This window comes from Roseovarius roseus, assembly GCF_043355935.2.
GTDB classification, from domain to species: Bacteria; Pseudomonadota; Alphaproteobacteria; order Rhodobacterales; family Rhodobacteraceae; genus Roseovarius; species Roseovarius roseus.
In genome coordinates, this window is record NZ_JBHFPE020000014.1 from 1 (window position 1) to 57240 (window position 57240).

Annotated in this window: 50 protein-coding genes (1 of these 50 only partly in view); 33 read left to right on the forward strand and 17 right to left on the reverse strand. The window is 63.9% G+C overall.

The genetic code is table 11. From position 1 onward, the window contains the following. Positions 1-495: 495 nt before the first annotated feature. The 4 genes from ACEWPL_RS16155 (at position 496) to ACEWPL_RS16170 (ending at position 6506) form a co-directional block, all read left to right on the forward strand. Entirely contained in the window at positions 496-1230 is a 735-nt protein-coding gene (locus tag ACEWPL_RS16155; RefSeq protein ID WP_393929938.1) for a TetR/AcrR family transcriptional regulator, read from the forward strand. A gap of 61 nt (positions 1231-1291) precedes the next feature. Continuing rightward, positions 1292-2053: a SpoIIAA family protein gene (locus ACEWPL_RS16160; RefSeq protein WP_393929936.1), complete on the forward strand. Its 762-nt coding sequence runs from the start codon at positions 1292-1294 to the stop codon at positions 2051-2053. An 86-nt stretch (positions 2054-2139) separates the two neighbouring features. Further along, the gene (locus ACEWPL_RS16165) at positions 2140-3378 is read left to right on the forward strand and encodes an efflux RND transporter periplasmic adaptor subunit (RefSeq protein WP_393929934.1); all 1239 of its coding nucleotides are present in this window, start codon (positions 2140-2142) and stop codon (positions 3376-3378) included. Beyond that, the gene (locus ACEWPL_RS16170) at positions 3375-6506 is read left to right on the forward strand and encodes an efflux RND transporter permease subunit (protein WP_393929932.1); all 3132 of its coding nucleotides are present in this window, start codon (positions 3375-3377) and stop codon (positions 6504-6506) included. Before ACEWPL_RS16165 ends, ACEWPL_RS16170 begins: the two co-directional genes overlap by 4 nt. A 274-nt stretch (positions 6507-6780) precedes the next feature. Here the strand turns inward: ACEWPL_RS16170 and ACEWPL_RS16175 are convergent, their stop codons facing one another. Next, positions 6781-7017, reverse strand: a complete 237-nt coding sequence (locus tag ACEWPL_RS16175) for a hypothetical protein (RefSeq protein ID WP_393929930.1) — start codon at positions 7015-7017, stop codon at positions 6781-6783. A gap of 233 nt (positions 7018-7250) precedes the next feature. Beyond that, entirely contained in the window at positions 7251-8294 is a 1044-nt protein-coding gene (locus tag ACEWPL_RS16180; protein ID WP_393929928.1) for a cytochrome-c peroxidase, read from the reverse strand. A 281-nt stretch (positions 8295-8575) separates the two neighbouring features. Between ACEWPL_RS16180 and ACEWPL_RS16185 the strand changes: the two genes are divergently transcribed. From ACEWPL_RS16185 to ACEWPL_RS16195, 3 genes are read left to right on the forward strand one after another with little or no spacing between them, the layout of a single operon-like run. After that, on the forward strand, positions 8576-9445 hold the full coding sequence (locus tag ACEWPL_RS16185; RefSeq protein ID WP_393929926.1) for a GlcNAc-transferase family protein: 870 nt from the start codon (positions 8576-8578) through the stop codon (positions 9443-9445). Positions 9446-9475: 30 nt separating this feature from the next. Beyond that, positions 9476-10114 carry a hypothetical protein gene (locus tag ACEWPL_RS16190; RefSeq protein ID WP_393929924.1) on the forward strand — a complete coding sequence of 213 codons (639 nt, stop codon included), beginning with the start codon at positions 9476-9478 and terminating at the stop codon, positions 10112-10114. 53 nt (positions 10115-10167) lie between these two features. Continuing rightward, a complete protein-coding gene (locus tag ACEWPL_RS16195) occupies positions 10168-11700 on the forward strand; it encodes a cupin-like domain-containing protein (RefSeq protein WP_393929922.1) in 1533 nt (510 codons plus the stop codon). A gap of 1 nt (position 11701) precedes the next feature. Here ACEWPL_RS16195 and glf read toward each other — a convergent pair whose 3' ends face one another. From glf to ACEWPL_RS16210, 3 genes are all read right to left on the reverse strand, one after another. After that, a complete protein-coding gene (gene glf / locus ACEWPL_RS16200) occupies positions 11702-12808 on the reverse strand; it encodes a UDP-galactopyranose mutase (RefSeq protein ID WP_393929920.1) in 1107 nt (368 codons plus the stop codon). 200 nt (positions 12809-13008) lie between these two features. Beyond that, positions 13009-13845 carry a hypothetical protein gene (locus ACEWPL_RS16205; RefSeq protein ID WP_420744358.1) on the reverse strand — a complete coding sequence of 279 codons (837 nt, stop codon included), beginning with the start codon at positions 13843-13845 and terminating at the stop codon, positions 13009-13011. An 84-nt stretch (positions 13846-13929) separates the two neighbouring features. After that, positions 13930-16377, reverse strand: coding sequence for a VWA domain-containing protein (locus tag ACEWPL_RS16210; RefSeq protein WP_393929915.1), 2448 nt, complete (start codon positions 16375-16377; stop codon positions 13930-13932). A gap of 417 nt (positions 16378-16794) precedes the next feature. Here ACEWPL_RS16210 and dusA point away from each other — a divergent pair, with 417 nt between their 5' ends. From dusA to ACEWPL_RS16230, 4 genes are all read left to right on the forward strand, one after another. Next, positions 16795-17817, forward strand: coding sequence for a tRNA dihydrouridine(20/20a) synthase DusA (gene dusA / locus ACEWPL_RS16215; protein WP_393929913.1), 1023 nt, complete (start codon positions 16795-16797; stop codon positions 17815-17817). Positions 17818-17886: 69 nt separating this feature from the next. Then, positions 17887-18711 carry a sulfite exporter TauE/SafE family protein gene (locus tag ACEWPL_RS16220; protein WP_393929911.1) on the forward strand — a complete coding sequence of 275 codons (825 nt, stop codon included), beginning with the start codon at positions 17887-17889 and terminating at the stop codon, positions 18709-18711. Beyond that, positions 18708-19505 (forward strand): hypothetical protein, encoded by a 798-nt coding sequence (locus tag ACEWPL_RS16225; RefSeq protein ID WP_393929909.1) that lies wholly within the window; start codon positions 18708-18710, stop codon positions 19503-19505. Before ACEWPL_RS16220 ends, ACEWPL_RS16225 begins: the two co-directional genes overlap by 4 nt. Before the next feature lie 66 nt (positions 19506-19571). Then, the gene (locus ACEWPL_RS16230; protein ID WP_393929907.1) at positions 19572-19952 is read left to right on the forward strand and encodes an MliC family protein; all 381 of its coding nucleotides are present in this window, start codon (positions 19572-19574) and stop codon (positions 19950-19952) included. 21 nt (positions 19953-19973) lie between these two features. On the opposite strand, the gene ACEWPL_RS16235 is transcribed toward ACEWPL_RS16230, so the two are convergent. The 3 genes from ACEWPL_RS16235 to ccmI are packed head-to-tail and all read right to left on the reverse strand — an operon-like array spanning position 19974 to position 21945. After that, on the reverse strand, positions 19974-20231 hold the full coding sequence (locus ACEWPL_RS16235; protein WP_393929942.1) for a DUF1289 domain-containing protein: 258 nt from the start codon (positions 20229-20231) through the stop codon (positions 19974-19976). After that, a complete protein-coding gene (gene ruvX / locus ACEWPL_RS16240) occupies positions 20231-20707 on the reverse strand; it encodes a Holliday junction resolvase RuvX (protein WP_393929905.1) in 477 nt (158 codons plus the stop codon). Before ruvX ends, ACEWPL_RS16235 begins: the two co-directional genes overlap by 1 nt. Then, positions 20704-21945: a c-type cytochrome biogenesis protein CcmI gene (ccmI, locus tag ACEWPL_RS16245; protein WP_393929903.1), complete on the reverse strand. Its 1242-nt coding sequence runs from the start codon at positions 21943-21945 to the stop codon at positions 20704-20706. The genes ruvX and ccmI overlap by 4 nt, the downstream gene beginning before the upstream one ends. A gap of 233 nt (positions 21946-22178) precedes the next feature. Between ccmI and ACEWPL_RS16250 the strand changes: the two genes are divergently transcribed. Beyond that, positions 22179-23423, forward strand: a complete 1245-nt coding sequence (locus ACEWPL_RS16250; protein ID WP_393929901.1) for a sarcosine oxidase subunit beta family protein — start codon at positions 22179-22181, stop codon at positions 23421-23423. A gap of 11 nt (positions 23424-23434) precedes the next feature. On the opposite strand, the gene ACEWPL_RS16255 is transcribed toward ACEWPL_RS16250, so the two are convergent. Then, positions 23435-23632, reverse strand: a complete 198-nt coding sequence (locus ACEWPL_RS16255; RefSeq protein WP_393929899.1) for a hypothetical protein — start codon at positions 23630-23632, stop codon at positions 23435-23437. A gap of 50 nt (positions 23633-23682) precedes the next feature. On the opposite strand from ACEWPL_RS16255, the gene ACEWPL_RS16260 reads away from it, so the two are divergent. The 7 genes from ACEWPL_RS16260 (at position 23683) to rarD (ending at position 30227) form a co-directional block, all read left to right on the forward strand. Then, on the forward strand, positions 23683-24012 hold the full coding sequence (locus ACEWPL_RS16260) for a sarcosine oxidase subunit delta (protein ID WP_393929897.1): 330 nt from the start codon (positions 23683-23685) through the stop codon (positions 24010-24012). A 58-nt stretch (positions 24013-24070) separates the two neighbouring features. Further along, positions 24071-27085 (forward strand): sarcosine oxidase subunit alpha family protein, encoded by a 3015-nt coding sequence (locus ACEWPL_RS16265; RefSeq protein ID WP_393929895.1) that lies wholly within the window; start codon positions 24071-24073, stop codon positions 27083-27085. Beyond that, a complete protein-coding gene (locus tag ACEWPL_RS16270; RefSeq protein ID WP_393929893.1) occupies positions 27078-27656 on the forward strand; it encodes a sarcosine oxidase subunit gamma in 579 nt (192 codons plus the stop codon). Before ACEWPL_RS16265 ends, ACEWPL_RS16270 begins: the two co-directional genes overlap by 8 nt. 141 nt (positions 27657-27797) lie before the next feature. Further along, positions 27798-28397 (forward strand): superoxide dismutase, encoded by a 600-nt coding sequence (locus ACEWPL_RS16275; RefSeq protein ID WP_393929891.1) that lies wholly within the window; start codon positions 27798-27800, stop codon positions 28395-28397. Between the two features lie 131 nt (positions 28398-28528). Then, positions 28529-28750 (forward strand): hypothetical protein, encoded by a 222-nt coding sequence (locus tag ACEWPL_RS16280; protein WP_393929889.1) that lies wholly within the window; start codon positions 28529-28531, stop codon positions 28748-28750. Continuing rightward, positions 28751-29206: a host attachment family protein gene (locus ACEWPL_RS16285; protein ID WP_393929887.1), complete on the forward strand. Its 456-nt coding sequence runs from the start codon at positions 28751-28753 to the stop codon at positions 29204-29206. It abuts the gene before it with no gap. Between the two features lie 103 nt (positions 29207-29309). Continuing rightward, positions 29310-30227 (forward strand): EamA family transporter RarD, encoded by a 918-nt coding sequence (gene rarD / locus ACEWPL_RS16290; RefSeq protein ID WP_393929885.1) that lies wholly within the window; start codon positions 29310-29312, stop codon positions 30225-30227. On the opposite strand, the gene ACEWPL_RS16295 is transcribed toward rarD, so the two are convergent. Continuing rightward, entirely contained in the window at positions 30146-30718 is a 573-nt protein-coding gene (locus tag ACEWPL_RS16295; protein ID WP_393929883.1) for an LOG family protein, read from the reverse strand. The two genes, rarD and ACEWPL_RS16295, sit on opposite strands and share 82 nt — an antisense overlap. Before the next feature lie 151 nt (positions 30719-30869). On the opposite strand from ACEWPL_RS16295, the gene ACEWPL_RS16300 reads away from it, so the two are divergent. The 3 genes from ACEWPL_RS16300 (at position 30870) to ACEWPL_RS16310 (ending at position 34618) form a co-directional block, all read left to right on the forward strand. Next, complete coding sequence (locus ACEWPL_RS16300) at positions 30870-32324, forward strand: LysM peptidoglycan-binding domain-containing protein (protein WP_393929881.1); 1455 nt, start codon at positions 30870-30872, stop codon at positions 32322-32324. A 135-nt stretch (positions 32325-32459) separates the two neighbouring features. Continuing rightward, a complete protein-coding gene (locus tag ACEWPL_RS16305) occupies positions 32460-34277 on the forward strand; it encodes an ABCB family ABC transporter ATP-binding protein/permease (RefSeq protein WP_393929879.1) in 1818 nt (605 codons plus the stop codon). Beyond that, positions 34277-34618: a hypothetical protein gene (locus ACEWPL_RS16310; protein WP_393929877.1), complete on the forward strand. Its 342-nt coding sequence runs from the start codon at positions 34277-34279 to the stop codon at positions 34616-34618. Before ACEWPL_RS16305 ends, ACEWPL_RS16310 begins: the two co-directional genes overlap by 1 nt. A 26-nt stretch (positions 34619-34644) precedes the next feature. Here ACEWPL_RS16310 and ACEWPL_RS16315 read toward each other — a convergent pair whose 3' ends face one another. Together ACEWPL_RS16315 and ACEWPL_RS16320 are read right to left on the reverse strand one after the other, a co-directional pair. After that, the gene (locus ACEWPL_RS16315; RefSeq protein ID WP_393929875.1) at positions 34645-38484 is read right to left on the reverse strand and encodes an efflux RND transporter permease subunit; all 3840 of its coding nucleotides are present in this window, start codon (positions 38482-38484) and stop codon (positions 34645-34647) included. After that, positions 38481-39734, reverse strand: a complete 1254-nt coding sequence (locus ACEWPL_RS16320; RefSeq protein ID WP_393929873.1) for an efflux RND transporter periplasmic adaptor subunit — start codon at positions 39732-39734, stop codon at positions 38481-38483. Before ACEWPL_RS16320 ends, ACEWPL_RS16315 begins: the two co-directional genes overlap by 4 nt. Positions 39735-40000: 266 nt before the next feature. On the opposite strand from ACEWPL_RS16320, the gene ACEWPL_RS16325 reads away from it, so the two are divergent. The 3 genes from ACEWPL_RS16325 (at position 40001) to der (ending at position 43650) form a co-directional block, all read left to right on the forward strand. Beyond that, positions 40001-40720: a hypothetical protein gene (locus tag ACEWPL_RS16325; RefSeq protein WP_393929871.1), complete on the forward strand. Its 720-nt coding sequence runs from the start codon at positions 40001-40003 to the stop codon at positions 40718-40720. A 74-nt stretch (positions 40721-40794) separates the two neighbouring features. Further along, positions 40795-42147 carry a PQQ-like beta-propeller repeat protein gene (locus tag ACEWPL_RS16330; RefSeq protein WP_393929869.1) on the forward strand — a complete coding sequence of 451 codons (1353 nt, stop codon included), beginning with the start codon at positions 40795-40797 and terminating at the stop codon, positions 42145-42147. 48 nt (positions 42148-42195) lie between these two features. Next, a complete protein-coding gene (gene der, locus ACEWPL_RS16335) occupies positions 42196-43650 on the forward strand; it encodes a ribosome biogenesis GTPase Der (protein WP_393929867.1) in 1455 nt (484 codons plus the stop codon). A gap of 15 nt (positions 43651-43665) precedes the next feature. Here der and ACEWPL_RS16340 read toward each other — a convergent pair whose 3' ends face one another. The 5 genes from ACEWPL_RS16340 to ACEWPL_RS16360 all read right to left on the reverse strand — a co-directional run bounded on the left by ACEWPL_RS16340 (position 43666) and on the right by ACEWPL_RS16360 (position 49580). Then, positions 43666-44376 (reverse strand): hypothetical protein, encoded by a 711-nt coding sequence (locus ACEWPL_RS16340; RefSeq protein WP_393929865.1) that lies wholly within the window; start codon positions 44374-44376, stop codon positions 43666-43668. A 74-nt stretch (positions 44377-44450) separates the two neighbouring features. Further along, on the reverse strand, positions 44451-45743 hold the full coding sequence (gene serS, locus ACEWPL_RS16345; RefSeq protein ID WP_393929863.1) for a serine--tRNA ligase: 1293 nt from the start codon (positions 45741-45743) through the stop codon (positions 44451-44453). Between the two features lie 53 nt (positions 45744-45796). After that, positions 45797-47008 (reverse strand): multidrug effflux MFS transporter, encoded by a 1212-nt coding sequence (locus tag ACEWPL_RS16350; RefSeq protein WP_393929861.1) that lies wholly within the window; start codon positions 47006-47008, stop codon positions 45797-45799. Positions 47009-47084: 76 nt separating this feature from the next. After that, positions 47085-48797, reverse strand: a complete 1713-nt coding sequence (locus ACEWPL_RS16355) for an ABC transporter substrate-binding protein (RefSeq protein WP_393929859.1) — start codon at positions 48795-48797, stop codon at positions 47085-47087. Positions 48798-48884: 87 nt separating this feature from the next. After that, a complete protein-coding gene (locus ACEWPL_RS16360) occupies positions 48885-49580 on the reverse strand; it encodes a glutathione S-transferase family protein (protein ID WP_393929857.1) in 696 nt (231 codons plus the stop codon). 116 nt (positions 49581-49696) lie between these two features. Here ACEWPL_RS16360 and rpiA point away from each other — a divergent pair, with 116 nt between their 5' ends. The 8 genes from rpiA to ACEWPL_RS16400 all read left to right on the forward strand — a co-directional run. Further along, positions 49697-50485, forward strand: coding sequence for a ribose-5-phosphate isomerase RpiA (gene rpiA / locus ACEWPL_RS16365; RefSeq protein ID WP_393929855.1), 789 nt, complete (start codon positions 49697-49699; stop codon positions 50483-50485). Continuing rightward, positions 50482-50952, forward strand: a complete 471-nt coding sequence (locus ACEWPL_RS16370; protein ID WP_393929853.1) for a hypothetical protein — start codon at positions 50482-50484, stop codon at positions 50950-50952. The genes rpiA and ACEWPL_RS16370 overlap by 4 nt, the downstream gene beginning before the upstream one ends. A gap of 21 nt (positions 50953-50973) precedes the next feature. Then, positions 50974-52329 (forward strand): glutathione-disulfide reductase, encoded by a 1356-nt coding sequence (gene gor, locus ACEWPL_RS16375; protein WP_393929851.1) that lies wholly within the window; start codon positions 50974-50976, stop codon positions 52327-52329. A 112-nt stretch (positions 52330-52441) separates the two neighbouring features. Continuing rightward, complete coding sequence (gene hflK, locus ACEWPL_RS16380) at positions 52442-53599, forward strand: FtsH protease activity modulator HflK (RefSeq protein ID WP_393929849.1); 1158 nt, start codon at positions 52442-52444, stop codon at positions 53597-53599. Positions 53600-53601: 2 nt separating this feature from the next. Further along, positions 53602-54684 (forward strand): protease modulator HflC, encoded by a 1083-nt coding sequence (gene hflC / locus ACEWPL_RS16385; RefSeq protein ID WP_393929847.1) that lies wholly within the window; start codon positions 53602-53604, stop codon positions 54682-54684. Continuing rightward, complete coding sequence (locus ACEWPL_RS16390; protein WP_393929845.1) at positions 54684-54881, forward strand: DUF2065 domain-containing protein; 198 nt, start codon at positions 54684-54686, stop codon at positions 54879-54881. Before hflC ends, ACEWPL_RS16390 begins: the two co-directional genes overlap by 1 nt. Before the next feature lie 78 nt (positions 54882-54959). Beyond that, positions 54960-56468: a DegQ family serine endoprotease gene (locus ACEWPL_RS16395; protein WP_393929843.1), complete on the forward strand. Its 1509-nt coding sequence runs from the start codon at positions 54960-54962 to the stop codon at positions 56466-56468. 382 nt (positions 56469-56850) lie between these two features. After that, a protein-coding gene (locus ACEWPL_RS16400; RefSeq protein WP_393929841.1) for a BCCT family transporter crosses the window boundary here: on the forward strand, positions 56851-57240 show its 5' end (the start). It continues 1317 nt past the right edge of the window; the window shows 390 of its 1707 coding nt (coding positions 1-390); the start codon lies at positions 56851-56853; its stop codon lies off the right edge, out of view.

Sequence of the window (57240 nt, forward strand, 5' to 3'; positions counted from 1 at the left end):
CCAGACCCGGCCGCGCGCTGCGCTACGCCAAAAGGCTCCGCACGCGGCCTCTTACACCACCCCGAGGGGCACTACCTGATTTCGCTTTTGGCTGTGGGAAATGAGTGTGATGCGTATACATTTCTTGGTCAGACAGCAAGAATAAGAGTGGACGTGACGCGGTTTTGCCTCGCCTGTTTGATGAACCCAAGCCCTGCTTGAGCCGCGATCCGCTGTAGTGGGGAAGGCACCGTGAGACCCCTGCGCCGGGTTTCCATCCGCTAGACCAAGCGATCCCGCACCTCTTACAGTATTGCTCAAGGGGTACGCTGACAGCTTCATGCGTTTGGTAGCATGCCGGTCCGCGATACAGATCGCTGGTCGGAGATTGCGTCTTCCCCTTTTTCCTCAAACATTTTCGCCAAAAGCGCAGCATCAACCTGCGGCGGGAACCATCCCTTGACGAGTAGCGTTTAGAACTTACATACCGACCGTCGGTTGGTAGTTGGAGGCGACATGTCGAATGAAACTGAAACCCCGGTCAGGCAGGCATCCAAGCGCACGCGCATGGCGCCAGAAATGCGGCGCGCGCAGCTGCTGGATGCGGCCCAAGGGCTGTTCTTTACCCGAGGTTGGGATGACGTGACGATTGCCGATGTGCTGTCCGAGGCCGGAATTTCCAAGGGTGGCTTCTATCACCACTTCACCGCCAAGGAAGATCTGCTTGATGGTGTGGTTGAGCGTTTCACCAATGAGGCGCTGGCTGCCGCGGATACGGCCCGCGGAGAGACGACAGGCGATGCGCTCAAACGGTTCAACGCGTTTCTGGCCGAATCGAGCCGCTGGAAGGCTGAACGAGGACCGCAACTGAAGTTCTTTCTCGATGCAGCACTTCGACCCGGCAATGACATTCTTTTTCACCGCATCACGAGCGCATCGACCGACGCCGCGCGCCCGATGTTGTGCGAGATGATCGCGGACGGAGTCCGCGAGGGCTGCTTCGACGTGCCGGATATCGATTTGGTGACCGAGATCATTCTGGCCTGCTCGCAAGGTCGCCGGGCCGCGATCGAAGAGGCAGTCTGTGCGGCCGAAAGCGGCGATCTGGATGGCGGGGCTGCTATCCTGGATGGCCGGATGGTCGCCGAAGGCGCCTTGATGGACAGGCTTCTGGGATTGCCCAAGGGGAGTATCACGCTCTCCAACCCGACTGAATATCGACTCATGCTGAGGGCGATTGTCAGCAGTTGAGGCGTGCCGGAACCGGGGCTGCGGGCTCCGGCTTACAAACTGAAAACGGAAAGGATAGATCATGATCACGGTAAAGAAGCTGAAACCCAACGTTTATGAGCTGACGCTGGGCGGCGTGCTGGAGAAATCCGATATCGGAACGATGGAGCGCGAGCTGACACCGGCGCTGAAGGGTGAAGGTCCGCTCGGCCTGATCGTGCGCGCCGAAGGCTGGCAAGACATTACGGCGGACGCCATCGCCGAAGACATGAAATTCGAGTTCGGGCTGCTGGCCCAGTGGTCGAAAATCGCCAAGATGGCGCTGGTCACCGACCTTCAGGCCTTTGGCGCGCTGATGAAGTGGATGGACCCGATCCTGCCGATGATCGAGATGAAGAGCTTTGGCTCGTCCGAGGTGGCGGCCGCCGAAGCGTTTGCCGCCGATCTGCCGCCCAAGTCGGAGGCCAAGCCCGGCCGGGGCATCACTCTTCTTTCCGATGGCAAGGACGGCCTGCTGGCCTACGAGGTCGACGGGACGATAACTGCCGCCGATGTCGACAAGGTTTTCGGCCCGCTTGAGCCGCACCTCAAGGGTGACAACAAGATCAATCTGCTTGTCCGCTTCAAGAGCTTCGAGGGGTTTGATCCTGCGCTCCTGATGGATGGCTCGCTCATGGGCTCCAAGATGAGCGCGATTTCGCATGTCGGCCGCTACGCAATTGTTGGCGCGCCAAAGTGGATGACCACGATGGTCAGCACGATGGGCAGGGTGATGCCCTTCGAGATGCGGAGTTTTGATGCATCAGAGGATGACGCTGCCTGGACCTGGGCGCGCGGCGATTGATGCGCCCCGCCGCCCGATGCCTCTGCACCGGGCGGCAATCTTTAACGTAACAGTTTTACGGGCCATTCGCCCACGGAGATCAGTCGATGAACAAGGCCAAGACGGAAGATCGCACGCCGCTTGCGTTCGAGAGCGACAAAGGCTCGAGCCGCTCGCGCTGGATTGCAGGCGGCCTGGCCGTGGCGATCGTCGGCTGGATGGGCAGTGGCTATATCCTGCCTTCGTCCGAGGCGTCGACGCCTGCGGACGGCGCGGTCAGTCGCAAGGCCGTCACCGTCGCGGTGCGCGCCTCGGTTGCCGAACAGGTCGAGCAAGTCTTCGCTGCAGAAGGTCAGGCGCTGCCGGACCGCGACACCACGATTCGCGCGGAAACCTCGGGCCAGATCGCCGAACTCCTGGTCGAGAAGGGGGCCGTCCTTGAGGCGGGGCAGGTCATCGCGCGCTTCGATACCGACGCGCGTACGTCCGATCTGGCCCGCGCTCAGGAGGAACTGAACCGCGCGCAGCGCGAGTTTGACAACGCAAGCTCGCTTGTCGAGCGCGGTGTTGCCACCGTCGACCGTGTCGCCGAGGCGCGGGCCGCTTTGGCCGCCGCCGAGGCGGGCGTCACGACGGCCGAGGAGGCCATCGACAACACGGAAATCCGCGCGCCGTTTGCCGGCCGCCTGGAATCGCTGGATATCGACACGCGCGAGGTCATCGCGACGGGCGCCGATATCGGCCGCATTGTCGACAACACGCCGCTGACGGTCCGCATTCAAATTCCGCAGCAATCGCTTCAGGATATCAAGGTGGGCCAGACGGCGGATGTGTCGTTCATCACCGGCGCGACCGGCAAGGGCGAGGTCACGTTTGTCGGCACCAGCGCCGACGCCGAGACGCGCACCTTTCTGGCCGAGGTCGAGATTGCCAACGAAGATCACGGCATTCCCGCCGGGATCAGTGCGCAACTGCGCATCCCGACCGGCCAGACGACCGCACATTTCGTCTCGCCTGCGATCCTGTCGCTGGACACGGACGGAACGCTGGGCATCAAGACAGTGAGCCCCGAGAATGTGGTGGATTTCCACGAGATCACCATCGTGCGCGCGCAGACCGATGGCATCTGGGTGGCAGGTCTGCCTGATGAGGCGCAGATCATCTCGATCGGCCAGGGCTTCGTCAATGATGGCGAGACCGTCGATCCGCAGCCCGAGAGCGACAATGAGGCAGCAGCTCAGCAAGAGCCGGTGCCGGGCGCGCCCGATGTGCAGCCCGAGACCAAGGCGAGCGGCCAGATCACCATGTCCGAGAGCGGCACTGACGGCACGGAGACGACCCAATGAACGGTATCATCGACGCGGCCTTCAGCCGTGGCCGTGTGGTGGTCATGGCTCTGATCATGATCCTGGCGGTGGGTGCCTATGCCTACATAACGATTCCCAAGGAATCCTCGCCCGAGATTCCGATCCCGATCTTCTATATCTCGACCACGCTCGACGGTATCTCGCCCGAGGATTCCGAGCGTCTCTTGGTCGAGCCGATGGAGACCGAGCTGAGCGCCATCGCTGGGCTGAAACAGATGACCGCGAATGCTGGCGAAGGCTATGCTAGCCTGCAACTTGAATTCGATCCCGGCTTTGATGCCGACGAGGCGCTGGACAAGGTCCGTGAGGGCGTTGATCGCGCGCGGCCCGAACTGCCCGAGGACGCGACCGACCCGGTCGTGACCGAGATCAATACCGCCCTCTTTCCGATCCTCACCGTCATCCTCTCGGGCCCCGTGCCCGAACGCACGCTGAACTCGCTGTCCGAGGAGCTTTCGGACCGGATCGAGGGGCTGTCGGGCGTGCTTGAGGTGGATGTCGGCGGCGCGCGCGACGAGCTCTTGGAGGTTCTGATCGATCCGACGGTGTTCGAGACGTACAACATCAGCTTCGAGGAACTCATCAGCCAGATCAATCGCAACAACCGCCTGATCGCGGCGGGTGCGATCGAAAACGGCGCGGGCCGAATCGTGCTGAAGGTGCCGGGCCTCATTGAGGATATCGAGGATGTCATGAACCTGCCCGTCAAGGTGCGCGGCGACACCGTCGTCACCTTCGGCGACGTGGCCACGATCCGACGCACCTTCGAGGACCCGACCGGATTTGCCCGCATCGACGGCCAGCCCGCTCTGGCGCTGGAAATCACCAAGCGGTCAGGATCGAACATCATCGAGACCGTCGCCGCCGTGCGCGAGCTGATCGAGGAGGAGAAGGCAGACTGGCCCGCCAGTCTGACCATCGATTACATGCAGGACGAAAGCGAGCAGGTGGAAACCATGCTCAGCGATCTGGAGGCGAATGTCATCGCCGCCGTGATCCTCGTGATGATCGTCATCGTCTGGGCGCTTGGCATCCGCTCGGCTCTGCTGGTTGGTCTTGCCATCCCCGGTGCGTTTCTGGCGGGCGTCACGGCGCTGTGGTTCATGGGCTACACGATGAATCTCGTCGTGCTCTTTTCGCTCATCCTCGTTGTGGGGATGCTGGTCGACGGCGCCATCGTCACGACCGAGCTGGCCGATCGACGCCTGCAGGAGGGGGACGCCCCCAAAGCCGCCTACGCCTTCGCTGCCAAGCGTATGGCGTGGCCGATCATCGCCTCGACGGCGACGACGCTATCTGTGTTCTTTCCGCTGCTGTTCTGGACCGGGACCGTGGGGGAGTTCATGAAATTCCTCCCCATCACCGTCATCCTGACCCTGACAGCTTCGCTTTTCATGGCGCTGGTCTTCATTCCCGTGGTGGGCGGCCTCATCGGCAAGAAGCCGCCCCAGTCGGCCAAGGACAAGGCCACGCTGCATGCCGCCGAAAAGGGAGATCCGCGCGATCTGGGTGGGTTCACCGGTGGCTATGTGAAACTGCTGCAATTCGCGATCCTGCGCCCCTGGGCGACGCTGTTGATGGCGATATCCTTTTTGCTGGCAGGCTTCGGGGCCTATGGCCAGTTCGGCAACGGCATCAGCTTCTTTCCGTCGATCGAGCCTGAATTTGCGCAAGTGCAAGTCCGCGCCCGCGACAATTTCTCGATCTATGAGAAGGACGCGCTGGTGCGCCGGGTCGAGGAGCGGCTCTATGCCTATGATGAAATCCAGTCGATCTATGCCCGCTCGGGCGGAAGCAATCAGGACGCGGCCGACCTGATCGGTACGATCCAGATCGAGTTCACCGAATGGGATACGCGCCGCACCGCCGCCGTCATCGGCGAGGAAATCCGCGCCGACATGGCCACCATCCCGGGCATCGACGTTCAGGTGCAAACCGCCTCCTCGGGCCCCTCAGCGGGCAAGCCAATCAACCTGCGCGTCCGCGCCCGCAACCCCGAGACGCAGGCCGATGCCGTCGAGCAGATCCGCGCCGCGATGACCGATATCGGCGGCTTCACGGATGTGACGGACACCCGCCCCCTGCCCGGAGTCGAGTGGCGCATCGAGGTCAATCGCTCCGAAGCCGCACGCTTTGGCGCTGATGTCTCGACGCTGGGACAAGCTGTGCAGCTGCTGACGCGCGGCATCACCGTGGCCGATTACCGCCCCGATGGCGCAGATGGCACGGTCGATATCAACGTGCGCTTCCCCTCGGATGAGCGGACGCTGGAAGAGCTGCAATCGCTGCGTGTGCCGACCTCGGCCGGCCTCGTGCCGATCTCGAATTTCGTCACCTTCGAGCCGAGTCCGCGTAGCGGCACCATCACCCGCGTCGATCAGCGCCGCGTCATCACCATCGAGGCGAATGTTGCCCCCGGCGTGCTGGTCAACGATCAGGTGACTGCGCTGCAATCGGCCATCGACACGATGGACCTGCCGGACGGGGCCGAGGCCGCCTTTGCCGGAGAGGCACAGGACCAGACCGAGTCGATGATATTCCTCGTCGGCGCCTTCATCACCGCGATCGTGCTGATGTTCATCATCCTCGTGATCCAGTTCAACAATTTCTATCAGGCCTTCGTGGTGATGAGCGCGATCATCTTTTCTATCGCGGGCGTTCTCTTTGGTCTCATCGTCACGGGCCGCCCCTTTGGCGTGGTCATGGGCGGGATCGGGGTGATCGCGCTGGCCGGGATCGTGGTGAACAACAACATCGTGCTGATCGATACCTATAACGATCTGAAAAAGTCGGGCCTATCGCCGCTCGAGGCCGCCCTCAGGACCGGCGCCCAGCGTCTGCGCCCCGTGGTGCTGACCTCGGTCACGACGGCGCTCGGTCTCATGCCCATGGTGATCGGCGTGAACCTCAACTTCTTCACGCGCGAGATTGTCTATGGCGCGCCCTCCACACAATGGTGGACCGAGCTCAGCTCGGCCATCGCCGGCGGGCTGGTGATCGCGACCGTTCTGACCCTGATCGTGACACCCGCGATGCTGATGCTGGGCGAGAAGAAAGCGCGACGCGCGAGCGCTGTGCCTGCCAGTGCCGATCAGACACCAGCATGATCGACTTGGCACGCTGACCGCAGCGCATGTCGCAATAGAGGGCTCCTCAAGGCCGGAGGCTTTGTAGCATGCCGCGAGACTGGGGAGCGCGGGGCCCTCTGGCGAGGCGGTATCTGGTATCGAGGCAATGACGCGAGGCGGGCAATTCAGTCCTGGTCTGCTGTTTTTGAGGGTTCAGTGACCGGTGATCCAGCAGGTGCAGCATGGCAAGCGCAATGGTCGTATTGATCGGCATCTAGGCAACGGCATAAGCCCAGATTCCCAGCGCGTGGGGTCAGCCGACCGGGGCGGCAGATACACCGTAGATCGCGATCAGAGTGCCGATGATCTGCCTTGCGTCCGTTGTCAGGAACAGACGCAAGTTCCGCCAGGGCTTCATCCAGAACCAGCGCGGAATGCAGGAAACGTAGATTGTCAGGTGGCCGGCAACCATCAGCTTGAGAAAGACGAGTGTCATGACCGTCAGGACCTGGATGGTCTTTGCGATCCGGAACGTGGCATAGCTTGTCATTCGTTCAAAAATCCGGCGCGCTTCTTCAACGGTTGAGGCAATGACAGACAGAGCGTTCGCGCTGCGAGCAGCGCCTCTTTTTACGTAAGCAGCACGTCATTGACCCACAGAATCGGTACGGTGCAGACCTTCGCTGTGTCAGCGCATACCGCTCAACAACGGCTTGCTTTTACGGTCGCGAAGGCCTGCTGCGCGGACTTTTCCTTACGTCGATCGTTTCTTCCACCAAGGCTTTACTGCTGTGGGCGCGGCGTTTCGGCGGTGCTTGGGGGAAGTGTCGGATAGGTTATTTCTGGCATCTCGCCGGTCAAGCTCTCAAGATATGCAACGATGCTTGTCTCTTGCTCAGGATCAAGTGTCGCCCCGAGTTGCGCGGTGCCCATTACGCCAACAGCTGTCGTAAGATCCCAAACCGAGCCCGAGTGAAAATAGGGCGGTGTCAACGTGATGTTGCGCAATGTCGGAACCTTGAAGACATAGGCATCCTCCTCGGCGCGCGTCACCTCGAAACGGCCCTTGTCGTCCGGGGGCAGGAATGCCCAATCCGGTTTCTCGACCACGCCGAAAGGCTGGTAGCTGTTGCCGCCCAGATTGATTCCACTGTGGCAAGCCGCGCAGCCCTGATCCATGAACTCTTGCAATCCGGCTTTCTGCTCGGCCGTCATCGCGGCATCATCGCCCGAGAGGAACCGGTCAAAAGGCGCATTCGGCGTGATCAGCGTAGCCTCAAAGGCAGCGATCGCCGTTTCAGCATTCGCGAAATTCACGGGTTGCTCGTCACCCGGAAAGGCCGCGGCGAAATAGGGCCCGTATCCAGGGATGCCGCGCAACTGCTCTTCCACATGCTCAGGCGTGGACCCCATCTCGACCGGGTTGACCATCGGACCACCGGCCTGTTCTTCTAGGCTTGCCGCCCGACCGTCCCAGAACTGTGCGGTGTTATAGATGGCATTCAGCACCGTCGGGGAATTGCGGCCACCCTTTTGCCAGCGATGCCCCAGAGAGACCGACGCAAGATCGGCACCGCCTGTGCCGAGGTTGTGGCAAGTGTTGCAGCTAATGTTATGGCCCTCAGATAAACGCGGCTCAAAAAACAGCATCTTGCCCAACTCGACCGCCTCGGGTGATGGGGCGGGATCGGGCACCGGCGGGATCGGCTCGAACATGGCAAGTGCTTGTTCCCGCAGATCGGCATCATCGGCAGCCAAGGCAGAATTCGCCCCGGCAAGGCCTATTGCGACAGCGGATAACGCTCGGAAATGAATGCTATATGTCATTGCGGTTCTCCTAATCGGGGTTTTGTCAAAAAATTATCGCATAGGTTGTGTGAGCCCCGTTGACAAAGATCAACTCGGTTCGCGCATAGGCGGATACTGGCCGCACCGTGGAATGCTGCCACAAAGAGCTCCAAGCGGGCGTTCCTGCTCGGCGCCATGCTTGGCTCTGGGGGATTGGAATGCGCGCTGGACCGAATCGTGCGTTCGACTTACAGTTGTATGATTGATCCATCGATATTTGTTCCTTGCAGCGGTGTCTTTCACAGCAATGGAGATGGAAATTGAGCGCCTTGATTTTCGTCCAGATACCGGCCTATCGGGATCCCGAGCTCTTGCCCACATTGCGCGGTTTGATCGAGACAGCCGATAGCCCCGAACTACTGCGCATCGTGGTTGTTTGGCAGTACGGGATCGACGAACTCTCTGTCGAAAAGCATTTGCGCGCATTTCCACAGGTCGAATTGGTGAAGGTTCCGGCCCGGTATAGCAGTGGCTGCAACTGGGCGCGTAGCCAATCCCAGCGTCGCTGGAACGGCGAGCCGTACACTCTCTTTCTGGACTCCCACCATCAATTTCAGGACGGATGGGACACCACGCTGGTCGCTTGGCATGAGGAGCTTCGCCAGTTGGGGGTGCCACGACCCATCCTGACAGGTTACATGCCGCCCTACGGCTCAGGTAGAGATCGTGAAGACACCATTCTGGACATGAATATCCACGAGCGTTTCGAGGGCTTGATCTACCGTCTCGTAGGCCACCCTGTAGCGGACACCAGACAGCTTTCGGAGCCGTTTCCCGGACGTTTCGCGTCGCTCCATTTCCTTTTTGCAGATGGCAGGTTCAACGAGGATGTTCCGTTTGACCCTGACATCTATTTCTTTTCGGACGAGGCTGCGATTTCTTTGCGTGCTTATACCCATGGCTATGATCTGTTTCAGCCGCATCGCATCGTAGGCTGGCATCTCTATGATCGCACGACGCGCGGCACGCATTGGAACGATCATTCGGATTGGCCGAAGCAGCACCAGAGGTCGATGATCCGACTTCGCGACCTGTACCGCGGTGAACTCAGGGGCGATCTCGGCATAGGATCCCAACGTTCGGTCGCGGACTATGAGGCATATATCGGAGCGCCGCTTATTACTTCCTGACACACCCTTTCATAATAATGGATCGAAGCGATGGTTGACGAAGCGATTGTAAAGAAAATCATTGGGAAACACGGGCCGATAATCGATATCGGTGAGAACCCGGGTGTACTTGATGAACTACTTCGGGATCTAAGCGCGGCAAAGCCTGCAGATGCGGCCACGCAACCCGCCCCGTTTGGTGTCTCATGGATGGACTCATGGGTCGCCCACTGGACTCTTGCGGAAAAGGCCAAGAAAGCGTCTTCAGGCGCGTCCGAAGTCAACGAGCTGCTTCGCGCTCTCACTGACCTGAAATTTGAAGAGCGCTTGCGCGACATCCGTGATTTTGTCCAAATCAATCGTGGCGAGCTGGCAGAGCCGCCGGACGGGGGACCACCTGAACCAGGGGTTCCGCCTTCGCCCGGGCCATCGAGCTTGGCATCAGGTTTTGGACACGGTTTAGGCGCAGTGCCCGATGCCGGCCCACCGCCACCCGAGCCGCCGGATGGGGGGCCGCCGGAGCCCGGCGTCCCGCCTTCTCCCGGACCCTCGCCAGGCCCGGACAGCTTCGACGTTTTTGGCGAGAACCCGTGGATCCTCTACTGGTTCGTCTCGATCAAGGCGCCAATGCTCCTTGATGTGATTGATCTGCACCTGACGCGGCGGCTGGAGGAAATGGTCCAGAAGTAGTCGGCCTGCTGTTGCCGGATGCCATATGCGAAACGAGGTGCGAGCTAGCCGATATGTACAAGGTGTACCGTAACGTTCTTGGACCCAAGGTGAATCGGGCAATCTACGACTTCGCTTTGGAGCAGAGCCCCAAATATTCGCGTTCGAAGGTCAATTCGACGAGTTCGGCATACAGCGATTGGCGCCGATCCACCTTGATCTATGGTGAGGACATAGAGCGTGCAGCGGGACCGGTCGAAACCTTCGTTCGGCAGAACCTGGTCACTGTGCTGCAGGATATCTCGCTCGCACCCTTCGACGTCAGCGGGCTTGAGGTTCAACTTACCAGCCACAATGACGGTGAGTATTTCCATTGGCATACCGACAACGGCTCGCCCAAAACCGCTTCGCGTACCCTGACTTTCGTCTATTATTTTCATAGCATACCGAAGTCTTTCGAAGGCGGAGAACTCATCCTCTATGATGACGACGGATCTTCGGTCGCAGTCGCGCCGGATAACGATACGATTGTCTTTTTCCCATCTGGGACCAAGCACGAGGTTCGAACCATCAGCTGCCCCAGCAAGCGCTTCTGCGACGGTCGTTTTACGATAAACGGCTGGGTTCACCGACCGCGCATGCGCCGCAGTACTGACTACTTCGACGCCAAGATTTTTGGATCAAGAAAAGCGCCCGGTCACTCAAAACCATTTGCGTCGGCTCGGCCTATTCATTCGGAAAGTCGAGAAAGGGGCGAGGACGAAACGCGCCAGTTGCAGGATTATGCTGCGGGTATGTTCTTCGCACTAGGCGATCTGCGCCAGGGATCGGGAACGCGCCCCGAACTTCAGATTTGCGTTGATATCGACGCACAAAGCTTCTTCCGCGATTTCTATTTCAAAAACACGCCGGTACTCATCAAGGGAGCGATCGCCTCGTCGCCGGCAGTGCGAGATTGGTCCCTGGAGTACCTCGAGCGAGAGTTTGGAGATGTGTCCGTGCCGATAACAAGCGGGCGCGCGCAGAATGCAGACTATGAACTGAACTTCGCCAAGTCCGTAGAGCAGACGACCATGAGGGACCTCGTCCACAGGTTACGAGAGGAACCCGAGTCAAATGACTACTATCTGGTTGCCCGAAACAACGCGCTTGCGCATCCGGCTCTGCGGCCGCTGAGGGATCAGATTACGCCGCCGTCCGACATCATTCGGACAGAAGATGAGCGTGCGGCGGCCGTAAAGCTGTGGCTGGGTCCGAAGGGGACGGTCACGCCGCTGCATTACGACAAGCACTCGATCCTCTTCGCGCAAATCATGGGTCGCAAGAATTTCAAACTTATCTCGCCATTCGACGCACCATCCCTTGCCATGCGCCAGCGTTACTACAGCGAAATAGACCTGCGAGAGCCTGATCTGGGGCGCCACCCGAATTTCGCCCAAGTCGCGGTTCTTGATGCAATCGTCGAGCCTGGTGACGTCCTTTTTCTTCCGGTCGGATGGTGGCATTGGGCCGAAGCGCTCGACATCAGCGCCTCAGCGACCTTCTCGAGCTTTCGCGTCGAAAATGGTAACACCATACTAAGGTTGCCCGGCGTCGACCGAGACTAGCTTATGTGCGCCCGACGGCGGCGTTGATACGCGCGAAGGTCTTGAGTGCCTGCGCGACGACCTGGTCCATGTTGTAGTAGCGATACGTAGCAAGGCGCCCCACGAACCAGACGTCCGGTGTGCGGCGCGCCACCTCTCGGTAGCGCAGATACTTTTGGTGATTTGCCCTTCGCGGGATGGGGTAGAAGGGCGGACCTTGAACGGCTGGGTATTCGTAAGTCAGCGTGGTCTTGCGATGGATCTGACCCGTAAGATGCTTATGCTCGGTAACACGAAGATACGGTTCGCTTCCGGGATAGTTCACAACTGCTGCCAGCTGAAACTGCCGGGTCTCCAGCGTCACGCGTCGGAACTCTAGCGAGCGATAGGGAAGGGGCCCGAAGCGATAATTAAAGTAAGAGTCAATCGGACCGGTGAACACCAGTCGGCGGAACCGTATCCTCGAATGCTTCAGTTCAGCCCAGTCGGTGTCCAGCGCGAAATCGATCTTCGGATGGTCTGTCATACGCAAAAACATCGCAGAATATCCATTGATCGGCATTTGCTGGAACCGGTCGGAGAAATAACGGTCATCGCGGGACATTCGAAGAGGGATGCGGGATGCAACCGATTTATCAAGATCTGCAGCGTCGATGCCCCAGGCTTTGCGCGTGTAGCCCTCGAAGAAGATCTCGTAGAGCTCCCGCCCGACGGTGGCCAGAAAGTGGTCCTTGGCCGAACGGACGTCTTTTACGGCCTCGCGCCGTGCCTCAATGAAACGCTCCATCCCTGAGACATCAAGATCGAGATCGTAGAGCGCGTTGATCGTGTCCAAGTTGATTGGAAACGGCAGATACCTGCCATTGACATGGGACAGGACGCGATGCTCGTAGGGGCGCCAGTGCGTCCATTGCGACAGGTAGTCGAACACGGACGCAGCGTTCGTGTGAAAGATATGCGGCCCGTATTCGTGCACGAGAATACCGTGCTCATCGTGCCGGTCATGGGCATTTCCCCCAAGATGTGACCGCCGGTCCACCAGCAGCACCCTCTCGCCACGCACCGTGGCGATCCTCTCGGCGAGTACGCTGCCGGCAAAGCCGGCGCCGATGACGACCCATTCGTACACTTCAGCCCGGCGCCTCCTTGTCGTCATCGTCTGAACGTACGTTAGCTCCGACGGATTGGGCGATTTACTGCCGCTTTTGTTTTCTCTGGAGTCGACATCCAAGGCCGCCCGGCGTGGCGACATCGGAAAACAAAAGCGACAGCGGGAAAAGCCCGATCGCCCGGGAAATATTAAGCGGCCTGGCCCATTGCCAGATCAACTCATTTTGCAAAGACAAACTCGATTTCCGATTGGGCCGGATACTCCAGTTCTTTCATCATACAGTTTTCCGATCCGACCACAGTTGCGCCAAGGATCGGGTTCATTTCTTCGCTTGGTTTGGCACCTCCCGTTCTTTCGGAATGCGCGCAGATTTCAACAAAGTAGAGCCCAGCACTGCTTGGTTTCGCGGTGTCGCAAACTTGAATGTTGGAGTCGCGGCAACTTCGATAGGTCGCTACCATCTCGGATCCTGACCAAGTGAGACGAACCGTGTCTTGATCGCCAAGGCGGAAAACGGCTGGACCCGGTTTTCGGCAGTCGACCTGCTGAACAGGTCCGGATGCGGGGCACCAATTCGGACAGAACTTGTTCTCCGGCAAATCCAGCATTTTTCGACGACCACACATCTCGGTGTAGAGAGTGAACGGAATACGCGGCTGGGCTGACGTGATCTCGAAATAAAGAGGCGCTCCGGTCCTGTTGCGAACTATGAAGTCAACCGAGCCTTTGGTGTTCGCTTGAGCGGATGTCAGGGGGTTCCCTGATCCAGTCCACCAAGATGATCCCAGATCGAAACATGCGGGCCCAGCAGGAATTCCACAGGAACCCCGCCAAGGCACGCAGGCCGATCCTTCGGGGCATGCAACGTTTTGGCAGCAGTCTGCTCCGATGCATTCGGGTACACAGATGTCGCGGATCATGTCGCATACCTGCCGTGATTCGCAGCTCTCCAGATCCAGGCCGATATCACAATTGCGCTGTCGGCAAAGGTCATTGCCAGCGGCCATGGCCACGTCAGCGCCGAGAAGAGGCACCAAGACCAAGAGCATCAGCATTTTCCGGATCGGTCGCATCGAACACCATTACTCCTGTTGTTTGGTTTGCAGGTTCGATTGCAGATCCAATTCGCCTTCAGAAGATCACCCGTGAGTGTAGCGGGCGTTCCTCCGACAGCAGAAGAATATGACGAACAGCGCCAGGATAAGCGCAAGTGCCAGCAAGATCAGAAGGATCTTCCAGTAGTCCTGCCACCATGGCGTGTCGCTATCCGGACCGTCTTCGGGATTTGGTTCGATGTCGCCGGGATCGTTCACTGCGGCGGAAACGACATACTGCCTCGTGATCCTTGGGCTTGGTGTGGGCGCCGGCACAGTGTCGGCAGACCGGAAATCGACAAGGCTGTCCAACGGCGCTGTCCACCCCTCAATATCGGCGCGGATGTCAAAGGTATAGGCGCCCTTGAGCTGAGTATTGGTGTAGAGGCCGGTGAAAATCCCGTCCCGCGGGACGTCGTCTCCGAGCCCTGTTGCGTCGCGGCCCTGGTCAGTTAACTCGAGAACATCTTCCGACCCATCCGGGCGGATCACCCGAGCCTGGATGACTTCCGTCGGATGGCTCAAAGCGCCCTCAGGCCCATGGGGAAAGGCGCTGATCCTGATGGCTTCGCCGGGCCTCACGGTAGGCCGCGACACGCCGGCCGGGAACTGGATCAGACGATTGAACGAGAACGCCTTGAGTACGAAAGGGCTGTCGATGAAAACGTCGCCGCCAACACTTATCCGGACAAGCCAGTCGCCGGACACGGGCTCTGCTATGCGCACATATCGGCCCTGCGGCATCGGTTGGCTGTCATAGCTGTTGCCGTCCGGATCCGTGACGGTCATGTTGGCGCTGGCGCTTGATTGGTCCCAGTTCAGCGTGAAACTCACCGCCTCCGAGCCCGGCTCGACATACATGGTTGCCTCGGTGCGCTTGCTGAGAGTGCCGGTTGTCGAGGCGATCTGCTGATACCCGGCGCCGCGTTCGTGAAGCTCTACAAAGGCTTCCGGAAGCGCCGCGGCGTCCGAGGAATCGACGTAGTGACCTCCTGTCCCGCTGGCGATCTCAGAGCATTGCGATGCCAGCCCTTGGTCGCTGCCGGTGCAGGTGACGTAGACGGGAACGCCATCGTTCAGAAGATCCGCAATTTTTGCCTGCAGATCGGCATCGGCAGTGGTCTGGGGAGAGGGCCGGTTGTTGAGTCCGTCGGTCATGAGCACGATGTAGGTATTCCCCGTGACCCCACCGGCCGTCGTGATCATGTCGCGCGCTTTCTGAAGGCCAGCACCGATATTAGTCCAATTGTTCGGCGCCAGACCGTCGATCGCATTGTTCCAACTCGAGCGGTCTGCCCCGAGTGCCGCGATCGGCACATTTGCCCGGCCGCTGCTGCTGTCTGCATTGTCGGAATACGATACGACCCCCAATTCGGTGCCCGTCTCCGCGAGGGCGACGAAATCCTTGGCGGCAACCTTCAGGCGCTCCATTCGGGAGGGGGCTTCCTTGTTCATGCTGTTCGACTCGTCCAGAACCAGAACGACCCTCCTTGTATCGCTTGTCCTGACAAATTTGGTGAGGTTGGCAGCCGCCCCGCCCGCTGCGGCATCCGGCGCGGCTGCGGGTTTGACGAACGCGTTCGGCCAAGACCAGACCACCTGATCCCAGACCGATCTGTTAGAGCGGCATTGCGACTGTTCGGTGGTGTTGTCAGCGTCGTGAATGCCACCGGTGACATCCGCCGGATCAGTCGCGTCGCCCTGTCCCCAGCAGTATTCACTGAAGGGACCATCGGCGCCGCCGGTTCCTCCCGCATCCATCAGCGACGCCTGCTCACCTGTGGCAATCGTTGCAGCTGTCGGGCAGGAATCTGCTACAACCGCGTTGAGGCATCCAGGGCGCGCCTCGTATTCGTCCCGCGCATCGAAGACGAGGTGCGTGAATTCGTGCGCAAAGCTCTCACCAGGGGCCGCTGCGGCCAGAATGTTGTTGATCGACACGTGGATGCTGCCGCCGGTCTTCCAACTGCCGGTGTTTGCCTTCCACCAGACGCTGCCGCAGGTTGCGGGCGATGGGTTGGGCGGGTTTGGGGGGCAATCGTTGTCGGTCGCGCAAGCGTTATAAATCGCAGGCCCTTCGAGGCAGACGCTGGGCGTATGGACGCGCAGGTCCGCTTCCGCGGTGCCAAAGGCGTTGTTGTGGATGGTTGCCTGTCCGATTTCGGCCTGACCATCGGTGACATCAAACAGCATTGCCGATCCTGCGCTGATCATGTTCTCGATCGCGGTGAGATCGGCGTTCGAGGCGTCGTAGTGGACGGCCACGGAGATATTAAAGACGTTACGATCGACGCAGGTCGATGCGGGGCAATCGGCATCTTCGTTACAAAGATCGCCGGCGCTTGGGCCGCCGATGCACTGCCGCCGCGCCACAGGGGCCGCGCGGCCCTCGATCTCACCAAAGGCTGTGCCCTGCGCCAGCGCCAACCCTGTGGCGAGAGGCAATCCCAAAACCGCAGCCATAATCATTGCGAGGAATTTCGCGATCTTCATAATCAAGCCCTCCTGCAAATTGAATTTTGGTCTGGATTTCAGGCCGGATGACGGCACTTTTCCACTTGAAAAGGGCACTCACTCCCTTGCCAACGTCCCAGATATCTTAACGCGTTATCTATCGACTATGGCACCTCTGGGTTGTGTTGTGATTGACTGATGTCAACGCCACCGCGAGCCGATGTTGCCAGTTTTGGCTGATGATGGGTCAGCGCCGAGCCGCGTCTTTCTTCTCGCGCTCCATGATGGTACCCATCCCGGTCTCCTTTTGGATTGTTGTGCCGATGTTCGGGAGGCGAGGCTTCGGATGAGCCGGAGAGCGGTACAACACTTTGGGTTCGGTGCAACATCTTGTTGCACCACCCCCATAAACGGGGGCAAAAGGATCCAAAATTGAGGAACGCCAGTCAGGTGAGAATGAGCGCAGCGCCATTAAAACAAGAGGTTTCGGACGTCCAGTGGTCCGCGCGGCTCAGCGTGGCGCCGATGATGGACTGGACCGACCGTCATTGCCGCCATCTGCACCGCCTGCTCAGCCGCCAGGCGCTGCTTTATACCGAGATGGTGACCGCGCCCGCTCTGGTGCAGGGCGGGGCGGTGCATCTGCTGAATCATGGGGCTGCCGAGCATCCTGTTGCGCTGCAGTTGGGCGGCTCGGACCCGGCGGAGTTGGCCGAGGCGGCGCGGCTGGGCGATGCGGCGGGCTATCGCGAGATCAACCTCAATGTCGGGTGTCCCAGCGACCGGGTGCAATCTGGCACGTTCGGGGCGGTGCTGATGAAATCGCCGGACCTTGTGGCCGCGTGCTGCGCCGCGATGCGGGCGGTCACCTCCCTGCCGGTGACGGTGAAATGCCGCATCGGCGTGGATGATCAGGACCCGCGCCACATCTTGCCCGATTTCATCGAACGCGTGGCGGAGGTGGGCGTCAGCCGGATGACGGTCCATGCGCGCATGGCCTGGCTTCAGGGACTGAGCCCCAAGGAAAACCGCGATATCCCCCCGCTGGATTATCCCTTGGTGCACGAGATGAAGGCGCGTTTTCCCGCGCTGCACCTGTCGGTCAATGGCGGGATCGACAGCCTTGATGCGGTAGAGGCGCATCTGGAGGCCGGGATGGACGGCGTGATGGTGGGCCGCGCGGCCTATCATGCGCCCGCTCAGATCCTTTGCGCCGCGGATCGCCGCATCTTCGGCGAAGGGGGGCCTGACACACGGCCCGAGGACGCGGCGCGCGCGATGATGGATTACGCCGAGGCGCATCTGGCGTCAGGCGGACGGCTGAACCAGATCACGCGGCACATGCTGGGCCTTTTCGCCGGGCGCCCCGGCGCGCGGGCATGGCGGCGCATGCTGTCCGAGGGCGCGCATCTGCCGGGCGCCGGCCCCGAGTTGATCGAGACGGCGCTGGCCCGCGTGGACGAGGCGCAGGCGGCCTGAGTTTCCGTTTGCGCCCGTGCGGCAAACCCGGTCTAGTCCGCGCCAACGTCCAAGCGAGGAGCCGCCGCCATGCCCGATCCCACCCTTTTGCTGGCCATGACGGCCATGCTTCTGGCCATTGGCGCCTTTGCGGGGGTGTTGGCGGGGCTCTTGGGCGTGGGCGGCGGCATCATTCTGGTGCCGGCGTTTTTCTATGCCTTCACTGTGCTAGGCTATGGCGGGCCGCAACTGATGCAGGTCTGCCTTGCCACGTCGCTGGCGACGATCATCGTCACCTCGGCGCGCTCGGTTCTGGCGCATCATCGCAAGGGGGCGGTCGACTGGACGATCCTGCGCACATGGGCGCCGGGCATCGCCATCGGGGCGGTGCTGGGCGTGGTTGTGGCGTCCAGTCTGCGGTCCAGCACGCTGCAGGGGATATTCGGCGGTTTGGCATTCTGCGTTGGCATCTACATGACCTTCGGCCGGTCCCACTGGCGACTGGGCGAGGCGATGCCCGGCGGGCTGATGCGGGCCGTCATGTCGCCTGTCGTCGGCTTCCTATCGGTGCTGATGGGCATCGGTGGCGGCAGTTTCGGCGTACCTTTGATGAGCCTTCATGCCGTGCCCATCCACCGCGCCGTTGCCACGGCCGCCGGGTTTGGCGCAGCCATCGCGGTGCCCTCGGTCATCGGGTTCCTGATGGTCGATGTCGCGCCCGAGGGGCGGCCACCCTACACGCTGGGCGCGGTCAACGGGCCTGCCTTTCTGATCGTGATCGCCATGACGCTGATAACCGCGCCACTGGGGGCCAGGCTGGCCCATGCGATGGACCCAAAGCGGCTGAAACGGGTGTTCGGTGTCTTCCTCACGCTGATCGCGCTTAACATGCTGCGCAAGGCGCTGGGCTGGTGAGCGCGGCGGCGGATACGCTGTCGCAGAAGGGCTGGGTTCGTTTTGCCCATGATGCCGGGGTGGCGCGCTGGGCCGAGGCCGCGAAGGCGGCGGCGCTGGAGCGCATGGCCGATCCCGCGCACCGCGCCGAATGGCTGCAATGCGGCGGCACCTGGTTCGTCGGCGTGGATACCCTGCCAAACGATGCGCGCGGCGTGGTCGCGGGCAGTGGGCCGCTGACCGGGCCGGGATATGACGCGGCGCGCAGTCTTTATGGCATTCTGCCGCTGCATGCGGGGCAGGTCTCGGTGACATGGCCGGGCTATCCCAAACCGCGCAAGAATGAGGGCGAGGCGGCTTTTCGGTACCGCAAGCGGCGCGATGCGGCGCATGTGGACGGCCTTCTGGCGATCGGGGCGGACCGCGCCCGGATGTTGAAAGAGCGGCACGCCTATATCCTCGGTCTGCCTCTGACCGCGGTGGGCGAGGGGGCCAGCCCCCTGACGGTGTGGGAGGGTAGCCACGAGGTGATGCGCGCGGCCTTTGCCAAGGCGCTTGGCGGCATTGCCCCCGAGGCATGGGACGAGGTCGATCTGACCGAAATCTACAAGGCCGCCCGGCGCGACGTGTTCGACCGCTGCGTGCGCGCCGTGCTGCCTGTCCAGCCGGGCGAGGCGGTGCTGGTGCACCGGTTGGCACTGCACGGCGTCGCCCCCTGGCAAGAGGGCGCGGTGGCCCCGCCGGAGGGCCGCATGATCGCCTATTTCCGCCCCGAGTTCCAACGCTTGGGCGACGATTGGCTGACCGCGCCCTGAGACACGCTCTTGTCTTGATCGGGCGGCGCGCATAGGCTCGCCGCGATCATTCCAGGGAGGAGCCTCATGCCTGAACGCCGCGTCCATTTCACCGCACTCGCCGCTGTCCTGTCGCTGACGCTGGGCAGTACCGCCGGGGTATCTCTGGCGCAAACCGGCCTGTCTCTGCCGCTGACGCTGGGGCCGGACGGGTCGGTCAATTCGGTGGCCTATAGCTGCGGCGACGGGACCGATCTGGTGGTGCAATATGTCAATGCAGGTTCGAACAACCTCGCGCTGATCCCGCTCAAGGGCGAGACGCGGATCTTTGTCGGCGTCATCTCGGGCTCGGGCGCGCGCTATGTGTCGGGTGCGTCCGAATGGTGGACCAAGGGCGATGAGGCGCGCATGAGCGACGAGATGAGCGATGCAAAGCCGATCACCTGCACCGCCGCCGCTGAAAAATAGCTCCGGGCCTGATCAGCGGGCCTAGCTGCCGCGCTCCAGCCGGGCGGCGCGGCCGCCGCGCCGCTTGCGCAAGAGGCCAGCGCGACCCGGCAGTTCTTCCATGATGGCGGCGCGCTCGTCATTGCTCATCTTGGACCAGCGCGTGATTTCGTCGATGCTGCGCAGACAGCCGGTGCAGATGCGCGCCTCGGGATGCACCACGCAGACACGGATGCAGGGCGATTGCACCTCGTCGCGCGTCCATACCGGCGGCTCGCCCGGAAGCTCTGATCCATCCATCATTGCGCGTTCCTCATATGGCCCAAACGGTCCAGCACCCCTTGAAGGATATACGAGGCGGCGATGTTGTCGATCACCTCGGCGCGACGTTTGCGAGACGTATCCGCCTCAAGAAGGGCGCGTTCGGCGGCAACGGTGGACAAACGCTCGTCCCAATAGCCGATGGGCAGGTCCGTGAGCCGGGTGAGGTTGCGGGCAAAGGCGCGCGTCGACTGGCAGCGCGGACCCTCGCTTCCGTCCATGTTGCGCGGCAAGCCCAGGATCAGTCCGCCGATCTGCCGCGCCTCGATGATCTCCAGAAGGCGCGCGGCATCGAGGCCGAACTTGCGGCGGCGCACCGTCTCGAGGGGGCTGGCGACGGACCAGAGGCCATCGGACACCGCGACGCCGATCGTCTTGTCGCCAAGGTCCAGCCCCATCAGCGCGCGCATCGGGGGCAGGGCGGCGGCGAACTCGGCGATATCCTCAAAGATCATTCGGCGTTCCCGTCAATGCCCGCACGGGCGGCGGCGGAGTCCAGCATGGATATCGCCTCGGGGCTGCCCGCAAAGGTCACACGCGCCTCATCCAGAATGTCGCCGGCACGCTCGGTCTCGCCCAGAACACCCAGCGCCACGATCAGCTGCGCCCAATCCTCGGGCGGCCCGCCTTGCTCGGCAAGGCGCGACATGAGGCTGTCGACCATGCTGCGGATAAAGTCCTGACGGCCCTCTTCGGTCATGCCCTCGGCGGCTTCCATCTGCTCTTGTGTGGGGCCGCGCGTGGTCGAGGGGCGCGGTTCGGGGAGGGTGTAATTGATGCCGGCGCGGTCGGCCGCATCCTGGATCTGGGCGCGCAGGGGCTGGATCCAGGGGGCATCCTCGGGACTGTCCTGCAAGAGCGCCTCCCATGTGCGGAAGGCGGCATCGGGCCGGTCGACCTGCGCATAATAGACACCGAGGTAATAGCGCGCCTCAAGCTGGCCGGGGTCCATCGACAGCGCGGTGCGCAGGCTGGCCTCCGCCTCGGACGAGACATAGCCGCCCGCCGCCGTGATCAGCAGATCGGCGAGGAAGGCGTGATCAGCGGCGGTTGCCGCATCGCCCTTGGCCGCGATCAGCCGCTCCTGCGCGCTGCGCGCAGCGGCGGTATTGCCAAGGCTTGCTTCGTTGCGCGCCAGCAGGGCAAGGCCGCGCACGTCGTCCGGGCGCGCCTCGACCGCGGCGCGCAGCTGCACCATCAGCTGCGCGAAATCGTCGGGTGGCTTGATGGCCTGCTCTTCAGGTCCGAACCGCTCCTGTGCCTCGGCCTGGTCCAGGCGATCGGCCCGCGCGGCGTCCGAGGCTGCCAGCCGCCCGGCGCGCGGCTGGTCCAGATAGCCTGGCGCCCCCAGCGACCAATAGCCCAAAAGGGCGCCGCCCGTGATCCCCGCCACCAGAAGGGCCGAAAGGATCACGCCCGTGCGGCGCGGCTGCCCGCCATCCGCGCCATGGGCGCGCACCTGCGCATCGGCAGCCAGAATGCGGCGCGACACTTCGGCGCGCAGCCGGCCCGCCTCGGCCTCGGTGATGACGCCGCGGGCCAGGTCCTTTTCCACGCCGGCCAACTGCACCTGGTAGATCTCCAGATCATAGGCCGCCGGCGGTGCCGCGCTGACGCGCCCGCGCAAGAGCGCGGCGACGACCAGCGCGCTGGTTCCCAATGCCAAGGCGGCGGCGATGATCCAGAACATCATTGAGGCACTCCTGTTGTCGCAGTTCACATAACGGCGCAGCGCCCCCGGCGAAAGGGGCGATGCGCGGTGTTCATGTCGCAGGCGGCCGCCGCGCCGAGGCGTCGCGGCGCCGCCGCAATGTCGCAAACTGGGCATGCTGCGCCGCACCGCGTATGTTGCGATTTGCCGGATCGGCGCATACCCTCAGCCATCCCGCGCATCCCCGCGAATCCATGACCAGAGTGAGACCGCGCATGAAACGCTATTCCGCCTTTGCCGTCGCCCGAGAGGCGTTTCGCAACCACACCGGGTGGGAGCGCGCCTGGGCCTCGCCCGAGCCGAAGAAGAAATACGATGTCATCATCATCGGCGCGGGCGGTCATGGCCTTGCCACCGCCTATTACCTTGGCAAGAATTTCGGCATCACCAACGTGGCGGTCCTGGAAAAGGGCTGGCTCGGGGGCGGCAATACGGGCCGCAACACGACGATTATCCGGTCGAACTACCTTCAGGATCCCTCGGCCGCGATCTACGAGAAATCCCGCTCGCTCTACGAGACGATGAGCCAGGATCTCAACTACAACGTCATGTTCAGCCCGCGCGGCTGCATGATGCTGGCCCAGACCCAGCACGAGGTGCGCGGCTACGAGCGCACGGCCCATGCCAACGCGCTGCAAGGCGTCAAGACCGAGTTCATCGGCCCCCAGCGCGTCAAGCAGCTGGTCCCGATCATCAATATCGACGGCCCGCGCTACCCCGTGCTGGGCGCGCTCTGGCAGGCACGGGGCGGCACCGCGCGGCATGATGCGGTGGCCTGGGGCTATGCGCGCGCCTGCTCGGATATGGGCATGCACATCATTCAGAAATGCGAAGTGACCGGCATCGAGCAGTCGGATGGCAAGGTGACGGGCGTCAACACTAATCGCGGCACCATCGGCTGTGACAAGCTGGGCATGGTCGTCGCAGGCCATTCGGGTCATCTGGCCGACATGGCCGGTTTCCGCCTGCCGATCGAAAGCGTGTCGCTCCAGGCGCTGGTCAGCGAGCCGATCAAGCCCTGCATGGACGTGGTCGTGATGGCCAACACGGTGCATGGCTACATGAGCCAGTCTGACAAAGGCGAAATGGTCATTGGCGGCGGCACAGATGGCTACAACAACTACACTCAGCGCGGCGCGTTCCACCATATCGAAGAAACGGTGCGCGCCCTGGTCGAAACCTTCCCGATGATCGCGCGGCTCAAGATGCTGCGGCAATGGGGCGGCATCGTGGACGTGACAGGAGACCGCTCGCCGATCCTCTCGAAAACGCCGGTCGACGGCATTTTCGTCAATTGCGGCTGGGGCACCGGCGGCTTCAAGGCGATCCCCGGCTCGGGCTGGGGCTTTGCCGAACTGATGGCCAAGGGCCACTCGCCGCTCACGGATGCGTTTGGCCTCAATCGCTTCCACGAGGGCCGCTTCATCGACGAGAGCGTCGCGGCAGGGGTGGCGCATTGATGCGCTTTACGTCAATCAGACCCGAAGGCGGCATCCGTCGCAGGCCCGGTCACGGCCTCGTCCTTGCCGTAGGCCGTGTCGTGCAGGCTTCTGCGATGCGGTTTCTGAAGGTCTTCTTTGCGAATCTCATGGCGGAACACCGCAAACACAAGCAGCGCGATAGCGATGATCGTTCCCATAACAGTGCAAATGCCGATCAAAATATCCATGCGTGGATTATGGCCGCCGACGCGCGTTCAATCAACAAGGAGTTCCGCACATGCTGATCCTGACCTGCCCCTGCTGCGGCGTGACCGGCGAGGAAACCGAATTTCACGGTGGCGGCGAGGCGCATCTCAAGCGTTTCGGCCCCGGCTCGTCGGACGCCGATTTTCACGACTACCTCTTCTCCAAGGTGAACCCCAAGGGCGTCCATCTCGAGCGCTGGCGCCACAACAATGGCTGCGGCAAGTGGTTTCATGCAGCGCGTGATACCGTGACGCTGGAGGTCTACGGCACCTACAAGGCGCAAACGACCGAGCCGCCGCAAGAGATCAAGGACGCCATCACCGCCAAGCGCCCGGGCTGGTCGTGGAGGGAGTTCGCATGATCCTTCATCTTGGTACAAATACTCAATCGACGCTGACTGAACGCGCGGAGGGACGGGCATGAGCACACGTCTGGCAAATGGCGGCCGCCTACTGGACAAGGCGCGCCGAATGGATTTCACCTTCAACGGCAAGCGCCTGAAGGGCTATGCTGGCGACACCATCGCCTCGGCGCTGCTGGCCAATGACCAGATGCTGATCGGCCGCTCCTTCAAGTATCACCGCCCACGCGGCGTGGTGGCAAGCGGCGCCGAAGAGCCGAACGGCCTTGTCGGCATGGGCGAGGGGGCCAGCTTCGAGCCGAACCAGCGCGTCACCACGACGGAGCTATATGACGGGCTGACCTGCACCTCGCAGAACCATTGGCCTTCGCTCGAATTCGACGTGGGCGCGATCAATACCAAGCTCAGCCGCTTCCTGCCCGCGGGCTTTTACTACAAGACGTTCAAGCATCCGCGCTCGTTCTGGAAGCATGTCTACGAGCCGATCATTCGCAAATCCGCGGGCCTCGGCGCGGCGCCAAACCAGCGCGACAACGACACATACGAGCATTTCTATGCCTTCTGCGATGTGCTTGTGATCGGCGGGGGCATCGCGGGCCTGCAGGCGGCCCGTGCAGCGGCGGCCACGGGCGCCAAGGTGATGGTGCTGGAACAGACGGCCCATTGGGGCGGGCGCGCGCCCGTCGATGGCGGCACCGTGGATGGCAAGCCGGTGGGTGACCATATCGACAGCCTCGTCGTCGAACTCTCCGCGATGAAGAATGTCACAATGCGCAGCCGCACCATGGGCGCCGGGGTTTATGATCACGGCTATGTGCTCGGCTACGAGCGCGTGAACGACCACAATCCCAAGGCGCAGGGTCCTCGCCATCGCCTGTGGCGCATCCGCTCCGCGCAGATCGTGACAGCCACGGGCGCGATCGAGCGGCCGCTCAGCTTTGCGGGCAATGACATTCCCGGCGTGATGCTGGCCTCGGCGGTCCGCGACTATGTCGTTGATTACGGCGTGTCGGTTGGCGACCGCACCGTGGTTGTTACCAATAACGACGATGCCTACCGCACTGCGATCACGCTCAAGGAAAACGGCCTCGACGTGCCGGTGATCCTTGATGCGCGCGTCACCGCGCAGGACAGCCCGTTGATGGCCAAAGCGAAATCCATGGGCATTCGTGTGCTGATGGGCCACGGCATCTCCTCCGTGCAGGGCGGCAAGCGCGTGACCGGCGTCGGCGTCTGCAGCCAGGCGGGCGAGGGCGCGGTGCTGGAAGAGGTCGCCTGCGATGCGGTCGCCATGTCGGGCGGCTGGTCGCCGGTGGTGCATCTTTGGTCCCATTGCGGTGGCAAGCTGATCTGGGACGAGGCGCAGGCGGCCTTCCGCCCCGATGCGGACAAGGCGCCGACCGGCGCGTCGGGCGAGGCGTTCGTCACACCCGCCGGTGCTGCAAATGGCGCCTATACGCTGGCCGATATTCTGACCGACGCCTCCGCTGCGGGCACCAACTCCGCAGGTGCGGCGGGCCACAAGGGCGACGCGCCCCAGGCACCCGAGGCCGAGACGGAGGACGAGGCGCAGATGGCGCCCGTCTGGATGATGCCGCAAGGCGCGGGGGTCAAGAAGCGGCAGAAGGCGTGGCTGGACTACCAGAATGACGTCAAGGTGTCGGACGTCCAGCTGGCCGCGCAGGAAGGCTTCGAGAGCGTCGAGCACGCCAAGCGCTATACCACGCTGGGCATGGCGACCGATCAGGGGAAGCTGAGCAATATCAACGGGCTCGCCATTCTTTCTGATGCTTTGGGTCAACCCATTCCGCAGACCGGCACGACCACGTTCCGCCCGCCCTATACGCCCATCTCGATGGCCTCCATCGCGGGCGAGGCGCGCGACGAGCGGTTTCAGCCGATCCGGCGCACGCCGATCTATGACTGGCACGCCGAGAACGGCGCCTACTGGGAGCCTGTCGGCCAGTGGCGCCGCCCCTACACCTACCAGAGGCCGGGCGAGAGCATCGAGGACGCCGTCGCCCGCGAGGTCCGGAACACCCGCGCCAGCCTTGGCATTCTGGACGCCTCGACGCTGGGCAAGCTGCTGGTCAAGGGGCCGGATGCGGGCCGTTTCCTCGACATGCTCTACACCAACATGATGAGCACGCTGAAGGTGGGCCGTTGCCGCTATGGGCTGATGTGCAACGAGAACGGGTTTTTGATGGATGACGGTGTGGTCGCGCGCGTGGGTGAGGACACGTTCCTCTGCCACACCACCACGGGCGGTGCGGAATCGATCCACGGCCATATGGAGGAATGGCTCCAGACCGAATGGTGGGACTGGAACGTCTATGTCGCCAACCTGACCGAGGAATATGCTCAGATCGCCGTCGTCGGCCCCCGCGCCCGCGAAACGCTGGGGAAGCTGACCGGTGACGATATCAGCGCGGAGGCGCTGCCCTTCATGGCATGGGCCGACATCACGCTGGCCGGGATCGCGGCGCGGGTCTACCGCATCTCCTTCTCGGGGGAACTCAGCTACGAGATCGCGGTCAAGGCGTCCGAGGGCCGCGCGCTCTGGGATGCGCTGATGGCGGCGGGGCAGCCGGCGAACATTACGCCCTACGGCACCGAGGCCCTGCATATCATGCGGGCCGAAAAGGGCTTCATCATGATCGGGGACGAAACCGATGGCACGGTCATTCCGCAGGATCTGGGTCTCGACTGGGCCATATCCAAGAAGAAGGACGACTATATCGGCAAGCGCGCGCAGGCACGCAGCCATATGACTGATCCCAAGCGCTGGAAGCTGGTCGGCCTTGAGACGGTCGATGGAAAGGTCCTGCCCGATGGCGCCTATGCCACGGCCGAGGGCACCAACGAGAATGGCCAGCGCGACACGCAGGGGCGGGTCACCTCGACCTACCATTCGCCCACGCTGAACCGGGGGATCGCCATGGGCCTCGTGCTGAATGGGCCGGACCGGATGGGCGAGGTGCTGGAATTCCCGCGCGTCGATGGCACGGTCATGCGGGCGAAGATCGTCGATCCGGTCTTCTTCGATAAAGACGGGGAGAAGCAGAATGTCTAACTCAGTCAGCGCCTTGAATGGCGCCAGCGCGCCGGGCTTCGTCCAGATCCGCGACATGGGCTTGCAAGGCATGATCACCCTGCGCGGCGATCTATCCGCGTCTAAGTTGAAAAAGGGCGTATTCGGCGCGGTCGGGGGCGAGATGCCCGGCGCGGGCCAGATCAATGTCAGCGATGGGGGACATACCGCCTGGATGTCGCCTGATGAATTGCTGATCCTGGTGCCCTATGCGCAGGTCAAAACCAAGCTGGACGAGATCGCATCCAGCCTGGCCGGCGTGCATCACCTGGCGGTCGATGTGTCGGACGCGCGCTGCATGTTCGGCATCACTGGCGAGGATGCGCTGGTGCGCGAGGCGCTGGCCAAGCTGATGCCGGTGGATTTCAGTGTTGATGCCTTCAAGCTCGGCCAGTTCCGCCGCTCGCGCATGGCGCAGGTGCCGGCCGCCGTCTGGATGGCGGAGACGGGCGAGGCGCGCGTTGTCTGCTTCCGCTCGGTCGCGCAGTATGTGCTGGACCTGCTAAAGGGTGCGGCGGCGCCGGGCAGTGAAGTGCGCTATTTCGCCAAGTGATGCACCGCCCTCCAGCGCCTTTGCGCCGGGGCAGTTATCTGATGGGGCGCGGCGCGGAACTCGTGCCGCGCCCTTGACGTTCTCCCTCCAAGGCTACCATCTAGGGGCCGTATTGATTTTCCACTTAAAGGGGGCAGACCCATGACATTCCAACTTCCCGATCTTCCTTATTCGCACGACGCGCTGGCCGATAACGGCATGAGCCGCGAGACGCTGGAATACCACCACGACATCCACCACAAGGCCTATGTCGACAATGGCAACAAGGCGATTTCGGGCACCAAGTGGGAGGGCAAGACCCTCGAAGAGATCATCAAGGGCACCTACGACAAGAATGCCGTGGCGCAATCCGGGATCTTCAACAACATCAGCCAGCTGTGGAACCACAACCAGTTCTGGGAAATGATGAGCCCCGGCGACAGCAAGATGCCCTCGGAGGTCGAGAAGGCGCTGAAGGACAGCTTCGGCAGCGTCGATGACTTCAAGAAGGAATTTTCCGCTGCGGGTGGCGGTCAGTTCGGCTCGGGTTGGGCGTGGCTGGTCAAGGATACCGATGGCAGCCTCAAGGTGACGAACACCGAGAACGGCGTGAATCCTGTCTGCTTCGGTCAGACCGCGCTGCTGGGTTGTGACGTGTGGGAGCATTCCTACTACATCGACTTCCGCAACAAGCGTCCGGCCTATCTGGAGAACTTCCTGAACAAGCTGGTGAACTGGGAAAACGTCGCAAGCCGCATGTAATCCCGGCAATCTCGCGAAATCAGTCAGCCCCCGGTGGATCGCTCCGCCGGGGGCTTTTTCGTCATTGTTGCGGAACCGGCGCCCGCGCCCCGCCGTTTTCCTTGAAGATTTCAACGCGAAAGGAGGATACCATGGCAGAGCGTCATCGCTCCAAGGATGGAACCCGCGAAACCGAGGAGATCATCGGCGAAGCCGCCGATATCGACCAGAAAGGCCGCCAAGGCGGCGATATCGAGCGCCGCGTCGCCACCCGCGACGAGGAAAAGCGTGCCAAGGAAAAGCCCGCCGGCGTGACCCGCGTCACCGGGCAGGACAGCCGCGAAACCGGACATGCCCCCGAGGAGGACACGTAAATGGCCGAACTGAAACCAGGCACATGGGTGCTGATCTGCGACGGGGAAAAGGCGCTTTTCCTGCGTAATGACGGCGATGCCGAGGCCCCTGACCTCAACGTCGTGCGCATCGACGAGCAGGACAATCCCAAGGATATCGAGCAATCCGCAAACCGCCCCGGCCGGATGACCGGAGGGGGTCCCAGCCCCAAATCCGCCTTCGACGACACCGACTGGCACGAGCTGGCCAAAGAGCGTTTTGCCTCGGATCTGGCCGATCGTCTCTACAAGCAGGCGCATAAGGGCAAGTTCGATCACATCGTCATCGTGGCGGCATCCAAGACCCTCGGAGCGCTCCGCCAGGAGTTGCATCAGGAGGTCACGAACAAGGTCATCGCCGAGATCGACAAGGATCTGACGAACCATCCGCTCGACAAGGTCGAAAAGATGATCAAGGACGACCTCGCCGCAATGTAGGCGGAGGGCACAAGCCTGCGCCGCCCGGCATCTCTGGGCCCTTCCCAGGCCCCTCGCGCTCGTCTAAGGACGAAGGCGAGGCGGCGCTGGGAAGGCTTGCGACATGAATGACGAAACCAAGGGCGTCCTTGCGATGATCGGCGCCTGTTCGGTCTGGGGCCTTTCGGGGATCTACTACAAGCTGCTGGACCATGTGCCGCCACTGGAGATCTTGGCGCACCGTACGCTCTGGGCGTTCCTCTTCTTTCTCATTGTCCTGACAATTCAAGGCCGGTTGCGCGCTTTGCCGCAGGCCATCGGCACGCTGCGCACTTTCGGGATCGTAGCCCTTGCGGCGCTGATGATTTCCATCAACTGGTTCGTCTTCATCTCGTCCATCCTCTTTGGGTATGCGACCGAAGCGTCGATGGGCTACTACATCTTCCCGCTCACCGCCGTCCTTGCCGGGGCAGCTTTCTACCGTGAGAAGCTGAACCGTCCCCAGATGATTTCAGTCGGGATGGCGACGGTTGCTGTGATCATCCTGTCGGTCGGATTGCAGGTGGCGCCATGGGTCGCGCTGATACTGGCCTTTTCCTTCGCCGCCTATGGCGTGGTCAAGAAAAGCCTGACGACCGGCCCGGTCGTGTCGGTGACCGCCGAGGTCACGCTGCTTTCGCCCTTCGCTGCGGCCTTCCTGGTCTTTACCCACACCCAAGGGGGCGGTCATTTTGGCTCGGATGTGGTCACCACCCTGATGCTTGTGGTGGCCGGGATCATTACATCGATCCCGCTGATCCTCTTTTCCTACGCCACGCGGCGGGTGTCCCTGGCCACGATCGGGCTCGTGCAATACCTCAACCCGACTTTGCAGTTCCTCGTCGCGACGTTGATCTTCCGCGAGGTTTTCACCCTTTGGCACGCCATTGCATTCGCCCTGATCTGGACCGCGCTGGCGATCTATACCGCAACGTCCTTGCGCCGGGGCAGGGCCGCGCGCAGGGCGGCAAGGGCGGCTGGCACGTCCGGCACGGCGACATAGCCGCCAGCCAAATCGTCCCCGGCAAAACCTTCGCTCACCACATGCTCCAGCAGCGCAATGAGCGGCTGCCAATATCCGTCCACGTCGATCAGCACGACCGGCTTGTCATGCAGGCCCAGCTGCCGCCATGTCAGCACCTCGAAAAGCTCGTCCAGCGATCCGCCCCCGCCCGGCAGCAGCGCGATGGCGTCGCAGTTCATGAACATCACCTTCTTGCGCTCGTGCATCGTCTCGGTCACCACGCGGGTGCCCGCCATGTCGGCCTTGACCTCCAGCCCGACCAGATGCTGCGGGATCACGCCAAGCAGATCGCCCCCCTCGGCCAGCGCCGCGCGTGCGCAGCGTCCCATCAGCCCGACATCGCCCGCCCCATAGACCAATCGCCAGCCCGCCTGCGCGATACCCGCGCCCATGGCTTCGGCCGCGGCGGCATAGGACGGGCGCGCGCCTTCGCGTGCGCCGCAAAAGACACAGATTGACAGGCTGGTCATGGCAGGAAGACCTTTCGTGCAGGAGAGTTTTGACGGGTGTTACCCATGTTGCTACGCTCGGACAACCCGCGCGCTGCCGTGCTCGGGCCATATCGGCGCGTCAGATGCCGGGTGGAAAGGGGACGACCGTGCGTTTGAAAGAGGTCCGGGGATGAGCATCGCTGCAAGCAAACGCTCTGCCGTCTGGCTCGGTGCCGGTGCCGGGGCGCTGGTGGCCTTGGCGATCGCCGCGCTCTTTCTGAGCGTATTCAACCAGCGGGGCAAGGATGCCGCCCCGCCGCAGACGCGCGCGGAGGAAGTTGCGCCTGAGCCTGCGGGCAGAGCCGGAAAACCCCAGCTGGAGGCGCCGTCATCGACTGAGGCCACCGACCTTCAGACAACCGATGCCGACCCGGCGAAATCCACTCCCGATGCGCCCGCCGCGCCCCGCATCGACGTCTTCCGGCTCGAACCTGACGGTAGCGCCCTTGTCGCGGGCCGCGCCGCTCCCGGCTGGGAGGTCGCGCTGCTGCTCGACGGGGCGCCTCTCGCCACAGCCCGGCCTGGCGCTGATGGCGCTTTTGCGCAGTTCGTGGACGTGCCGCGCAGTGCCGCACCCCAGGTGTTGTCGCTGCGCATGATGGGCCCCGAGGGCGGTGCTCCAATCACGGGCGAGACCGAGATCATCATCGCACCCGCGCCGCAAACCGCGCCCCAGCCGGATATCGCCATGGCGGCGCAGAGCGCGGCTGAGACGGTTCCGCGCAAGGCCGCCCCTGTCGCGCCGCAAAGCGCGGAGTTCAGCGCCGAGTCCGCGGCGACAGACGCCGCCGAGGCAAGCCTGCTGACCCGCGACACCCCCGAGCTTGGCGCCTCTGCCCCCGCAGCGCCGCTTCCCGCTGGAGCCGATGAAATTGCGTCCGGCCCCGCCCCCGAGACCGGGCAGGTCGCGGCAGAGCCCACCGCGCCTCAGCCGGTCGAAGAGAGCGTCGCTGCGATCCCCACCGTCCTCATGTCCGATGCCAGCGGCGTGCGCGTCCTGCAATCGCCCGGTACCCTGGCTTCCGTGCCTCAGGTCATGTCCAGCGTCGCGCTGGATGCGATCAGCTATTCCAGTGCGGGCGAGGTAGAGCTTTCGGGCCGCGCGGTTGGCACCGGGTTCGTGCGCGTCTATCTGGACAATACTCCGATCACGACCTCCCGCATCAGCGAGGCCGGCACCTGGCGCATGCAACTCCCGCAGGTCGATACCGGCGTTTACACCCTGCGCATCGACGAGGTCAGCCCCGAGGGCTCTGTCACCAGTCGCGTCGAGACGCCGTTCAAACGCGAGGACCGCGCCCTGCTGGCGCAGCTGCAGGACCAGACCGCTGACACGGCGCCCGCCGGCACCGCCGACCCCCTCGACCCGCCGTCCGAGCCACCGACTACCCCAGCGCCCGGCACCACATCCGCCGAGCCGCCCGTGCGCGCGGTCACGGTGCAGCCGGGCAATACGCTCTGGGCCATTTCGCGCGAAACTTACGGCGAAGGCATCCTCTACGTGCGCGTTTTCGAGGCCAATGCCGACCGTATTCGCGACCCCGATCTGATCTATCCGGGCCAGGTCTTCACCCTGCCGCAGTAAGCGCTTCAACATTTCGGAAATACTCGATCTCACCGTTGCAATCCGTGCATTGCGGCCAGCTGCCTGCGCGTCCTGACTGGATATCCGGCCTGACCCGGCCTAGATATAGCGCCTCGCCATTTGCAAGGGGCCTTCATGCGCCAGACATCACAGCCTGACAGCCAGACCTCCGCCTCCGGCTGGGCGACCATCATCCGCGTCGCGCCCTATATCTGGCCCAAGGAGGGCGGCGGCTGGGTCAAGCGGCGGGTGATCCTGGCGCTGGTTGCACTGGTCGCGGCCAAACTGATCGCGGTGGCCACGCCGTTCTTCTACAAGGCGGCGGTCGATACGCTCTCGGGCGAGGGGACGGCAGATGCCGCCTGGACGCTGGGCGCGGGCGCGATCGGACTGACGGTGGCCTATGGCATGGCGCGCCTGATGAACACCGGCCTGCAACAGCTGCGCGATGCGCTTTTCGCGCCCGTCGGCCAGCGGGCGCTGCGCAAGGTGGCGCTGCGCACGTTCCGGCATATTCACCGCATGTCGATGCGCTATCACATCACGCGCAAGACCGGCGGGCTCAGCCGCATCATTGAGCGGGGCGTTAAAGGCGTAGACTTCCTCCTGCGCTTCCTGATCTTCTCGATCTTCCCGCTCATTCTGGAACTCTTTCTCGTCGGCATCGTCCTCTGGGCTGCCTTCGATTTCTGGTATCTCTTCGTCGTCGTGGTCGTCATCACGCTTTACGTCGCCTTCACCTTCAAGGTGACCGAATGGCGCGTGAAACTGCGCCGTCAGATGAACGAGAGCGATACCGACGCCAACCAAAAAGCCATCGACAGCCTGCTCAACTACGAGACGGTCAAGTATTTCGGCGCCGAGGATCGCGAGGCGAGCCGCTATGACGTCGCCATGGAGGGATACGAGCGCGCGGCGATCCGCACCTCCTATTCGCTGTCCTTCCTGAATTTCGGTCAGTCGCTGCTTATCACCTCCGGCCTCGTTATCGTCATGGTCATGGCCGCGATCGGCGTGCAGAACGGCAGCCTGACCGTGGGCGATTTCGTCATGGTAAACGCCTACATGATCCAGATCACCATGCCGCTGAATTTCCTCGGCACCGTCTACCGCGAGATCCGGCAGGCGCTGGTGGACATGGGCGAGATGTTTGGCCTGCTGGATCAGGCGCCGGATGTGACGGACAAGTCGGATGCCGCCCCGCTGGATGTGAATGGCGGCAAGATCGAGCTGCGCGACGTGCATTTCGGCTATGACCCCGAGCGCGAGATCCTCAAGGGCATCACCCTGACCGCCGAGCCGGGCCAGACAGTCGCCATCGTCGGACCCACCGGCTCGGGCAAATCCACCATCGGGCGGCTGCTCTTTCGCTTCTACGATGTCAGCGCGGGCGCGCTCTGCATCGATGGGCAGGATATTCGCGGCGTGACCCAGCAGAGCCTCCATGACGCCATTGGCGTGGTGCCGCAGGACACGGTCCTTTTCAACGATACCATCGGCTACAACATCGCCTATGGGCGCGGCGGCGCCACGCAGGACGAGGTGATTGCAGCGGCCAAGGCGGCGTCGATCCATGATTTCATCTCCTCGCTGCCCGATGGCTATGACACCACCGTGGGCGAGCGGGGGCTGAAACTGTCGGGCGGGGAAAAGCAGCGCGTCGGCATTGCACGCACGCTGCTCAAGGATCCGCCCATCCTGCTGCTGGATGAGGCGACCAGCGCGCTGGATACGGCGACCGAACGCGACATTCAGGGCGCGCTGGCCCGCGCAGGGCAGGGGCGCACCGTTCTGATCATCGCGCACCGTCTCAGCACAGTAGCGGATGCCGACCGGATCGTCGTGCTGGACGATGGCCGCATTGTCGAGCAGGGCAGCCATTCGGACCTTTTGGCTCGGGACGGGCGCTATGCTGGCCTGTGGCAGCGTCAGCAATCGGACGAGGCCGCCTGATGCCCCAAAAGGGCTACCCGCATACGCCGGACGGGCGCTATTTCGTCTCGCGCGGGCGGCTCTGGCGCTGCACCGATCCGTCCCTTGGCGACAGCGAGCGGCGCGCCGCCGTCAAGGCGCTGATGAAGGCGCGCCGGGCCGTGCAGACGGCCGGAGCCGATTCCGCCGCCGAGGCGCAGGCGCACGCGGGCGTGGATGCGGCCAAGCGTGCTTTGGGCGAGCGGGGACCCGTCTGGTGGAGCGATGGCGCACCGGATGAGGGCGGGTTTCACCCCAAAAATTCCAGCTACGCAGCTTGGTGGAACGCGCTGAGCGAAGAGGACCGCCAGAGCGGAAGCTAGGCTATGACTTGCAGCTCCACAGGACGCTATTCAGCCGCGCGCAGCGGCTTCTCGGGATGGGGGGCGTCCCCTTCGGCAACGCCGTCGGCGTGGTCCTCGCGCACGGTGATGATACGCTTTAGATCGTCAAGACTGAGGTCGCTCGCCGCGGTCTCCATATAGCTGTCATCGGACGCATCATTCGGTGTCTCATCGGCGCCGCCATCCTCCCAGATGATTTCGGGAGCGCGAACACGGCGCGCCGCGCGTTGCAGCGACCAGTCTTGCGCCGCGCGGCTGGCCCGGCCCATGGACATTGCGGCGAGCGCGCGCGCCAGCCAGCCCGCATAGGTGCCCAGCCAGACCCGCAATGCCAGCATGGAGGGGGTGAAGATCAGCGTCAGCACGGTGGCGATGCCAAGGCCAAAGACCACCGCCGTCGCCAACTGCTTCCACCATAGCGCGGTGGGGCTGTCAAAGCTGTAGCCGCCATTCGCAAAATCGAGGCTGAGGCCGAACATCATCGGCGCGAGGCCCGCCATCGTGGTGATCGTCGTCAGAAGAACCGGCCTGATCCGTGCCTCTGCCGTGCGCGTGATCGCCTCAATCCGGGGCATATAACGGCTAAACTCCTGATAGGTATCAATGAGAACGATGTTGTTGTTCACCACGATCCCCGCCAGCGCGACAATGCCCGTGCCGGTCATGATGATCGAGAAGGTCTGCCCCATGACCAGCATCCCGATCAGAACGCCGGTGGTGCTGAGCACCACCGCCAGAAGGACCAGAACCGCGTTATAGACGCTGTTGAACTGCGCCAAGAGGATGATGAACATGAGGCCAAGCGCCCCCGCGAAGGCCTTCATCAGGAAGGCGCCGGATTCCTCCTGATCCTCCTGATCTCCGGTCCATTCATAGCTGACCGAGGCGGGCAGGGCGCCCGACTCCAGCCAGTCTGTCAGACCCTCGATCCGTTCGTTCGCGGTGATCGGCACGGTGCGGCCATCACCGCCGGCGGGGGACGTCGTGAGGCCCGTGGCAACCCCTGCCTTGACGTCGAAATAGCGCGTCTGGTCGATCCGGTCGATCTGGGCCAGCTTGGGCACCGGCTGACGGGTGATGAAGTTGGACAGCGGCACCAGACCCTCATTCGTGCGGACCTTGAGCGTATCGAGCGTGCTGAGCACGCGGTCGGCCTCGGGCAGGCGCACGCGGATGTCGATCTCCTCGTCCGAGGAGGGCACGCGCATCTCGCCCAGCATCAGGCCGCGCGTGACCAGCTGCACCATCGCGCCCACGGTCGCCACATCCGCGCCATACCGGCCCGCCTTCTCGACATCCACGTCGATTTGCCAATCAATGCCGGGTAGGGGCAGCGTATCCTCGATCAGCGTGAGCCCGCGTGTCGCCTCGAATTTCTCGCGCGCGAGGCGCGTAGCGGCCTGCAGATCCTGCCAGTTGTCGCCCTTGAGGCGCAGATGCACCGGCTTGGCCGATGCCGGGCCGCCCGTCTGGCCGAGGATCTCGGTCTTGATTCCGGGGATGCGGGCCAGCTTGGCGGTCAGCTCCTCGATGACCTTGTCGCCGTCCACCGCCGGATCGCTGTTCTCGCGGTCCCACAGGCCCCAGAGCCAGGGCTGCGTGATTGTACCGCGCTCGTCCCACGGTGTCGTCTCGAACTGGACCTGTCCGATCGTGTCCAAGGGCGGCTGCGCGCCGCCGGTATTGTTGTTCAGCCCGCCATCCCCGGCAAAGGCAAAGGCCGAGGCCACGCCCGTCTGCGCCAGCACGATATCCTCGACCTGGCCGACGAGAGCGTCTTTCTGCTCGATCGAGAGGTTGCCGCGCGCGCGGACATAGACGATGGCCTGCTCGGGCTCGGATTCCACAAAGAATTCGGTGCCGTTGTTGTTCTGAATGTAGAAGATCAGCGTGGTGCCGACGATGACGAAGATGGTGCCGAAGGCGACCAGTGGCATCACCGGATTGGCAACGATGGCATGGATCACCCAGCCGAACGGGCTGCGCCGATGGCCCGAGCGCACGGCGCGCGGTGCCCGGCGGAATGCGCGGGGGGTCATGCTGCGTCCCAGCCACCGTGCACCATTCGCGATGCGCCGCCACAGCGCCATGAGGCCCAGAAGGATGGCCGTCACCCCGGCCACGCCCATTGCCGCCAGAACGCCGGTGGCGAGTGCCACAAGGAACGCCCCGGCCAGTGTCGGCACGACCGAGCCGAGGATCGCGTTCATGTCAAGCGCGCCGAACATTCCCCGGATCAGGCCCAGCAGGGGGGGTATGCCGGCCCCCGCCGCACCCACCGCCAGCGCCGCCAGCGGAAAGAGCGCCGCATGCCAAACCCACCAGCCGGTTGCGATCTGATCAAGGCGCGCGGCGACCCAGTTCTCCAGCCGGCCAGTGACGCCGCCCAGCACCGGCAGATAGACCAACGCGACGAGCAGCGAGGCCGAGAGCACGAAGATCAGCGTGACGGGCAGCATTCCCATGAACTGCCCCGGCACGCCCGGCCAGAAGAGCATGGGCAGGAACGCGCAGAGCGTGGTCGCGGTCGAGCTGACGACAGGCCAGAACATCCGTTTCGCCGCCTCGACATAGGCCGTCATCGGCCCCGAGCCTTCGTCGATCCGGCGGTCGGCATATTCGACGACGACGATGGCACCGTCCACCAGCATCCCGACGGCCAGAATGAGACCAAACATGACAATGTTCGAAATTGTAATGCCCATGACTGCCATCAGTGCAAAACAGAGCAGAAATGATGTGGGAATGGCAAACCCGACCAAGAGCGCCGGGCGGATGCCAAGGATCGCCAGCATCACGATCATCACCAGCGCGATGGCGGTCAGCACTGATCCTTCCAGTTGGCTGACCATCGAGGCCACGGTGCGCGACTGATCGTTCGAGGTGCCCACCTCGACGGCGGCCTTCAGCCCCTCAGGCCAGCCGCTGCGCGCCTCGGCCACGGTATCGCGGACCAGCTCGGCGGTGTCGATGATGTTGAAGCCCTTGCGCTTGACCACCTGCAGCGCGACGGTGTTCTGCGCGTTGAACCGGGCGGTGCCAAGGCGATCCTCGAAGGTCAGGTTGATCCGCGCGACATCACCCAGCGTCACGACACGGTTACCGTTCACTTTGACCGGCAGGGCGTAGATATCGCGCGTGTCGTCGAAAGAGGACGGGATCTTGACCGAGAACGAGCCGCCCTCGCTGCGCACTTCACCCGCCGCGATCAGCAGGTTGTTATTGCTGACCGCGTTCAGCAGATCGCCCGCCGTCACATCGTAGGATTCAAGGCGCAGCGGGTCGATCAGCACCTCGACCAGCTCGTCACGCTTGCCCGCGATGCCGGCCTCGAGGATCGGCTCAAGCGATTCCAGCCTGTCCTGCAGATCATCGGCCACCTGCGCCATCGTGCGTTCGGGCACGTCGCCGGTGAGGTTGACGATGATGATGGGAAATTCGCTGAAATTGATCTCGTTCAGGGAATATTTCTCGGCCCCGTCTGGGAATTTGGCCTCGGCCGCGCTCATCGCGTCGCGCACATCGGCCATGATGGCGGATTTGTCCCAGCCGAATTCGAATTCCAGCGCGACACCGGCATAGTTCTCGGCCGCGGTGCCGCTCATGTCCTTCAGCCCGTCCAGATCGCTCAGCTCGGTCTCCATGACCTTGACCAGCAGCTTTTCGCTATCCTCGGCGGAAATGCCGGGGAAGGGGACCGAGACGAACAGCGCGGGGATCTCGATATCCGGCTCGCCCTCCTTGGGCAGGGTGGTATAGGCAAGGCCGCCCGCCAGCAGGCTGAGCGCGATGAAGGCAAGGACCATCCGCGCGCGCTGCGCGGCCCAGTCCACGATGCCGGTCACTGGATCGCCTCCGACTGCGCGCCTTCCGCGGCGGCGGCAGATTGATAGCTGGCCTCGACCGGCACGCCCTCGATCACGTATTCCTGCCCGATCACGATGATGTCCATCGCCTCCGGCAGGCCCGAGACCCAGATGCCATCCGGCGTGTCGCGCATCAGCGTGACAGGCGCGAAACCGGCCTCGCCCCCGGCCACGGTCCGCACGCCCAGAACGCCCGCATCGTTCAGCGTCAGCGCCGATTGCGGCAGCAGATGCGCCTCGGTCCCGTCCGAGGTGATGGCGATCTCGGCCGTCTGGCCGTCGCGCAGGGTCAGGTCCGGGTTGGGCACGGTGATCTCAACGCGGAAGGTGCGCGTTTCGGGATCGGCCGAGCGCGACAGGAAGGTCACCTTGCCGCCCACCTCGCGCCCCGAGACAAGCCGCGCGCCCGCGTCGGCGCCGATCTCGATCCGGTCCACCTCGGTTTCGGGCACAAAGCCGGTCAGCTTGATCGGGTCCAGCTGAATGACCGTCGCACAGAGCGATCCGGGCTGTAGCAGGCTGCCCAGCTCGGCGGTGTCCGACTCCAGCAGGCCCGCGAAGGGCGCCGCGATTTCAAGGCGGGCCAGTTCCTGGCGGGCGGCGGCAACGGTGGCATCGGCGGCCTGAATTCCGGTGCGGGCCGCATCCAGCCCGGATTTCGCCGCCTGAACGCTGGCCTTGCCCGAACTGAGCGCGGCACGCGTGCTGGCCACGCGGGTATCGGATGCAAATCCGCTCTCGCTCAGCCGCGACGCGGCGGTATCGTTGATCTCGGCCTCGGCCAGCAGCGCTTCGGCCTCGGCCAGCCTTGCCTCGGCCTCGGGGATGCGGGTCTCGGCCTCGGCGCGGCGGGCTTCGGCTTCGGCCAGCGCGGCATCGCGCGTGCCGGGGTCAAGCTGGCACAACAGTTGCCCCGCCTCGACGAAGGCCCCCTTGCGCAGCGGCTCGGACAGGATGCGCCCTGAGGTTTCGGCGCGCACATCGACCTGCCTTTGCGCTTCTGTCTGGCCGCGCAGAATGACGGCGCTGTCGATGGTCTGCGCGCGGCTGTGGATGGCGACGACGCTGACGGGGCTCGGCTCGGCCTCTTCCGGGGCGGGGGCCGTCTCGGCGCTCTGCGCGCCGTCCTCTTGCGGGGCAAGCGTTGTCATCAGCCAGTCGCGCTCGAACACGAAGGCATATATCATCAGGGCCGCGACAATTGCGGCAAGGATCGAAAACAGTCGCATGCCAGTCCTCTCAGGCGCTCACGGCGCTATTAGCGCATAAATCACCCCGCGTCATGGTCCTGTTTGCGCTGCGGTCGGAGGCAGAGTTGCAAAATCATACGCTGAACTCGCAGGTTCAGATGTCTTTTCTGTGCAGGCCGGGCGGATTTCAGCGCGCCCTTGCGGCCCTGGAGCTGGTTTGCAGCGGGCGCGGCGGCCCTTGGCACGCGCCCAATGAACGGCTAAGAGGGGGAAAACCGCAGTAAGGCAAGGCAGGCGCCCCTCCCGTGAGCAATAATGACAGTTTCATCGAAGAGGTGAGCGAGGAGGTCCGCCGTGACCGTCTCTTTGCCCTCATGCGCCGCTATGGCTGGATCGCGATTCTGGCCATCCTGATCCTGGTGGGCGGTGCGGCCTATAACGAATGGCGCAAGGCGCAGGCGCGTGCCGAAGCCGAGGCGCTGGGCGATGCGATGCTGACCGCGCTCGAGACCGAGGACCGCAGCGCGCGGGCGGATGCCCTGAGCGCGGTAGAGCCTGCCGGGCCGGGCAGTGCCGCAATCCTCCAGATGATGGCCGCCGCCGAGGCGTTGCAGGACGATCCGAAAGGCGCGTCCGAGCGCCTGATGAGCATTGCGCAGATGACGGATATCGCGCCGGTCTATCGCCAGATCGCCACGCTGAAGGCGGTGATGATCCCGGAAAACGGCATGGATGTGGAGGCGCGCCGCGCCCGGCTGGAAGAATTGGCGCTGGGCGGCGGCGTGATCCGCCTCTTGGCCGAAGAACAACTGGCTTATCTCGAGATCGAGGCGGGCAATGAGTCGGTGGCGATCGAGCGGCTCAATGCCATCTCGGCGGATGCCGAGGCGACGCCGGGCTTGCGCCGCCGGGCGACACAAGTGATTGTTGCGCTGGGCGGCGAGCCGATGGTGCCGGGCGGCAGCGAGACCAGCGCGCCCGCCGAGGCGGCAGGCGATGCGGTGAATACAGACGCCAGCGAGTGAGCGGCGCAGAGGCTTTGCCGCCCGGCACGCAGCAGGGCGGCAAGGCTGGGACAGTAAAACGGGGACGACCAGACATGCACGCGGTGATACGGAAATCAAAGCCCCTCGGCTGGCTGAGCATCTTGGTCTTTCTGGCCGCCTGCTCGGAGCCGGAGACGATCCTGCCCGGCAAGCGTGAGGGCCTGCGCGAAGTGCTGAAAACCGATCAGGCCGAGGCCGCGGCGACCGAAGTCGTCGGCGCTTCGGGCCCCAATGTAGCCGCGCCCGCGCGCCTGCCCAGCCAGCGCGCCAATGCCGAGTGGGTGCAGCGCATCGGCTCGCCGGGCACGCGTACGGCGCATCCTGCGCTCTCGGCTTCGCCCCGCCTGATCTGGTCCGCGCCGATCGGCGCAGGCGATGGCCAGCGCCGCCGCATCACCGCCGATCCCGTGGTCGCGGGCGGGCGCATCTTTGCGATGGACGCCTCTGCAACCGTCAGCGCAACCGCGCCCAATGGCGCGACGCTCTGGACCTCCAGCCTCGTGCCCGCCACCGATTCGCCCACCGATGGCAGCGGCGGCGGCCTTGCCTATGGCGACGGCAAGCTCTTCGCCTCCTCCGGGTTTGGCCGCCTCTCCGCGCTCGACCCTGCGACCGGCGCTGTCCTGTGGAAGCAGGAGCTGATGGAATCGGCCACCGCCAACCCGACCGTCATGGGCAAGCTGGTCTATGTCGTCGCGGGTGACGGCACCGCCTGGGCGCTGGACACCGATACGGGCCGCATCGAGTGGCAACTGACTGCCGCGCCCAATATCAACAATATCCTCGGCGGCCCTGCGCCTGCCGTGTCCGACAAATATGCCGTCTTTGCTTTCGGTTCGGGCGAGGTGCAGGGCGCGTTCCGCAAGGGCGGTCTGCGCCTTTGGGACGCGGCCATTGCGGGCCAGCGCGACGGCCTTGCCCAAAGCCGCGTGACCGACATCACCGGCGATCCGGTGATCTATGGAGACCGCGTCTATGTGGGCAACCAGTCAGGCCGCATGGCGGCGCTGCGCCTTGCCAATGGCGGGCGCATCTGGACCGCCAACGAAGGCCCGATGAGCCCGGTCTGGCCCACCGACGACTCGGTTTATCTGGTTTCTGACAAGAACGAGCTGGTGCGCCTGCGTGCCGAGGATGGCAGCCGCGTCTGGGGCACGAAACTGCCCCTTTTCGTCAAGTCGAAGCCCAAGCGTCAGGCCGAGGTCTTCGCCCATTACGGGCCTGTTCTGGCGGGTGGCCAACTGGTTGTCGCCTCGAATGACGGGTATCTGCGGTTCTTCGATCCTGTCACCGGCGGCTTGCGCGGCAGCGTTGCCGTGCCAGGCGGGTCAACGACGAACCCGGTCGTTGCGGGCGGTGTTCTCTACGTGGTCGGCACGAACGGGCAACTGCACGCTTTCCGCTGACGCCGTATTGCACTATGAGGGCGGCTTGATCCGTCTCGGAGCCGATACATGACTTTCAGCCTCGCTATCGTGGGGCGCCCCAATGTGGGCAAATCCACGCTGTTCAACCGCCTTGTGGGCAAGCGTCTGGCGCTGGTCGATGACCAGCCCGGCGTCACGCGCGATCTGCGCGAAGGCGCCGCGCGTCTGGGCGATCTGCGCTTTACCGTGATCGACACCGCCGGATTGGAGGAGGCGACGGACGAATCGCTCCAAGGCCGGATGCGCAAGCTGACCGAGCGCGCGGTGGACATGGCCGATGTGTGCCTCTTCATGATCGACGCGCGCACCGGGGTCACGCCCACGGACGAGGTTTTTGCCGATATCCTGCGCAAGCGGTCCAAGCATGTGATCTTGGCCGCCAACAAGGCCGAGGGCTCGGCCGCCGATGGCGGCGTGATCGAGGCCTATGGTCTGGGTCTGGGCGAGCCCATTCGCCTCTCGGCCGAGCATGGCGAGGGTCTCAATGACCTTTATTCGGTGCTGATGCCGCTGGCCGATGGTTTTGCCGAGCGCGCCGAGGCTGACGCGCCTGAGGTGGACGTGGCCGTGGATGAGGAGGGCGATGTCGACGCGCCCCGCGTCCCAACCGCGAAAAAACCGCTTCAGATCGCCGTTGTCGGTCGCCCCAATGCGGGAAAATCAACGCTGATCAACAAGATCCTTGGCGAAGAGCGCCTGCTGACCGGCCCCGAGGCCGGGATCACGCGCGATGCCATCTCGCTTCAGATCGAGTGGGACGGCCTGCATACCCGGATCTTCGACACGGCGGGCATGCGCAAGAAGGCGCGCGTGCAGGAAAAGCTGGAGAAGCTGAGTGTTGGCGACGGCCTCAGGGCAGTGAAATTCGCCGAGGTGGTGATCGTCCTGCTGGACGCCGCCATCCCGTTCGAGCAGCAGGATCTGCGCATCGCGGACCTGGCCGAGCGCGAGGGCCGTGCCGTGGTCGTCGCGGTCAACAAATGGGACGTCGAGCCGGAAAAGCAGCAGAAGCTGCGCGATCTGCGCGAGAGCTTCGTGCGCCTTTTGCCGCAATTGCGCGGGGCGCCGATGGTCACCGTATCGGCCAAGACGGGCAAGGGGCTGGACCGGCTGCGCGCTGCCGTCGAGAAGGCGCATGACGTCTGGAACCGCCGCGTCAGCACCGCGCAACTGAACCGCTGGCTGACCGGCATGCTGGAGCAGCATCCGCCCCCCGCGCCAGGCGGCAAGCGGATCAAGCTTCGCTACATGACGCAGGCCAAAACACGGCCCCCCGGCTTTGTCGTGATGTGCAGCCACCCCGACAAGTTGCCCGAAAGCTATACGCGCTATCTGGTCAACGGCTTGCGAGTGGATTTCGACATGCCGGGCACGCCCATCCGCCTGCATATGCGCAGCCAGAATGACAAGAACCCCTACAAGGCCAAGAAGAAGGCCGGGCCGTCAGCGCTGCGCAAGCATATGGGCAAGCCGGGCAAGTAATGCGCCCGGCGGCCCTCAAGACCGGCTGATATTGGTGCCGCCGAGCGCGATCAGCCCTGCCGCGCCAACAGCCGCCAGCACCAGAACCGTCATCGAGCCATCCTGGGCGTTTTGCACGCAAACGCCGATCAGCGCCCAGATGACGCCAGCCATATAGCCGAACGCATCAGGCCTCTGGCGTGCAATCAGAACGGCCAGAGCCAGTGCGATCAGCAGCGCAAGGATCGCCGCCAGCACCTGATTCATTCCGCCATAGCCCGCCGCCATGAGGCCCAGCGACACGCAGGAGGCCGCCGTCAGCCACCCGGCATAAAGCGCGACGGGCGCGCGGCCCAGCCACGCATCGCTGCCTGTGCCCGAGGGCGCGCGCAGCACCGCCCAGACGGCGAAAACCCACATCACCCAGATCAGGATGGTGGCCCAGATCGAACTGGTCACCGCGATCGGCAGCCACGTGATGCCCACCGCCAGCGTCACCAGCAACGGCACGCGCATCGCGGCCCAGCCTGCATCATCCCGCCGTTGCCAGAGGCCATAGGCGGCCCCGGCGATCAGCCACACATAGATCAGCCCCCAGATGCCAAAGGCATAGCCCGCAGGCTGCACTGGCGGGTCGACCTGTGGAATGGGGAACTGATCGGCGTCGAAGCCGCCGAAACCGGGCGCCAGAAGCGGCGACAGCGCAAAGCCGATGGCGGCAAGAAGGACGAGGATGGGCATGACCATGGGGAAAACCTGACTTGCTAGAAGGCGTTAGGAAAAGAACCGCGGGCGGCGCGCTGCGGTTCCCTGACCATATCTCACGTCAGATGGCCATCCGCGCTGAGCCGCGTCTTTCCGCCCAGATAGGGGTGCAGCACCTCGGGCAAGCGCACTGCGCCATCGGCCTGCTGGCCGTTCTCCAGAACCGCGATCAGGCAGCGCCCCACGGCGAGGCCCGAGCCATTCAGCGTATGCACGAATTGCGGCTTGCCGCCATCCGCGGGCTTGAACCGCGCATTCATCCGCCGCGCCTGGAAGTCGCCGCAGACCGACACGGACGATATCTCTCTGTAGGTGTCCTGACCGGGCAGCCAGACCTCGATGTCATGGGTGCGGCGCGCGCCGAAACCCATGTCGCCGGTGCAAAGCACGATGGTGCGGTAGGGCAGGCCCAGCTTTTCCAGGATACCCTCGGCGCAGCCGGTCATGCGGTCCAGCTCTTCGCGGCTGTCATCTGGATGGGTGATGCTGACCATCTCGACCTTCTCGAACTGGTGCTGGCGCAGCATGCCCGATGTGTCGCGCCCCGCGCTGCCGGCCTCGGAGCGGAAACACTGCGTATGCGCAACCATGCGGCGGGGCAGGGTGCCTTGGTCCACGACCTCGTCATTGACGAGGTTGGTCAGCGTCACCTCGGCGGTCGGCACCAGCCACCAGCCATCGGTGGTCTTGTAGCTATCCTCGCCGAATTTCGGGAGTTGCCCGGTGCCATACATCATTTCCTCGCGCACCAGCACGGGTGTCCATGTCTCGCTCAGGCCATTCTCATCCACATGGGTGTCCAGCATGAACTGCGCCAGCGCCCGGTGGATGCGCGCGACCGCGCCCGACAGCACGACAAAACGCGTGCCCGACAGCTTGGCGCCCGCCTCGAAATCCATGCCGGGGATGACACCGGCCAGCTGGTAATGCTCTTTCGGGGTGAAATCATAGGTCGCGGGCGTGCCCCAGCGGCGAAGCTCGACATTGTCCGCCTCGTCGGCGCCATCGGGTACGTCCTCGAAGGGCAGGTTGGGCAGCTCCATCAGCATGTCGGTCAGCTGCGCGTCCAGCGCCTTGGCCTCGGCCTGCATCTGGGCCACCTCGGCCTTCTTCTCGCCGACCAGCGCGCGCAGGCGCTCGAACTCGGCCTCGTCGCCCTTGGCTTTGGCGGCGCCCACTTCCTTGGAGGCCTTGTTCTGCTCGGATTGTGCGCCCTCGGCGGCGGCAATCTTGGCGCGGCGCGCCTCATCGAGGGCCAGGATATCGGCCGAGGCAGCAGCCCCTCCGCGCCGGGTCAGGGCCGCGTCGAAGGCGGCGGGATTGTCGCGGATCGCACGGATATCATGCATGGGTGGGTCTCCTCAGGCGGATGAATCGGGATTTACGTGCGTTATGCACCAGTTTACGCGCCGCGCGCCAGCCCGCGCTCGGACCACAGGAAGATCGCCAGCGCCAGCACGCCGACCGTGCCAAATCCGCCCAGAAGCGGAAAGACCGTGCCGTTGAACTGGTGGCCGATCACGTAGGAGATGGGCAGCGCGATGAAATTCGACACCGACCCGATCAGCGCAGCGCCAAGGCCCGCCATATGGCCCAGGGGCTCCATCGCGATGGCGTTGAAATTGCCAAAGAGGATGCCGACGCAGAAGAAAGACGCGATCAACCAGCCGATGAAGAGCGGCAGGGGCGGCGCGCCGCCCCAGAGCGTGGCCGGAATGGCAAAGATGAGCGCCAGTGCGATCAACCCCGTCAGTGCGCAGCGCGTGAGGAACCGCATCCCCAGCCGCATCACCAGCATCGAGTTGATCACGGCGGCCCCGCCGATCGACAGCGCCGTCATCCCGAAATAGAGCGGAAAGAGCACGCCTGCCTCATAGACCACCTCGTAGACTTGCTGCGCGGTGCTGAGATAGGCGAGGAACGCGCCGAAAATCATTCCCAGCGCCAGCGTGTTCCCGATGGCGGTGCGATTGCGCGTGATCTCTTTCAGCCCGTGCCAGATCGCGCGCGCCGAGAAGGGGCGCCGCTCGTGGCGGGGCAGCGTCTCGGGTTGGCGCAGGGCAAACCAGCCGCCGGCCGCCAGCGCCAGCGCGATCAGCACGAGGAAGGTGGCGCGCCAGCCGCTGAGATAGATCACGATCTGCCCCAGCGCGGGGGCGATGGTGGGGACAAGGATAAACACGGCCATCACGAAGGACATGATGCGCGCCATGCTGCGCCCGCCATACCCGTCGCGCACCAGCGCCAGCGTTACGATCCGGGGGCTGGCGGCGCCAAGGCCCTGAAGCACGCGGCCGGTAATCATCATCTCCCAGCTGGTGGCGACCAGCGACAGGATGCAGCCGATGATGAAGATGGCATAGCCCAGGTAGATGATCGGCTTGCGCCCGAAACTGTCCGATAGCGGACCGGCCAGCGCCTGCCCCACTGCAAAGCCAAGGAAGAGCGACGAGACGATCAGTTGCACGTCATTGGCGGCATCCACGCCCAGATTATGCCCGATCGTGGCCAGCCCTGGCAGCATCATGTCGGTCGCCAGTGCGACGATCGAAATCATCATCGCAAGCAGGATGACGAATTCGGGCAGGTGCAACGGTGTGGTCGGGGTGCGCATGGAGGGGCCTTTCCGGGGGTGTGGTGCGAGTCCCGCTCCGGGCAGGCCGTGGGGCCGGGTTACGCCCCAGCGCGTCTCAGGTCCAGCGCAATTCGGCGGGCCGGATCTCGAACGCGAGGTGATGCGCGCCCCCTTCAAGGCCCTTTGCCGTGTGATTGGTCAGGGTGCGCCAATAGGGCTGCACGGTCACCGCATCGGCGCGCACCAGCGCCTCGAGACGGGCCATGATCGCGCGGCGCGCCTCGATGTCGAGCGTCGCCAGCGCCTCGTCCAGCAGGGCGTCGAATTCGGGATTGGACCAGCCGAACTCGTTCCACGGCTCGCCCGAGCGATAGGCCAGCGCATAGGTCTGCACCGCCAGCGGCCGGTGTCCCCAGTCGGTCGTGCTGAAGGGAAAATTCGCCCATCCGGCCCAGTAAACCGGTCCCGGCAGGATCATGCGGCGCACCTTGATGCCCGCATCCTGCAGCAGCGCCTCGGCGGCATCCGCGGTGTTGCGCCGCCAGCTGTCGTCGATCGAGATCAGCTCGTGCACGAAATCCTGCATCCCGGCCTGGATCATCATCTGCCGCGCGCCCGCCGGATCATAGAGCGGCGCGGGCATCGGCGCATAGGCGGGATGAAGGGGCGAGACGTGGTGGTTCTCGGCCACCTCGCCGCGATCCGCATGGCCCAGCTCCAGCAGGACGGCGTTGTCCATCGCCAGTTGCAACGCGCGGCGCACGCGCAGGTCGGCGTAGGGGCGAGCCCCGTCCACCTCGGCCTGCTGATTGGCGCGGATGACAACGGTGGCGGCGGTGCGGATGTCATGGGTGCGCCATGTGTCGAGCGCAGCGAAGGCATCGACATATATGCCCTCGATCGAATGGGTCATGTCAATCAGGCCCGCCTCGGCGGCGGCGAAGGCGGCCAGCGGATCGGTGCCGGTATCGACGAATTCGATCCGCTCCATCCAAGCGCCGTTCCCGGCGTTCCACCAGTCATGCGCGTCGTTGCGCACCAGCACCGCGCGCTGGCCCGGCACCATCATCTCGGGCAGGTAAGGCCCTGTGCCGACCGGGTTTTCCAGCATCGTCTCGGCGTCGAAGTCCTCGGGCACGATGGCGGCGGGGTAGTCGGCCATGCCCGCGATCAGCGAGATATCCGGGCGCGGCAGGGTCAGCTCGACCGTGTGGCTGTCCGTCTGGGTGATGGCGCCGTCAATGGCGCGGCCCGTGTCGGGGTCGATCAGAACGTCAAAGCGGCCCGCCATGGAATTGCCCTTGGCGCCCCGCTCGCACCAGCGGGCGATATTGCGCGCGACATCGGCGGCGGTAAAGGGCGTGCCGTCGTTCCAGGTGACGCCCCGCCGCACGTTCAGGGTATAATGCGCGGCGTCATCCGAGATGCTCCAATCCTCCAGCAGCCGGGGCAGGAAAGTGCCGTCATTTTCATAGCTGACAAGATATTCCAGCCAGCCGCGCGTGAAATTTGCCGCCTGATACCAGTCGAACATGCGCGGGTCCGCCACATCGCGCACCAGCATCTGGATGCGTACCGTGGCGCGCGTGTCCTCGGGGCTGCGCCCTTCCGTGCGCTCCACGCCCTCCTGCGCGGCGGCGGGCGCGGGCAGGCCCAAGAGGCCATAGGCTGTCGTTGCGCTGGCGCCGAAGGCGCTGGCAAGGGCCAGGAACTCGCGCCGGTCCGCCCGGTCCAGCACGCCGCCATCTTCGCGCGCCCCCCGCCGCAGTCTGGCGGCCTGATGGCGCAGCCACTCGGGCAGCGGGCGGTCTGGGCGGGTGCGTCTCATCAGGGCGTCTCCGGCGGTGGGGCCGGGATTCGCAGCGCTCCGGCGTTCTTATTTGTTCCCCAATGCCGGCCAAAGTGCAATCGCCGGTCAGGTCGCGCTGCCTTCGGGCGGATTGGGTAGGGTGGGCGCGCTGAAGGGCGCGTCGCCCAATCCCTCGGCCCGCGCCGCGCGCCGGACGGCGGGGCGCGCCTCGAGTTTGCGGCAGATCCCCATCAGTTTGGGCAGGCCATCTAGGGTGAACCACGCCGTATCCCCAATTGGGTAGAGCGCGCACCAGCGCAAGAGTGGCGCAAGGTAGAGGTCGATCATCGAAGGGGCGTCGCCGCCAAAGAATGGCCCTGCTGCCGCGCGCTCCATCTGCGCCAGATGCTCCAATATCTGACCGCGCATGTGGCGGCGCAGCGCCTCTTCGGCGCCGGGGCAGTATTTTTCCGGATAGAACGTCATCCGCAGCGCCGGGTGCAGGGTGTTGGCCACGAAGATCAGCCATTTCAGGAAATCACCGCGCCCGCGCGCGTCCGGCAAAGGCGCCAACACACCGGGTGAGCGCCCGTCCAGCCAGAGCAGGATCGCCGCCGTCTCGAAGATCGCGCCCTCCGATGTTTCAAGCGCGGGAATCAAGCCATGTGGATTGATCCGGCGGTAGGCCGGGCCCTGCTGCGCGCGGGCGGCGCGGTCGACCAGCCTAGTCTCGAAGGGCAGGCCCAGCTCTTCGATTGCGAGGCGCACGATCAGCGAGGCGTTGTCTGGGGCATAATGCAGGATGAGGCTCATGCGAGGCATGTTACTCGCCCCGCGCACGGCGCCAAGAGGCAAGTGCGGGCGCCGCGCCTGATTGCCTCTCGCACGATAAGGCCATAAGGCCTATAACGACGCAGAAACAACGGGGAGTCGCCGCCATGTCCGGACAATTGTCACCTATCGACAAGGCCAAGTTCGTCGCCGCCAAAAAGGCGGTCGATTATGTCGAGGACGGCATGCGCGTGGGTCTCGGCACGGGATCGACCGCTGCATGGATGGTGCGCTGCCTTGGCGAGCTGGTGCGCGAGGACGGTCTGAAAATCCGCGGCGTGCCCACCTCCACCCGCACCGCCGAGCTGGCCCGCGAGGTCGGCATCGAGGTGATCAGCCTTGATGAAGCCAAGTGGCTGGACCTGACCATCGACGGCGCGGACGAGTTCGACAGCGAGTTGAACCTGATCAAGGGCGGTGGAGGTGCTTTGCTGCAGGAAAAGATCGTGGCGACGGCGAGTGACCAGATGATCGTCATCGCCGACGCGGCCAAGGAAGTCGGCCATCTGGGCGCGTTCCCCCTGCCGATCGAGGTGATCCCCTTTGGATGGCAGACCACACGCGCGCTGGTCGAGGAAATGCTGATCTCGGTCGATGTGCTGGGCCGTGACGTCACGCTGCGGATGAACGGCGATCATCCTTACGTCACCGATGAGGGCAACCATATCCTTGATCTGCATCTGGGCCGGATCGGCAACGCGCGGCAGCTGGCCATGGTGCTGAACCAGATCCCCGGCGTCGTCGAAAACGGGCTTTTCGTCGATATCTGCGACGTGGTCGTGATCGGCCATGGCGATGGGCGGGTCGAACTGCGCGACATTAACGAGGGCACGATCGAGCAGGACAGACTTGATTTCATGGAATCCGACAATTTGTTCAAGGACATGATGGAATGACAGGTGCCGCCGAAGAGGTCGAGGTGACGTTCCCCGTGGCGCCCGCGCGGCGCCGGGCCATGCTCTTCAACCTATGCGCCTACACGTTCAGCGCCGCCACGGCGGTATGGCTCTGGCAGAAGGATGGCAGTCTGTTCTGGCTGGCATGGGGCGCGCTCAGCACCGCGCTCCTCGTCTTTACCGCCGTGTCGTTCCTGCGCCGCCGGTGGGTGGCGCGGATGGATAGGAGCGGTGTCCATATCCAAGGCTTCTGGGGCCGGGTACAGACGCTTGCTTGGCCCGAGCTGGTTGCGCATACCATTGATCCGGCCCGGCGCACCGGCGTGATCTTCGCCGCGCCGCTGACCGGCACGCGCGAGCGTTTCGGCATCGTCTCGCTGCGCATGATGGGTGCGCAGGCCGCGCAGGAATTTCACGGCGCGCTGCTGGCGCGCCGGCCGGATATCGAGAACCGGCTGCCGCACTGACGTCCAAAGAAGGAAGCATATATGACATTCGACTACGATCTTTTCGTGATCGGTGGCGGCTCGGGCGGGGTGCGGGCGGCGCGGGTTGCGGCGGGCACCGGCGCCCGCGTGGCATTGGCCGAGGAAAGCCGCTATGGCGGCACCTGCGTCATCCGTGGCTGCGTGCCGAAAAAGCTGATGGTCTTTGCCAGCGAGTTCCCGAGCGAGATGCGCGACGCGCAATCCTACGGCTGGACGGTGCATGCGGGCGGCTTTGACTGGTCCGCATTCCGCGACCATCTGCATCAGGAGCTGGACCGGCTGGAAGGCGTCTATCGCAACCTGCTGAAGAACAGCGGCGTCGAGACCTACGACGCCCGCGCGCGCCTGACTGATGCGCATACCGTCAACCTCTCGACCGGTGAAAGCTATACCGCCAAGCACATCCTGATCGCGACCGGGGGCGCACCCGTGCGCCCCGACATGCCCGGCGCCGAGCATGGCATTGTCAGCGACGACATCTTTGATTTTGACGCCCTGCCGCGCAGTATCCTCGTGGTTGGCGGCGGCTACATCGCCTGCGAATTCGCGTGCATTCTCAACGGTCTTGGCGTGGATGTGACGCAGTATTACCGGGGCGCGCAAATCCTGCGCGGCTTTGACGAAGAGGCGCGCGGGCTGGTGTCGGAGGACATGATCGACAGTGGCATCGACCTGAAACTTGGCACCAATATCCTCAGCATCACGCCCGATGGGGATGGCTATGTCGTCAAGTCCACCCACGGCGACGAAAAGCACTTCGACAAGGTTTTCTTCGCCACCGGCCGCCGCCCCAACAGCGCCGATCTGGGGCTGGAGGATCTGGGCGTGGGGATGGGCCGCAATGGTCAGATCGAGGTGAACGAATATTCGCAAACCGCCGTGCCCTCGGTCTATGCCATTGGCGACGTGACGGACCGGGTCAACCTGACGCCGGTGGCCATTCGCGAAGGCATGGCCTTTGTCGAGACGGTCTTCAACGGCAATCCGACCCCGGTGGATCACGACCTGATCCCGACCGCGATCTTTACCCAGCCCGAGATCGGCACCGTCGGCCTCAGCGAGGAAGCGGCGCGCGATATCGAGCCGGTCGAGGTCTATTGCACCTCCTTCCGCCCGATGAAGACGGCCTTTGTCGGGCGCACCGGCCGCGTGCTGATGAAGCTGGTCGTAAGCCAGGCCACCCGCCGCGTGCTGGGGTGTCACATCGTCGCGCCCGGCGCGGGAGAGATGATCCAGATGGCCGGCATCGCGGTCAAGATGGGTGCGACCAAAGAGGATTTCGACCGTGTTTGCGCGGTTCATCCCACCATGTCGGAGGAATTGGTGACGATGAAGACGCCCGTGCGCACCGGCTGACACTGCGGAACATTGGCGCCTCTTGGGTTGAATTTCGGGGCGCGCTATACAGTTTAACAAGGACCGGGGTGCCAAGGTGCCCGGGTTGCGACATTCAAAGGGATGGATATTCATGGCAGGACAGTCGGGCGGCCCATGGGGCGGCGGCGGTAACTCGGGCAAAGGCTCGGGCGGAAATAATGGCAACGGTCAGAACGGCAGCGGAGAGCGCGGCGGTCGTCGCCCCGGTGGCAGTGGCCAGATGCCCGAGATTGACGAGTTGGTCCGCAAGGGCCAGGACCAGTTGCGCGTGCTGATGGGCGGTCGCGGCGGCGGCGGGGGCACCTCGGGTGGCTCTGGCGGCGGCGAGGGACCGCGCGTGACGCGGGGTATGGTCATCTTGGGCCTGCTGGGCGCCGTTGCGCTGTGGCTGTTCGCCAGTTTCTACACCGTCAAACCCGAAGAACGCGCGGTCGAGCTGTTCCTTGGCGAGTATCATCGCACCACCGGATCGGGCCCGCATCTCGCGCCTTGGCCCTTCATCACCTATGAAAAGGTCGTCGTGACCTCCGAGCGCAGCGAGGACATCGGTGTCGGCGCGCGCGGCGGCGAGGCTGGGCTGATGCTGACCGGCGACGAGAACATCGTCGATATCGATTTCCAGGTCGTCTGGAACATCTCCGATCCGGCCATGCTGCTGTTCAACCTGCGCGATCCGCGCGCCACGATCCGCGCCGTGTCCGAATCCGGCATGCGTGAGATCATCGCGCAGTCGCAGCTGGCGCCGATCCTCAACCGTGACCGCGGCATCATCGCGTCGCGCCTCGAGGAGTTGATCCAGTCGACACTGGACAGCTACGAGAGCGGCATCAACGTCATCCGTATCAACTTTGACAAGGCAGACCCGCCGCAGGAGGTCATCGACGCCTTCCGCGAAGTGCAGGCCGCCGAGCAGCAGCGCGACCGCCTTGAAAAAGAGGCCGACGCCTATGCCGCCCGCATCCTTGCCGAGGCGCGTGGTCAGGCTGCGCAGACGCTGGAAGAGGCCGAAGGCTATCGCGCCCGCGTCGTCAACGAGGCCGAAGGTGAGGCCAGCCGCTTCAGTGCGGTTCTGGGGGAATACACCAAGGCCCCCGAGGTGACGCGCAAGCGCCTTTACCTCGAGGCGATGGAGGAAGTGCTGGGCGACATGGACAAGATCATTCTTGATCAGAACCAGTCCGGCGGCGCATCGGGCGTCGTGCCCTACCTGCCGCTCAATGAGCTGCGCAAGAATTCGGAAGGTCAGTAAACATGGGTAAATCAGCTTATATCCTACCCGCCATCGCGGTTGCCGGTGTCGTCGGCATGCTGTCGGTCTTTATCGTGGACGAGCGTGAAAGCGCTCTTGTGCTGCAATTCTCCAAGATCATCGACGTCAAGGAAGAGCCGGGCATTGGCTTCAAGATTCCGTTCATCCAGCAGGTCGTGCGCTATGATGACCGCATCCTCAGCCGCGATATCGACCCGCTCGAAGTGACGCCGCTGGATGATCGGCGCTTGGTGGTCGACGCTTTCGCGCGCTATCGGATCACTGACGTCCGCCGCTTCCGCGAGGCTGTCGGCGACGGAGGCATCCCTTTTGCCGAAAGCCGTCTGGACTCGATCCTGCGCTCGCGGACACGGGAAGTCCTCGGCTCGGTCAGCTCGAACGACATCCTCAGCACGGACCGTGCAGCGCTGATGCTGCGCATCCGCAACGCGGCCATCGCAGAGGCCAAGGAGCTGGGCATCGAAGTGGTGGACGTGCGGCTCAAGCGCACCGATCTGCCCGCGCAGAACCTTGACGCCACATTCGCCCGGATGCGGGCCGAGCGTGAACGTGAGGCGGCGGACGAGATCGCGCGCGGCAACGAGGCGGCGCAGCGCGTGCGCGCGCAGGCTGACAGGACGCAGGTGGAGCTGGTGTCCGACGCCAACCGCCAGGCCGAGATCACCCGAGGCGAGGCAGACGCGCGCAGCAACGCGATCTTCAACCAGGCGTTCGGCGCGGATGCGGAATTCTTTGAATTCTATCGCTCGCTCGATGCCTATCGTGGGGCGCTGCAGGGCAGCAACTCGTCCATCGTGATGTCGCCCGAGAGCGACTTTTTCACCTACTTCAATTCCGCCGGTGCACAGCTTGTTCCCGAAGGCGGCGCGGCTGCGCCTGCTCCGGCAGAGGGGGACGGCGGTGCCGATACTGGCGCTGATGCGAATGCGGGCAGTGAGACGGGCTCGGCGACCGAAAGCGGTGCTGCCGCCAGTGGCGCCGCGTCTGGCGCATCGACCAGCGGCGTGCTGGATGGCGCGGCGCAGACCGACGGCCAGACGGGCGGCCAGACGGCCACGCAGTAATGCTGGCCACCGGCGCATTGGCGCTGGGCCTCGTGCTGATTGTCGAGGGGCTGGTCTATGCGCTGGCCCCCGGCATGATCGAGCGGATGCTGATAGCGCTGCGCGCCATGCCGCTTGAGGCCCGCCGCGCCGTAGGCCTTGCCGCGATGACGGCGGGGCTGATCCTGGTCTGGCTGGCCAAGGGGCTGGGTGCGTGAGGGGCGTAACACTCGCGTGATGCGCCATTTCACCGTTTGCACCCGGCGCGCCTGTCTCTACACTTGAGGCAAGAGCGAATGAAAAAACGCAATCGAGGAGAACCGGTTTTGAGACATGCAAGCAAAGCAGCGGCGCGCCCGCACCCCGGAGTGGTCAGGGCAGTGGCACTGTCCTGTCTGACGGCGGCGCTGCTCTTCGCTCAGGTGCTGGTCGCGCAGGCCCGCCCCGAAAGCTTTGCCGACCTGGCGCAAAAGGTCAGCCCGGCTGTCGTCAACATTACCACCTCCACGACTGTGGCGCAGGGCACCGGCCCGGCGCCGCTGGTGCCGGATGGCTCGCCCTTCGAGGACTTCTTTCGCCAGTTTCGTGAGCCCGGCGAGGATGGTGCCCCCGCACCGCGCCAGCGCCGCAGTTCGGCCCTCGGCTCGGGCTTTGTCATTTCCGAAGACGGCTATATTGTCACCAACAACCATGTGATCGAGCGCGCCGATGAGATCATCATCGAGTTCTACGAGGGCGGCGAGCTGGAGGCGACCGTCATCGGCACCGACCCCAAGACCGATATCGCGCTGCTGAAGGTCGATGCCGACACTCCGCTGCCTTTCGTCAGCTTCGGCGATAGCGACACCGCGCGCGTGGGCGACTGGGTAATGGCGATGGGCAACCCGCTGGGCCAGGGCTTTTCCGTCAGTGCGGGCATCGTTTCGGCCCGCAACCGCGCGCTCAGCGGCACCTATGACGATTACATCCAGACAGACGCAGCGATCAACCAGGGCAACTCGGGCGGGCCGCTTTTCGACATGGATGGCAAGGTCGTGGGCGTGAACACCGCGATCCTCAGCCCCAATGGCGGCTCGATCGGCATCGGCTTTTCGATGGCCTCCAACGTGGTGACCCGCGTTGTCGACCAGTTGCAGGAGTTCGGTGAGACGCGCCGCGGCTGGCTGGGCGTGCGCATTCAGGACGTGACCGAGGACGTGGCCGAGGCGATGGGCCTCGATATTGCCGCCGGCGCGCTGGTGACCGATGTGCCCGAGGGCCCGGCCGCCGACGCCGGCATGATGGCCGGCGATGTCATCACCTCCTTCGACGGGGTCAAGGTGGCTGACACGCGCGAGCTGGTCCGCCAGGTGGGCGAGACCGATGTGGGCAAGAACGTGCGCGTCGTCGTCTTTCGCGATGGCAAGACCCAGACGCTGAAAGTCACGCTGGGCCGACGCGAAGATGCCGAGGCCGCTTCGGGCCCGGGTATCGAGGGTGGCGATCCCGATGCCACGCCCGAGCCGCAGACCCTGATGGGCCTGACCCTCGCACCGCTGGATGACGACCTGCGGGCGCAGTTGGAACTGCCCGGTGATGCTCAAGGCCTTGTCGTGCAGGATATCGACCAACTGTCGGAGGCATATCAGAAAGGCCTTCGCGCGGGTGATGTCATCACCGAGGCGGGTCAGCAGACCCTCGGCACCATCGCCGATCTGGAAAGCCGGATCGCCGACGCGCGCGAGGCGGGGCGCAAATCCATTCTGCTTCTGGTGCGCTCGAATGGCGAGCCGCGTTTTGTCGCGCTGTCACTGATGGACGAGTAAGGCACGGGGATTCAGCGCCTGAAAGGGCTGCGGAACACCTTGCAAACATGATCGCCCCGCCGGACCTTCCGGCGGGGTTTTTCGTGTCGGCGGGGCGCATTCTGGACCCGCGCCGGATGCCAGGCGTCGCTTTTGGGCCGGAACTCGGCCCGTTTGGTTGCGAAACCCCGTCATGTCTTGTTACCCTCGCCCCTTGATAGCGGTGGCCAAAGGGCTGCCGAGTGTCGCTAGGCCTTGGAGGCCGGGCTGTGCCCCGCGTTCCATGGCAACAAAGAATGAGGGCGTGTGCAGCGCCGACCAATGAAACGGGGATGACGCTGGCACGCCTGCGCGATTTGCGCATGCCTGTGCTGGCCACACCCCCAGAGGGAAAGGACGACACATGGTGGATGAGACAGGGGATCAGGGGATCCCGGCGCCGGAAGGCGAGTCAGACATCATCCAGACCGATTACGAGATCGGTCAGGATAACGTAACGACTTCCATCGGGCCATTCGGCCTCGATTTTCACAATCCCGTCTTTGCGATGGCGGGTATTTCAATCATCGCCTTTGTGTTCTTCGCCCTGGCCCTGCCGGATCAGGCCAATGCGATGTTCACATGGGCCTTCAACTTCGTCACCAAGAGCTTTGACTGGTTCTTCCTCAGCGCGGCGAACATCTTTGTCATCTTCTGCCTTTTCCTGATCGTCAGCCCCTTCGGCTCGATCCGGTTGGGCGGCTCGGACGCGACGCCGGACTATTCCTACATCGGATGGTTCGCGATGCTCTTC

Bases quoted from the DNA above. Each gene is read 5' to 3' on its own strand.
- ACEWPL_RS16155 (WP_393929938.1), top strand. From the start codon at position 496: ATGTCGAATGAAACTGAAACCCCGGTCAGGCAGGCATCCAAGCGCACG.
- ACEWPL_RS16160 (WP_393929936.1), top strand. From the start codon at position 1,292: ATGATCACGGTAAAGAAGCTGAAACCCAACGTTTATGAGCTGACGCTG.
- ACEWPL_RS16165 (WP_393929934.1), top strand. From the start codon at position 2,140: ATGAACAAGGCCAAGACGGAAGATCGCACGCCGCTTGCGTTCGAGAGC.
- ACEWPL_RS16170 (WP_393929932.1), top strand. From the start codon at position 3,375: ATGAACGGTATCATCGACGCGGCCTTCAGCCGTGGCCGTGTGGTGGTC.
- ACEWPL_RS16175 (WP_393929930.1), bottom strand. From the start codon at position 7,017: ATGACAAGCTATGCCACGTTCCGGATCGCAAAGACCATCCAGGTCCTG.
- ACEWPL_RS16180 (WP_393929928.1), bottom strand. From the start codon at position 8,294: ATGACATATAGCATTCATTTCCGAGCGTTATCCGCTGTCGCAATAGGC.
- ACEWPL_RS16190 (WP_393929924.1), top strand. From the start codon at position 9,476: ATGGTTGACGAAGCGATTGTAAAGAAAATCATTGGGAAACACGGGCCG.
- ACEWPL_RS16195 (WP_393929922.1), top strand. From the start codon at position 10,168: ATGTACAAGGTGTACCGTAACGTTCTTGGACCCAAGGTGAATCGGGCA.
- ACEWPL_RS16205 (WP_420744358.1), bottom strand. From the start codon at position 13,845: ATGCTGATGCTCTTGGTCTTGGTGCCTCTTCTCGGCGCTGACGTGGCC.
- ACEWPL_RS16210 (WP_393929915.1), bottom strand. From the start codon at position 16,377: ATGAAGATCGCGAAATTCCTCGCAATGATTATGGCTGCGGTTTTGGGA.
- dusA (WP_393929913.1), top strand. From the start codon at position 16,795: ATGAGCGCAGCGCCATTAAAACAAGAGGTTTCGGACGTCCAGTGGTCC.
- ACEWPL_RS16220 (WP_393929911.1), top strand. From the start codon at position 17,887: ATGCCCGATCCCACCCTTTTGCTGGCCATGACGGCCATGCTTCTGGCC.
- ACEWPL_RS16230 (WP_393929907.1), top strand. From the start codon at position 19,572: ATGCCTGAACGCCGCGTCCATTTCACCGCACTCGCCGCTGTCCTGTCG.
- ACEWPL_RS16235 (WP_393929942.1), bottom strand. From the start codon at position 20,231: ATGGATGGATCAGAGCTTCCGGGCGAGCCGCCGGTATGGACGCGCGAC.
- ruvX (WP_393929905.1), bottom strand. From the start codon at position 20,707: ATGATCTTTGAGGATATCGCCGAGTTCGCCGCCGCCCTGCCCCCGATG.
- ccmI (WP_393929903.1), bottom strand. From the start codon at position 21,945: ATGATGTTCTGGATCATCGCCGCCGCCTTGGCATTGGGAACCAGCGCG.
- ACEWPL_RS16250 (WP_393929901.1), top strand. From the start codon at position 22,179: ATGAAACGCTATTCCGCCTTTGCCGTCGCCCGAGAGGCGTTTCGCAAC.
- ACEWPL_RS16255 (WP_393929899.1), bottom strand. From the start codon at position 23,632: ATGGATATTTTGATCGGCATTTGCACTGTTATGGGAACGATCATCGCT.
- ACEWPL_RS16260 (WP_393929897.1), top strand. From the start codon at position 23,683: ATGCTGATCCTGACCTGCCCCTGCTGCGGCGTGACCGGCGAGGAAACC.
- ACEWPL_RS16265 (WP_393929895.1), top strand. From the start codon at position 24,071: ATGAGCACACGTCTGGCAAATGGCGGCCGCCTACTGGACAAGGCGCGC.
- ACEWPL_RS16270 (WP_393929893.1), top strand. From the start codon at position 27,078: ATGTCTAACTCAGTCAGCGCCTTGAATGGCGCCAGCGCGCCGGGCTTC.
- ACEWPL_RS16275 (WP_393929891.1), top strand. From the start codon at position 27,798: ATGACATTCCAACTTCCCGATCTTCCTTATTCGCACGACGCGCTGGCC.
- ACEWPL_RS16280 (WP_393929889.1), top strand. From the start codon at position 28,529: ATGGCAGAGCGTCATCGCTCCAAGGATGGAACCCGCGAAACCGAGGAG.
- ACEWPL_RS16285 (WP_393929887.1), top strand. From the start codon at position 28,751: ATGGCCGAACTGAAACCAGGCACATGGGTGCTGATCTGCGACGGGGAA.
- rarD (WP_393929885.1), top strand. From the start codon at position 29,310: ATGAATGACGAAACCAAGGGCGTCCTTGCGATGATCGGCGCCTGTTCG.
- ACEWPL_RS16295 (WP_393929883.1), bottom strand. From the start codon at position 30,718: ATGACCAGCCTGTCAATCTGTGTCTTTTGCGGCGCACGCGAAGGCGCG.
- ACEWPL_RS16300 (WP_393929881.1), top strand. From the start codon at position 30,870: ATGAGCATCGCTGCAAGCAAACGCTCTGCCGTCTGGCTCGGTGCCGGT.
- ACEWPL_RS16305 (WP_393929879.1), top strand. From the start codon at position 32,460: ATGCGCCAGACATCACAGCCTGACAGCCAGACCTCCGCCTCCGGCTGG.
- ACEWPL_RS16310 (WP_393929877.1), top strand. From the start codon at position 34,277: ATGCCCCAAAAGGGCTACCCGCATACGCCGGACGGGCGCTATTTCGTC.
- ACEWPL_RS16320 (WP_393929873.1), bottom strand. From the start codon at position 39,734: ATGCGACTGTTTTCGATCCTTGCCGCAATTGTCGCGGCCCTGATGATA.
- ACEWPL_RS16330 (WP_393929869.1), top strand. From the start codon at position 40,795: ATGCACGCGGTGATACGGAAATCAAAGCCCCTCGGCTGGCTGAGCATC.
- der (WP_393929867.1), top strand. From the start codon at position 42,196: ATGACTTTCAGCCTCGCTATCGTGGGGCGCCCCAATGTGGGCAAATCC.
- ACEWPL_RS16340 (WP_393929865.1), bottom strand. From the start codon at position 44,376: ATGGTCATGCCCATCCTCGTCCTTCTTGCCGCCATCGGCTTTGCGCTG.
- serS (WP_393929863.1), bottom strand. From the start codon at position 45,743: ATGCATGATATCCGTGCGATCCGCGACAATCCCGCCGCCTTCGACGCG.
- ACEWPL_RS16350 (WP_393929861.1), bottom strand. From the start codon at position 47,008: ATGCGCACCCCGACCACACCGTTGCACCTGCCCGAATTCGTCATCCTG.
- ACEWPL_RS16355 (WP_393929859.1), bottom strand. From the start codon at position 48,797: ATGAGACGCACCCGCCCAGACCGCCCGCTGCCCGAGTGGCTGCGCCAT.
- ACEWPL_RS16360 (WP_393929857.1), bottom strand. From the start codon at position 49,580: ATGCCTCGCATGAGCCTCATCCTGCATTATGCCCCAGACAACGCCTCG.
- rpiA (WP_393929855.1), top strand. From the start codon at position 49,697: ATGTCCGGACAATTGTCACCTATCGACAAGGCCAAGTTCGTCGCCGCC.
- ACEWPL_RS16370 (WP_393929853.1), top strand. From the start codon at position 50,482: ATGACAGGTGCCGCCGAAGAGGTCGAGGTGACGTTCCCCGTGGCGCCC.
- gor (WP_393929851.1), top strand. From the start codon at position 50,974: ATGACATTCGACTACGATCTTTTCGTGATCGGTGGCGGCTCGGGCGGG.
- hflK (WP_393929849.1), top strand. From the start codon at position 52,442: ATGGCAGGACAGTCGGGCGGCCCATGGGGCGGCGGCGGTAACTCGGGC.
- hflC (WP_393929847.1), top strand. From the start codon at position 53,602: ATGGGTAAATCAGCTTATATCCTACCCGCCATCGCGGTTGCCGGTGTC.
- ACEWPL_RS16390 (WP_393929845.1), top strand. From the start codon at position 54,684: ATGCTGGCCACCGGCGCATTGGCGCTGGGCCTCGTGCTGATTGTCGAG.
- ACEWPL_RS16395 (WP_393929843.1), top strand. From the start codon at position 54,960: ATGAAAAAACGCAATCGAGGAGAACCGGTTTTGAGACATGCAAGCAAA.